Raw genomic sequence first — 57,671 nt, 5'->3', positions numbered from 1 at the left:
TAAGACCCAGGGGATTGTAGATCTGACTCGGAGCGTAATACCGCAGACGAACGCCCGAAGGTCCTGGTTCTTCCTCGTCAAGGTCGAAATTGTTCAGGAGCAACTCGGTAGTGCCCGGCGCCACGTATACCCACGTCGTCATACACAGCGGTACATCGGCCGAAGGGCGAACTTCGACGCTTCCGAGCAGCGTGCCAACACGAATCGGCGCACCGAGCGGCGACAGGTCGAGGAGACGGGTGAGCGGCGAATTGTCGTGATCATATCCGACCCGTATGGCCCAGTAGTTCTCGTCGTCGCCTCCGGTTTGGGCGCGCAAGAGATAGCGACCACACGGCTGAGGGTCGGCGATGATTGCCCACCGTTCCCAGGCTTCGGGCGCGGCGCTCGGAGCGAAGGTGTCAGCGACAAGCAACCCGTTCCCCGCGGGGGTGACGGTCGTTCCCTCGGGATCAACGCGGCTGCCTGCGTCGTAGAGTTCGAACAGGGTGGTGTTCGGCCCATCGGCTGCTGCTGGATCAACGACATCCGCACTCCCGCCGGGACCAGTATGCACTGCCGGGCTCCATAGCTCAATGGTAAGCGCGCGGCTTGTGGGCCAACTGCATGGCAGGGCGATCTGCAGGAAGCTCGCTCCTAGCGCCCTGCTGGTTACGAGGAAGGGCGCAACTGCCAGCGGCGAGAGAACGTCATCCTCCTCAATCAGCACCGTCGCCAGCCCGGGCGTTCCCGGCGTTGCACCCTCGCCAGGACGGAGGAGCACCTGCACCGTCTCGTAGCGATCCTCTGAAGCATCATCATTGTCAAGGATCGGGAGGGCTATGGTCTGCACCAGGTCGCCCGGAGCAAACGTCAGCACGCCAGAGACCGGGGTGTAATCCTCACCGGGAGCGGCCGTACCGGGAAGGGTCTCGTAACCCACAGTAACGGTATAGGTCAGCGTCTGCACCAGACGCACTCCCAGGCGCGCCTCGCCGGCATCTTCGCGCACCACGCTCTCGGCCTGCACGAAACTTGCGGGCACGCGATCATTATCAAGATTGGTGAGACGGATCTCCGTGACCCCGGCCAGCGGCGCATAGCCCGAAGCGGCATCAAGCATCACCGACACCGCGTATGGGATCGGACCATCAAACAAATCATCATCAACCCCGCTCACCGTCACCGTGATCGGGCGGTTCCAGGTTAGAGCATCGAAGACTGGCGGCATGGCCGGGTCACTTACCCGCGCCTCGGTCGGATCGCTCGTCAGCGCCCGCACTGCCACCGGAGCGAGGGGCTGGCTGGTGAGGCGGACCGTGAACGTCACACTGTCGCCATCTTCACTGGTGGTCCACCCCGATGGCGTTGAGACCTCCAGGCCAGCCGTGTCATTGTCGCTGATCTCTACGCTAACCACCGGCTGCAACTCCGGCACATTGCGATTGTAGAAGGGATCGGCGCTGGCGGCGCTGTGGCGGATCAGGCTGCGATGGACGCTCTGATTGCCGTCGCCGTCCTCGTCCACTGCGTCGTCTACCGCCCGAACCTGCACCGCCTGCGGAGTGTTCCAGTTTGCGGCGGTAAAGTTCAGGTTTACTGTACCGGTTGTCACATCATTGACCGTCACCTCCCGGTCGAAGGTGATGGTCACCGTCACCGGCGCAGTAGGCTGGCTGCGCAGCCGGACAGTATAGGTGGCGACCGGAACGAGGCCAGGCGCCTCGGTCAGGCGCAGGAGTTGCGGGTTGACCAGCACGCCGGCCTCATCATCATCCAGCACACGCACCGCGAGCGTACCTGGCGGCAGAGTACTGTAGACGGGATCCGCGGTCTGGATCGTGTGCGTAATGGTCGCCGCGGCATCCGGCGCGTCCACATAATTGTCAGGGGCGGTTATGGTTACCGTTTGCTCACGGATGTCGCGATCAAAGACCAGGCTCGTAGAGGACACGGTGACCGGCCCGCTTACCGTCAACGTAATCGTGACCGGGCGCACCGGTTCCGTAGCCAGGCGAACCGGGTATGTCAGGCTCTGCCCCTCGGTTACCGTTAGCGGGCCAGTGGGAAGGAGCAGCGCCGCAGTGTCATTATCGGTGATCTCCACGGTAACGACCGGCTGCAACTCCGCCACATCGCGATCGTAGAAGCGGTCGGCGCTAGACGCGCGATGGCGGATCGAGCTGCGATGGATGCTCTGGTTGCCGTCGCCGTCCTCGTCCACCGCATCATCTACAGCACGGACCTGCACCGTCTGCGCTACATTCCAGGTCGCCGGGGTGAAATTCAGGTTTACCGTGCCGGTCGTGACGCCGTTGACGATCACCTCCTGGTCGAAGGTGATGATCACCGTCACCGGCGCAGTGGGCTGGCTCCGCAGCCGGGCAGTGTAGACGGCGGCCTGGGTGGAGCCGGGCGCCTCGGTCAGGCGCAAGAGTTGCGGGCTGACCAGCACCCCGGCGTCATCATTGTCGGCAATCTCCACCCTGACCACAGGTTGCAACTCCGGTGCATCGCGATTGTAGAAGGGATCGGAACTGGACGCGCCGTGGCGGATCAGACTGGCATGGACACTGCGGTTGCCATCTCCATCCTCATCAACCGCGTCGTCCACCGCCCGGACCTGCACCTCCTGCGGGATGTTCCAGTTCGCAGGCGTAAACGTCAGCTCCGTCGCATCGGTCGCAACGCCATTAATTGTCAGCTCCTGGTCAAAGGTGATAGTCACCATCACCGGTGCAGTGGGCTGGCTGCGCAGCCGGACGGTGTAGGCGGCAGCCTGGGTAGAGCCAGGCGCCTCGGTCAGGCGCAAGAGTTGCGGGCTGACCAGCACCCCGGCGTCATCATTGTCGCGAATGGCAACCGTTACGGTTGGGACGGTCAGGCGGGCATAGAACTGATCACCGCTAATAACCCGGTGTGTAACCCGCCCCGGATGGGTCTCCCGCGCATTATCACCTTCCTCCACGTTATCATCAACCGCCGTCAGGCGCACCGTCTGCGGGACGCGCCAGTTGGCGGGCGTAAAGACGAGCCTGTCAGGAACGACCTGCACCTGAGAGTCGGGGATCAGTTCAATCGTCACCGGGGCGGCAGGCTCGCTTTCCAGGACCACAGTATACGCAGAGGAAGCGCCTTCGTCGAGGGTAAAGGCGGTCTCGCTGAGAGTTACGCCAGCGGCGTCATCGTCAACAAGCGTAAACAGATACACGGAGGGACTACCCAGGCCGGCGTTGCTCGGCGTGCCGAGGGTAACGACGATGTACTCATCGTCTTCATCAATCTGGTCATCAACAATGGTGAACCGCAGGCGGGCGCCAGTCGCGCCGGCAGGGATGATCAGCGCGCCAGCGCGCAGAGAATGATCAGCGGGGCCAGCGGTGCCGCTTACGGCGTAAGGAACGACCACATCAATGGCGGCGGGGCGGTCAAGTTCAACTGTAACGGCCGCCGAACCGGCATTTTCAGGAACAACGCGCCGCTCACCGGCGAATCGCGCTGTGGGAGGCGCATCACTATCGGTAATGGTCAGTATCGCCACACCTGATCCGACAATTACGGCGTTGACCGGGTTAGAGAGACGGATCTCAACCGTTTCATTCGGCTCGTTCAGTTCATCGCTCAGTATCTCGATGGTAAACGAGCGCGCGATGGCGCCAGGAGCAAAGGTTAGCGTACCGCTTGCCGGGCGATAGTCAACCCCCGGCGTGGCAGTGCCGCCGCCGGTAGCATATGCAACGGTGACGGTCGTAGAGGGGAGGCGGCTGAGACGCACTTCTATAGCAGCCCGACCCTGAGCCTCGCTAACGACCAGCGTGGCAGCGGCAAAACTCACCTCCAGCGGCGGTTCAGGCGTGCTGGTAGGCGACGGGGTACTGGTTGGCTGTGGCGGCACGGCCGTCGGCGTCGCTGGCGGCGTTGTGGGCGATGGCGAAGGCACTGGCGTCTGCACCGGCGCCGTGGCGGTAGGCGTAGGCGTGGCGGTGGGCGGCGGCGACGGCGCGGTAGCGGTGGGCGGCGGTGGCGTGGCCGGCGGCTCATTCGGATTAGTAATCGGCGTCGCCGAGGGTTGCTCCTGCGGCGTGGCCGTAGGAATCACCTGACGCACCGGCTCAGCAGCGGACGTCGGCGCGCGGCGCGACGCCACTACCGACGTAGGGCTTGGGACGGTCGTTGGCGACGCGGTCGGGGTTGGCGAGGGCGAGGCCGTAGGCGTCGGGGTTTCTGAAGGCAGGGCAGGGACCGTCGGCGGGCCAATGAATACAATTGGCACGCTGGTCGGCGCAGGAAGATTGCCCGGAGCGTCAGGCGCCAACCGATCAAGCTCGGCGGCTGCAATCACCTCAGGATTGACCGGCGGGATGAGCGGACCGAATGGCCAGAAGCTGTAATCGGCTTGATTGCGGGCGGAGAGATCGGCAGCGTAGCGCGTTACCCTGGGCGAGGTGAGATCCAGAGCGACACGAGCGATGATCGTAACTCCTGCGAGTACGGCGAAGAGGGCCAGCACAATGAGCCAGATCAGCGGCCGTGAGAAGATGCGCCGCTCAGGCAGCCGCAGCCAGCGAGCGAGACGAGTTTTCAGGGCTTGTGGTATCATCGGCGTAGCGGAGTGTAAAGTAGAATGTACTACCTTGCCCTGGAACGCTGGTCACCCCGATTATGCCCCCCTGGCGCTCAACCAACTGTTTACAGATCGCCAGGCCAAGACCAATGCCACGCTCGCTGGAGTTAATTCCCTCGCTCGTGCCATCACCACGGATAAACCGCTCAAAGATCTGGTCCTGCATATCCGGGGGAATACCCCGTCCGGTATCTTCCACCTCAACGCGCACATGATCGCCATGATCGCGCGCACGGATGGTAATGCCGCCCTCGACCGTATAGCGGCGGGCATTATCGAGCAACTGATAGACAATCTGGCGCACCTGATCGTAGTCGCCCAGCACGGGCCGCAGATCAGCGGCGATGTCAATCGTCAGAGTGAGGCCCTTGGCCTTGATCTGGTTCTGCAAGGGGAAGGCGGCTTCCCCGATGGGGCGGGCCAGATCCATCGGTTCAAGTTCTGTATTCAGAGTGCCGGCGTCGAGATTGGCGATCACGATAACATTGTTCACCAGGCCGGTCATGTTATTGGCGTGCTGGCGGATGGACTCCACAAACACGCGCTGTTCCTCCTCCATCGGGCCAGCCAGGCCACGCAGGAGCAGATCGGCGTTGCCGCGGATCACGGTCAGCGGCGTGCGCAGTTCGTGTGAAATCGTGCCGATGAAGTTGGTCTTGGCGCGATCAACAGTCACTTCAGCGGTCATATCCTGCAAGAGACAGACGTAGCCGGATCGCATGCCATCGCTGCCGATGACGGGCGCCACGGAGGCGCGCACGATGTAGTCGCCGAGGGTATAGAGATCATTGGCGCGCTGGGCGCCAAACCCGGGCACGCCCTCCACCAGGCGCTTGAGCGGAATATCGCTCAATTTCGCAGGCAAGGGAGCGTCGTCGGGCAAGTTCATCAAGCGACGGGTGGCGCGGTTGATCAACTTGATGTTCCCCAGATCATCAACCACGACAATCCCATCGGTAATGCTCTCGACAATCGCCGCGCGCTGGCTCGCTTCGGCCTGCACCTGACCGTAGAGACGCACCAGGTATTCGGTCATCTGATTGAAACTGGCGGCAAGCTGGCCGATTTCGTTCTCGGAAACAATGTACGCGCGCCGATTGGTGTCACCGTGACTGATCGCCCTGGCGGTCGCCGCCAGTTCCTCGAGCGGGCGCGTGATCAGCCGGGCGATGCTCACCCCGGCGACGATGATCACCAGGGACAGCACCACAATCAGGGTCACGATTGGACCGAGGGTGCTGTTCCAGGTATCCATCACATAGTCGCGCGAGAGGGCCGGCGCCAGGATGCCCACGTTGCTGCCGCGCACAATCAAGGGAACATAAGCAAACTGGTACTCGCGCCCGCCTATCGTCTCGCGACTGAAGAGCGCCCCGGCAGCCGGCGCGTCGCTCCCGGCAAACTGGCTCAATAACTCCAGGCGCATTGGCGGCGCGTTCCCGGCGCCGCTGGCATTGAAGGTGCTGCTCACTACGCGGCCGGCGCTGTCGTAGAGCGTAATGCCCGCCGCCTGGGAACGGACGGCAAGCGCCGCAAGAAGATTGTCAACGCGGGTTGCGGCAATCAGCCCGCCCACCACCTCATCGCCCGCCCGCACTGGAGCGATAGTGGCAAAATAGAGTTGATTGGTGTCGGCAAACTGAATTAAACCAGCATATTTATCACCATACTTATCAAATTCACCGCTAAGAACACGACTGGTAAACCACGCTCCAGTCAGATCTAATGGGGGATGGGCAATATAGTCATCAGAAACAGCGCCATTCGAACGCTCAAAGTCAACCAGGGTCTTCCCATTGCGATCGAAGGCGATCAGGCGGTCGAGATAGACCTCGTTGCGACTGGCGCCCACGCGGAAAAACGGGTCAAGCGCCAGGGCCAGCCCCGACGCATCGTTGCGGGCCAGTGCATCGGCGACCGCCGGGGCGCCGTTGGTCTCATTGGGAAGAGCAAACGCCACCTCCCGCAAAAATTGCAGGTTCGCCTGCTCCTGACTGACCAGCGCGTCGTTGGCCGACCGCGTAACCGCGGCAAGCTGGTTGTCGAAACGCTCCTGGAGCGACTGCCCTACCAGATAGAACACCACCATCCCTCCCGCTACCGCGACGATCAACGTCAACAGCAGGAAGGGAAAAATAATCTGGTAGCGTAGCTGCGAGTTAAACTCTTTCCACAATCGCCGCATCGCAGTCCATCCTCGGCGTGACGCCCCCAGGATTAGTATAAATTTCCGGCTTACCGCGATCAATAGGACTCAGGTTATAACTCTCTAACACTTTTGTAAAGTCAGCCGAAACAGCGGTTCGGCGCGCAGCGCACGCGACAGGCAGTTCATCGGCATTACAACGCAGCATGGTACGGCACGCTATCGTTTCGGAGAGGCGGCATTAGCTTTTTCCCGGTTGGCTTTCCGGCCGGATAGCGCTCACAACGCCTCAGTGGGGCGCGCACCGACCCAGGCGCCCCGATATGGTATACTATGGAACGTTCAGGGCGCCTCACACGTACAGGCATGACGTTGTTCGCCAGCCCGTGTGTCGGTTGTGGACGGGTAGGAGGAGCGCGACCGGCTTCGGTCTTCCCTGGCTGAGATCCCTCATGCAGCTACGCTTTCTGGGCACCGGCACCTCCATGGGCGTTCCCGTGATCGGTTGCACATGTAAGGTATGCACCTCATCCGATCCCCGGAACCGACGCACGCGCACCTCAGCGCTGCTGCGCACCCCCGAGACGACGATCCTCATTGATGCAGGGCCGGATTTCCGGGCGCAGGCGCTCACCGCCGGCTTGCAGCGCCTCGACGCGGTGCTCCTCACCCACTCGCACTTCGACCACATTGCCGGTCTGGATGACCTGCGCCCGCTTTGCCTGGGGCGCGGCTGCATGCCCATCTACGGCGCCCCGCAAACCCTGGCCGAGGTGCGCGAACGCTTCGCCTACGCCTTTGACGAAACCTCCGCCGGCTCCACGCGCCCCAGGCTCGATCTCCGTCCGGTGCAGGGGCCGTTTGTCATCGGCGACGTGGAAATCCGGCCCTTCGACATTCTCCACGGCACCTGGACGATTACTGGCTATCGGGTCGGCGGATTAGGCTATGTGACCGACGCCAGCGCCATCCCCCCGGCCTCGTGGAGACTGCTCCAGGATCTTGAGGTGCTGGTGCTCAATGCCCTGCGCCATGAACCACATCCTACGCACTTCACCCTGGCCCAGGCCCTGGAGGTCATTGCGGCCCTGGCGCCCCGACGAGCGTACCTCGTCCATATGACTCACAACATTGACCACGCCGACGGCCGATGGTTGCCACCCGGCGTGGAGTTCGCCTACGACGGTCTCGAGGTGACTATCGTGTCATAAGGCGCGCGGCGGCGGCGGTGGAGCCTCGCTGCCTGGAGACCCGGGCTGACCATGCGCATCGGTATTGACGCTCGTCTCAACGCCTATCGTCAGGGCGGAATTGCCCAGTACACGCGCCAGCTTCTCACGGCGCTCGCCGCCGAGGCCCCCGATGACACCTTCGTCGCCTTGCAGCATTATTGCCAGCACCGGCCTCTGGTGGTCGCCGCCAACGTTGAGCGCGCCGCCATGCTGACGCCGCCTCACAATCGCTTCGAACAGTTGAGCCTGCCCCTCGAATTGTTGCCACGGCGTCTCGACCTGCTGCACTGCCCCGACTTCATCGCCCCGCGCCGCCGGCCCTGCCCGGCGGTGATCACCGTGCACGATCTGGCCTTTCTCCACTTTCCTGAGATCCTCGACGCCGACGCCCGCCGCTACTACAGTCAGGTGCGCGCAGCCGTCCACGACGCCGAGGCGGTGATCACGGTCTCTCAGGCCACCCGCGCCGACGTCGCAACTCTTCTCGACCTGCCGGCCGAGCGGATAGACGTGGTCTATGAGGCGGCCGATCCGCGCTTTGCCCCGGTGGCGGTCGCCGCGGGCGAGCGGCGGGTGATCAACGGCTGTACGGTGGCGGCGGGCGACTTTCTCCTTTTCGTCAGCACCGTCGAGCCGCGGAAGAACCTGGCAACCCTGCTGCGCGCGCTGCGCCTCTGCCTCGACCGGCGCCCTGAAGCGGGGTATCGCCTGATCGTCGCCGGTGGCCGTGGCTGGCTCGATGAACCGATCTACGCTCTGGTCGGCGAATTGCGCCTGCGAGAGGCAGTGCACTTCCTCGGCGCCGTTAACCTCGATGATCTGCCCTGGCTCTACAGCGCCTGCCGGCTGTACGTCAATCCTTCACTGTATGAGGGCTTTGGTCTGCCGGCCCTGGAGGCGCTGGCCTGTGGCGCGCCGGGCCTGGTCGCCAACACCAGCAGCCTGCCGGAAGTGGTGGGTGACGCGGCTCGCCTCGTGCCTCCCCGGGAGGTGGAAGCCTGGGCCGATGCCATCGCCGATCTGTGGGATGACGACGCGGCGCGGGCCGACCTGTCCCGGCGCGGGCCCCAACGGGCGGCGCTCTTCTCCTGGCGCCGCGCCGCCTGGGAAACGTTGGCGATTTACCGTCGCGTCGCCGCGCGGGGGCGATAGCTTCGCGGAGGATCGCGGAAAGAATTACGTCCGTTGGAGCGCCGGGTGCAACCTGGTGACGGCCAGCCAGGCTTCGATCCCTTCGGCAGGCTGCACGCCCTGCTCGGTGACGATGCCGGCCAGAGCGGAAAGGGGGGTCAGGTCGTAGTAGAGGTTGGTGATCCGCACCCCTGGCGGAGCGGCGTCCCAGACCTGTTCAGGGGGCCAGAGGGTCTGGGCGGGCGGCACGTAGCCTGGAGGAAGAAACTTCTCGCTGCCACACAGCGTGTACATCGCCACCTTGCTGGCGCCCGCGGCCAGGGCGATGGCATAGGTGCCTACTTTGTTGACCAACCCGTTGGCGTCAAGGTAATCGGCGCCGACCAGCACCAGTTGCATCTGCGGGACCATGGCCACCGCCAGGGCATCAATCACCAGGGTGACCTCGATGCCGGCGCTGGCCAGTTCGCTAGCCAGCACGCGTCCCTCGCAACCCGGGCGACCCTCAGCGCAGACCACGCGGAAGCGGCGGCCGGCGCGCTGGGCGTGGCGCAGGGCCGCCCGCACCGTGGTGCTGCGGCCATTGGTGAGGATCTGGCCATCCTCAGGGATCAGGCGCAAGGCCGTCTCGGCGATGGCCGCTTCGTGAACCCGCAGCCAGCGCTTGAAATCGCCGGTGGCATCGGCCACCCTGCGGCGCGCCTCATCGGCGGATGCGGCATCCTCGAGGCGCCAGAGCACCCCATTTACCAGGTTGACCAGCGGGGCCATCGTCGGGTGCGCGCGGATCAGCGCCCATCCCACATCGAGAACCTGTTGGACCAATCCCTCCTTGTGGAGCGAATTGTCCGTGCGAATGAGACGTTGAAGCACCTCGGCGCTCTTTTCGGCCACCTCCACGGCCCCGGATAGATTATCCTCCGCAATTGCGGCAATCGCCTGTTGGGTGAAGCTATCCACACTTCCCATCCTATATACGTGCTGGTGAAGCCCGCGCCACTACGACGGGCGCTCGTCCTGGACGGTTGAGAGTAAGACTATCAGGATCTCCTCCATATGCATATGATACCGCATGCCAGAGGATGACGGTGCATCGTGCGCAAGATTCGCACAGGATGATTCGGAGGCGGGGCAACCCTCCGGCTCGCCCCGCTGTTTAGTTCCAGGCAAGGCGGGAGATGGGAGCGTCAGGTTTCTCCCCATCGGTTGATCAGCTCAGCAAATGGAATTCAGGCCCGGGGAGGCGCAGCAGGGACTGGCACAGGGGTTCTTCGGCTCCATACTCCAGACGGCAACCAGGAGTAATTACGGGTTGCGCCCGGTCGTCCTGCATGATCTGGAGGAACAGCAACAGGAAAAGGGCACGAGCAAGAGCGCCACCGGTGCGGCGCCGGGCGTTTTGCCTTCCGCGCGGCAGGCAGCGCGGAGAAGATGGATGCTGCCGGCGAATGCCAGAATCACCCTGCCAGGCGTAGTTTTTGCCGCGCTGTCGTATCTGAGCGCCTGTGCCACTGCAGGCTGAACGTAACGCCAATGGGCCAGCGGCATCAACGTTTCGTCGCACCCCGGTTACGAGCGAAGCGCCCTTCGTCTCGGACAATCAGGATGGCTGCGAGCCGATGGAGCGCCGTTTGAGTAATAGGGTGAGGATCTGCCGGACCTGCTCCAGAGAAAAGGGTTTGGCCAGGAACAGGTTCCCGCTTTGCTCAAGCGTAGTGCGCGTAGCGGGACTGAGGGTGTCGCCGCTCACGAAGATCAGGCGCTCCGCGAGATCAGGGTTTTGCACTCGAATGGCACGGAGCAGATCAAAGCCATTCAGACCGGGCATCTTCACATCGCAGAGTACTACATCGAACACCTCGCGTTCGATGATCTCCATGGCCGCTTCGCCGCTACAGACGACCGTCGGGCGGTGGCCAAGGGTGCGGAGCATGCGTGCAAGCAACTCTCCGACTGGCTCTTCATCATCCACCACCAGGACCTGGAGACTCGCGGTCGGTTGCTCGGCCTCAGCAGGAGGGAGCGCCGAAGTTTGCTCAGACGGCCCGGAACGCACCGGCAACCTGACCACCACGCACGTCCCGACGCCAACCTGGCTCTCGGCCCAGATCTGGCCCTCATGCTCCTTGACGATCCCGAAACAGATTGACAGGCCCAGGCCGGTACCCTGACCCACCGGCTTGGTAGTAAAAAATGGGTTAAAAATCTTTTGCAAGTCGCGCTCGGGAATCCCCACACCGGTATCAATCACCTCAATACGGATATGCGGTTCGCTGGTGGGCGGCTGTTCGAGACTGGTGCGGAGGGTAAGCGTACCTCGACCGCCTTTCTGGACCATGGCGTAGCGCGCGTTGCTGATCAAATTCAAAAACACCTGTTGGAGTTGATGGAAATCGGCAGTAGTTGGCGGCAAGGCCGGATCAAGCTCCAGCCTGACGCCGATGTTTTCGACCCGCAACTGGTACTGCTGAAGGGCGAGGGCGCGGCGGATGGCATCATTAACCGAGCCGACCGTCCGTTCAGGTTTATGTTCGCGGGCGAAGATCAGCAGGTTCTGGACGATCTTCGCGGCCCGTTCGGCCTGCTGGTATATCTGTTCGAGATCCTGGCGCGGCTCGGGGGGGAGGCGTTGATCGCGCAGCAAGAGCTGGGCATACCCGCTGACACTGGTGAGAGGATTGTTCAATTCGTGGGCCACACCGGCCACCAACTGGCCGATGGCCGAGAGCTTCTCCGACTGCAGCAGTTGTTGCTCGAGGCGCCGGCGCTCGGTCAGGTTACGGGCAATGCAGTGCACCCCCCTGGACCCGACGCCGTTCCGGGTTACCTGCGCCGAGACCTCAAGATACACCGGCTCGCCATCGCGGCGCAGCAGTTCGAGCTCAAACGGGGCAACGCTACGCCCGGCGAGCAATTCGCGCAGTAGAGGTTCAGCCCTATCCCATGACTCAGGGGTGCAAAGGGCGCGCAGAGGGCGTCCGAGCAGTTCGGGCAGGCTGTAGCCGGTCAGTTGTTCGCCGACTTTGTTAATTGTGGTAATGATCAACGCCTCATTAAGCATGAAGATCAAATCGTAGGCATTGGCGAACAAATCACGGTAGCGTTGTTCGGAAAGCTTCACCTGCTCATAGAGGCGGGCATTTTCAATCGCAATAGCGGCGTAGTCAGCGAGGGTCGCCAGGAGATACTCATCGTTCTCGGAGAAGGTGCGATCAGCGACACGATTGTCAACCGCCAGGACGCCCTTGACCTTCGTGCCCAGCATGAGGGGCACTTGCAGAATGGCGCGCACCAGAAAGCCAGTTTTGACTTTAAGCGCCGCGCCGGCCCGCGACTGGTCGAGGCGCACCGGCTTGCCGGTGCGGAAGACCTGCCCGGCGAGGGAGTCATCAATCGGCAGGCGCAGACTCTGGGCGCGCTGCTCGCCGAGGTTCTTCGCCGCGCGGAGATAGAGTTCCTGCTGGGTTTCATCGTGGAGCAAGAGGAACCCCTCTTCGGCCTGGGTAATAAACACGCCTGCCTCGACAATGCGCTGGAGCAACTGCTCCTGATCCATCAGACCGGTGACCGACTTGCCAATCCGGTAGAGCACGGTCAGTTCCTGCACCCGCTGCTGAAGCGAAGCGGTGAGGCGTTCCTTATCACGGCGCAGCCGGCGCTCCCGCAGCGCCTGGTCAATGACGGCGCGCGCCTCGATGTCAGAGAAGGGTTTGATCAGATAGTTCCGCGCTCCCAGGCGGAAGGCCTCAACGGCGATGCTCTCCGACCCGTGGGCGGTCATGAGGATCACGGGAACATCATGGCCCTCCTGGGCGATCATGCGCAGCAACTCAAGACCGCTGATGTCAGGAAGTTGCAGATCGAGCAGGATCAGATCCGGGAGGCGTGTTCGGATGCGCTGCAGCCCCTGACGTCCGGTGTGAGCGACAATGGCCGTAAATCCTAACTCTGGAAGCACATGGTTCGCCAGCAGGCTGGCGATGTGCTCACTATCATCAATAACGAGTATTTCTTCCATAGAGTTCCTGGCACCTCTGGCCCGGCGGGTTATCAAAACATAACCGGCATCAAGGGGGCGCGGCGACGAATGTTCTCAGTCGCCCCTGCGATGCGAGCCAGGGGTTGCCGACAGTAGCAGTAAATTGTACACTACGTACCCTGGACGTGGCAAGCGGCCTACAAATTATCCGGCATGGCGATCACATCCGTACTCACTATTGCGGTTATCGGCGATCTCAATGCCGATCTGACCTTTACCGTGCCATTTTATCCCCAGGAAGGCGATGATGTGACCGCCGACGGTCTTCGCTGGCACAGCGGCGGCGCCGGCCTCAACGTTGCCGTCGCCTTTACGCGCCTTGGAGCCACGGCGCGCCTGATTGCGCGCGTGGGCAACGATCCGGCGGCGGAGATCGCCCTGGGGGCGGCGCGCCAGGCTGGCCTCGATGTGAGCCACATCCAGCGCGACCAGGATGCGCCGACCGGTTTGTGCGGCGTGGTCGTCAGTCCCGGCGGGCAGCGCACGTTTGTGAGTTATCGGGGCGCCAATGTACGCTGCGATCCCGCAGCTATTGAGACGATGATGCTGGAACGTTGTGACCTGCTCTTTGTATGCGGTCACGCTTTGCTGGAGGGGCCGCAGCGGGCGACGGCGGTCCGCGCTATTGACCTGGCTTACGCGCGCGGCATTCCTGTGGCGCTAGACCTCTGCTTGCCGACCATCCGGGCGGCTCGCCGGCTGGTGTTCGCCCTGCTTCCGCGGCTCTGGTTGTTGACGTTGAATGAAGACGAATTGCGCGCGCTTGTTCCTGGCACAACGGTGCGACCGGCCATGGACGAACTCCTGCTTGCCGGCGCGCAGCACGTCGCTGTCAAGCGTGGCGCACAGGGCTGCAGTGTGGGAGCAGGCGCCACCCGTCTGAATGTCTTGCCTCCGGCTGTAACGGTTATTGACACTAACGGCTGCGGCGACGCTTTTGCCGCAGGTTTTGCGTGGGCCCTGCTACGGGGGGCCGATCTCCCCAGCAGCGCCGCGATCGGCAACCTGATGGGCGCCCTGACCGCCAGTCGTTACGGCGCTGCCGAAGCCATCCCGACCCTGGCCGAGATAGCCGCCCGTCTCGATCATTCGCTGCATCACCTCCTGGCAACTTCTTGAACAGAGGGTTTCCCGGCGCTCCTGATCATATAAACGCCTCTTCATTGTAAAACGATATGATGAGGATGAGCAAAATGTCCCCATCTGGTGAAAAGAGCGGAGAAAGGAGCACCACATGGCCCCGCCATGGAAGGAGCGTCTGGATGCGCTGCGCATCCGTGATCTGCAATCGATCTTCGGCGTCGCCAAACCGGTGATTGGCATGGTCCACTGCTGGCCGTTGCCCGGCGCGCCGGGCTACACGGGCTACGGCATAGCGCCGATCATCGAGCACGCCGTGCGCGACGCCACGGCCCTGGCCGAAGGCGGCTGCCACGGGCTGATCGTCGAGAATATGTGGGACATCCCTTTTCGCGCCGGGCCGCACCTGCAACCCGAGAGCATCGCCGCTCAGGCCGTCGTGGCCCACGCGGTGCGCGAAGCCGTGCCCGATCTGCCCCTGGGCATCAACGTGGTGCATAACGGCGGGGTCGCGCTGCTCGGCATCGCCATCGCTGCCGGGGCCAGCTTCATCCGCGTCTGCATGTTCACCGGCGCGGGGGTATGGGACGCGGGCGACTGGGATGAGGGCTGCGCCGCGGATCTGCTGCGTCGTCGCAAGGAACTGCACGCGGAGCATATCAAGATCTTCGCCGACGTGGACAAGAAGCATTCGGTGCGCTTTCCGGGCATTGACCTGGCCACGCATATCGAGTGGACACGCTTTTTCGGCGCCGACGCGCTGATCGTCTCAGGCCGCATGACTGGCGACGCGCCGGATGTGGAGAAGGTGCGCGAGGCCCGGCGGCTGGCCGGCGATACGCCCCTGCTCCTCGGCAGCGGCGCTGACGAACGGAACATCGGCGTCTTCATGGAGGTCGCCGATGGCGTCATCGTGGGCAGCAGCATTAAGGTTGATGGCGAGATCGCCAATCCGGTTGACGTCGAACGGGTGCGACGCTTCGTTCGCGCCGCGCGCTAATGATTTTTAAGCCTTAGATTCGGCATCTTGCCTCGTCTGCGCCCTGAGCCTTTCGGTGGAACGCGCCCTTCGACAGGCTCGGGGGCCGTCCCACCGGTCTACCTGAATACATACTAAATGTTCATAAGTAGTCTGTAAAGTAAGTTTCCCGGTGTTTGTCACCTCGAGCGGAGCGAGGGGTCTACCGCACCAGGAGGCGGAAGATGCTTCGCTTCGCTCAGCATGACAGGGCGAGCGAAATACCAGAAAACTTAATGCACAGACTACCTGGTAGTCTGCGAACGAAGTTTCCTGGCATTTCCGCCCCCCTCCCAGCCTCCCCCCGTCGGGGGGAGGAGCCGGACTCCCTCCCCCGGCGGGGGAGGGTTGGCAAGGGGGCGGAGTTGCCGAAAAACTTCGTTCATAGAGTAATAAGCGTATATGCGCACCATCGCGAAGTCTCCGCAGGCGCCATAAACGGCAATCCAAAATGTTACACCTGGCTGGTACCACGGTGGGAGACATCACTGGTACCTCTGGAGCGCCCCTGGCCCTACTCATGCCTCATTGGCGCGGCGCCTGTCTGGTGCTATAGTAGTTGCGTGAGCGAGCATTCCAGCCAACGTTACAACCCATCGCTCATAACTGTTTCTCCGGTCGGTCCAACTGAGCCGCTGTAGTTGCGCCACATCGCAGTACCTTCCCGGCACAACGGCGCAGCAGAGGTTCAGCCGCACTACACGCCCATAGACCAGTACGTTGCTACGCACGTGCTCTGATCGACGCGGAAAACAGCGATCCGACCCCCGGCGCGGGCCGGGGGTTGGTCTTTTCGCGCCGTGTATCAGGAAACGTGGTACAGTAGCAAGAGAATCCGCGCCTTTCGTATAAGGAGCAAACCATGGCCGAGCCAGGGGGCATTATCAGCGCTATGCTCACCCCGTTCACCAGCGATGTTGGACCGGTGGATTACGAGTGGCTGCCGAGGTATATGCGTTTTCTCGAGGACAGCGGGCTGCACGGGGTGCTGGCGCTGGGCACGACCGGAGAGGGGCCTTCGATGAGCGTGGCCGAACGGAAGCGCGTCCTCGAGATCGTGCTGGCGCATCGCGGGGGGCTTGCAGTCATTGCCGGCACGGGCTGCGCAGCGCTGACCGACACCATCGCGCTGAGCGATCATGCGTTGAGCCAGGGCGCTGATGCCGTACTGGTGATGCCGCCATTCTACATCAAAGGACCAGACGAGCGGGGCGTTCTGGCCTACTTCCGCGCCCTCGCCGATACGTTGCCACCCGGCGCGCGCCTGATGCTCTACCACATTCCGCAGATGACCGGCGTGCCAATCACGACGTCAATTATCGAGGGCTTGCTGGAGAGCCACCCCGACCGGTTTTACGGGATCAAGGACAGCAGCGGGGATTGGGACCACGCGCAGATGCTCATCACGCGCTTTCCGCGCCTGCGGATCTTCACCGGGAGCGATAGCCTGATCGGCCAGGCCCTGTCGGGTGGCGCGGCGGGGGCCATCAGCGCCCTCTCCAGCGCCTTTCCGCGCCTGACGCGGGCCATCTACGATGCTCATTACAGCGGCGGCGATGTTGCGGCGGCGCAGAAGCGCCTCGACACTCTGCGCGCGCTGATCGATCCGGTTAACACTCCGCCCGCGCTGAAAGCAGCCCTGCCATGGACGAGCGACCTGCCCGAAACCTGTGTGCGGCTGCCGCTGCTCCCTCTGCCCGACGAAGAAGTCGCTCGACTGCGCGCGGCGTATGTGGGGCTGGGGTTGGCCGAATAGCGGCCGGTTCTGCAAAGCGGGCGAGGGTGATCCTGCCTGCCGCTCCTGTCGAGGTTGGCGCAGCAAACGCATGCCTTCCTAGTTTTCTTGCTCCAGTCTCAACCACACCTGGTAGACTGCGCTCTTGTGCAGGCCGAGTTCGCGGGCTACGAGACGGGCCGCCAGGCTGCCGGCATAACCCTGGTCGCGCAACTGCCGCAACCGCTGCGCGATCTCGGCTTCGCTCGGCGGCGTTTCAGTCGCGGGTTGCACCCGCAGGCGATAGCGCTCGCGTTTGCGCTCGCCGCCGGGAACCAGCCCCTCGATCACCAGGGTATACTCGCCACGGGGGCGTTGCAGGCTGAAGTGCTCCACCATCTCGCTGACGGCCCCACGCCGGAACTCCTCGAAGCGCTTGGTCAGATCATTAGCGACCACGATGCGCCGGTCTCCGAGAACGGCCAGAATATCTTGCAGCGCCTCGAGCAGGCGATGAGGCGCCTCGAAGCAGACGATGGTGAGCGTCAGGCTGGCCAGTTCGGAGAGGAGTTGCCGGCGCTCGGCACTCCGGCGGGGTAAAAAGCCCACGTAGGCGAAACGGTCAGTAGGCAGACCCGAAGCGACGAGCGCGGCCAGAAGCGCCGAGGGGCCAGGCACGGGTGACACAGGGAAACCCGCCGCGATGCAGGCCTGCACCAGCTCGACGCCAGGATCGGAGATGGCGGGTGTGCCGGCATCGGAGACGAGAGCCACGTCGCCTACGGCCAGGGTCTCCAGAATAGCGTCGAGCCGGACGAGTTTGTTGTGCTCATGGTAGGAGATGCACGGGGTAGTGATGGCGTAGTGGTCGAGCAGCCGACGAGTATGGCGGGTGTCCTCGGCGGCGATCAGGCGCGCCTCGCGGAGCACGCGCAGGGCGCGCAGGGTGATGTCTTCCAGATTACCAATCGGCGTAGCAACGAGAAACAGGGTACCCACGGCTCACCGCTCGGCGCGCAGGCGCGCCCGCCAGTAGTCGAGCAATTCGTCCACCATCGCGGGCACATCAATGGATGGCGCCCACCCGGTGACGGCGCGCAGTTTGCTGTTATCGCCCACCAGCACCGGCTCATCGGCAGGGCGGAGGCGGGCGGGGTCAACCCGCACCTCCACCGGCACGCGGCCCCGCTGCACCACCAGTTGCACGATGTCGCCGATACGGGTGGCCCGCCCGGAGCACAGGTTGTAGACCTCGCCGGGGACGCTGCGTTCCAGCAGCAGCCAGAGGGCGCGAGCGACGTCGCGGGTATGGGTAAAATCCCGGAGCGGCGCCAGGTTGCCGACATGGATCACCGGCTCCTGAAGGCCAAGTTCGGCAGCGGCCATCTGCTGGCAGAAGGTCTGGATCGAGCAACGGTCGCCCTGGTGCGGGCCAACGTGGTTGAACGAGCGAGTGACCACGACGTGGAGACCATAGGTGTCGTGGTAGTAGAGACCGGCCAGTTCGGCGGCAACCTTGCTCACCCCGTAAGGACTGGCGGGACGCATCGGGTGGCTCTCAGCGATCGGCGTCGCCTCGGGTCGCACCATGCCGTACTGGGCGCTGGTCCCGGCGATGTGGATACGCGCATCGGGGGCATGGCGGCGAGCCGCTTCGAGCAGGTTGATGGTGCCCTCGAGATTCACCCGCAGGGTATGAATCGGCGCGTCCCAGGAGGCGCTGGGGTAGCTCTGAGCGGCGAGGTGGAAGATGCGCTCCGGCGCGGCGGCGGCAACTGCCCGCGTGAGCGAGAAGGGGTCCTCGATGTCGCCTTCGTGGATAACGATGCGCCCCAGCAGGTGAGCGATCGGGCGGGGGTCGCTGCGCCAGCGCTTAAAGGCATGGATTTCGAGATCGGGGATGGTCAGCAGATAGTCGGCAAGGAAACTGCCAACCGGTCCGGTAATTCCGGTGATAAAGATGCGCATGGCGTCTCCGGGCAATGTATGTTCCGGGCATGTTTCAGACCCGGACGGTCCAGCTTACGAGTTGCTCCACGGCTCCTCATAACCGGTCTGTGGAGGTGTGGAGGTGTAGAGGTGCGGAGGTGCGGAGGTGTGGAAATACGAAGGCGAGGCCAGACCGCCAAGGGATTCTGGACTATGCCTTATATACTGTGCATCTTACCACAGACGCCGGTCTACGCCATCAACTGGCGCTAACAATCAGAAAGCTGATCAGGCGGTCCGAAGCGTCGCGCAGTTCGGCCCGATCGCCAACCCGCCAGACATCGGTGCGATTCCAGTAAAACTCGCCAAGCTCCGGGTCATCCTCATCAATGGCGCTGTAGACATTAATGGTGTCAGCAGGTTCAATTACAAACTGTGGAAAGACGTAGGGCGGAACATCGCTACGATTGGCGTTGAGCAGGCGCCAGCCGGTCATGTTAATTGCCCGGGTGGTGGTATTGCGCAGCTCAACATACTCAACCACGCGGCTGGGCGTGGTTGCGGTGCGCAGCACAACATTGATGATCCGGACGGAGTTGGCGTTGGGGATGGGCGTCGCCACGACCGTTGTGGTAGGGCCAGGCGTCGCGGTAGGGCCGGGCGTCGCGGTGGGGCCGGCGATGGATGTAGCGACCGGGCTGCCTGTCGTGGCAGCGGTAGGCGATGGCGCCACCGTCCGTTCCGGTATGGGGGTGATGACAGGAAGTGGCGAAGTAGCCGGGGCCGCCGTGTCGGTGGGAAGCGGGACGCGAGTGATCGGGGTCGCAGTGGGGATGGGCGTGGTTCCTGAGGCCACCGTGTTGGTGGGAAGCGGGACGCGGGTGATCGAGGTTGCAGCGGGGGCGGGCAAGGTGGGGGGCTCTGGCGCGCTCTCAAGCGGCACATCAACGAAGCAGGTAAAGCGGGCGACAACGGCGCGCGAGCCGCGCAGCCGCACCTCGACGGAGTACACGCCGGGGCGCTCGTTGGCACGCAAGGGAATGCGGTAGAACCCGTTGCGATCGGCTGCGCCGCCGCCAACCGGGCGCTCGCCCAGGATGACCAGCAACGCCGCAGACGGGGGCGCCTGTCCTTCGAGAAAGACCGTCTGCCCGTTTGGACAGGCGACGGGCACAGGGTCGGCGGCCCGCAACGGCGTCTTGCCCAACCACACGGCAGCTATGACCCCGGCAATCGCCAGAGCAACAACCGTAACGGGCCTGCGGAAGAACAAGGGCGTATCCGGATATAATGGCGGGTGACCGGAAGAAGACGGGGGACGCACCAAAACAGGTGATACAATGCTGGTGGGCGATAGTGGATTCGAACCACTGACCTCCACGATGTCAACGTGGCGCTCTAACCAACTGAGCTAATCGCCCGCTCAGGTGTTATGCTACCATTGATGGCAGCGGCTGTCAAGAATATGCACGCTCCGCCGGAGGCGCTGCTTGCCCGGCTTCCGCTCGATCTCCGAGCCATCCTGGCCCGGGCGGCGAGCCTGGCCGAAGCTCAGCAGGCCCGGCTCTGGCTGGTGGGAGGCGTGGTGCGCGATCTGTTGTGCCAGGCGCCACCGGGCCGCGACGTTGATCTGGCGGTAGAGGGAGACGCGCTGGCGCTGGCGCATGAACTGGCGGCGCAGACTGGCGGGCGGCTGCGCGCCGCGCATGCCGCCTTCGGCACCGCCAGCGTGGAGGTGCTGGCTAATGGTGCGACCCTGATCCTCGATCTGGCCAGCAGTCGCGTCGAACGCTACCCGTCGCCCGGCGCGTTGCCAGAGGTCGCTCCGGCCCCCATCGAGGACGACCTGTACCGGCGCGATTTCAGCGTCAATGCGCTGGCAATCGAGCTGCGCGCCGAAGACGGGCAGGTGCGCGCCGGGCGCTTGCTCGATCCCTGCGGAGGCCGCGCCGACCTGGTTACAGGCCGCCTGCGGCTGCTCCACGAGCACAGCCTGCGGGACGATCCAACGCGCATGCTGCGCGGCGTGCGTCTGGCCGCCCGGCTGGGCCTGCGCCCGGACCCGGCCACTGCGGCGCAGATCCAGGAGGCCCTGCGAGCAGGGTATCTGCGCCTGGTGAGCAATGAGCGCATTCTGGCCGAACTCTGCCTGTGCCTGGAAGAGCCGCGCCCTGACGAGACGGTGCGCCTGGCCGACGCCTGGGAGGTGACGCCTCAGGTCATCCCCGGCCTGGCCTGGAGCGAGGCGCTGTCGGCGCGGTGCGCTCGGCTGGCCGATGCGCCCGGTGACGCGCTGGCGGGCGGGCCGCTCGTCTGGGCCGGGCTGCTGCTGTACGATCTCGACGCCGAAGGGCTGACGGCCATCGCCGCGCGCTACCCCTTGCCGGTAGAGGCCGCCGAGCTGCTGCGGCAACTCCCCGTCCTGCGCGCGACGGCGCCGCTGCTAACGCCCGATCTGCCGAACAGCGGCCTTGACCGCCTGCTGCGGCCCTTCAGCGTCGCCGCGATTACGGCGCTCCACTACGCTGAGCCGGCAGCCGCGGCAATGACCGCCCGCTATCTCCGCGAGCTGCGGACGATGCGCCCGCCGCTAAACGGCAACGATCTACAGCGCCTGGGCATCACGCCCGGCCCGCTGCTCGGCCGAACGCTGGAGGCGCTGCGCGCCGCCGCCCTCGATGGCGAGATCAGCACCCGCGAAGAGGCCGAAGACTGGGTGCGGCGCCGTGGGCAAGGAACGCTCGGCGCGTGAGACGGGGGTAAATCCAGGGCAACCTTCCAGGTTCCCCTACGGCTACAACCTTGCCTCGCGGCACGGAGGAAACCCCGTTTCCCCACCTTGCACCCGGCGCCAGGGCGCCTGACACCCCTTGAAACTAGATGTAACGGACACAATGAAGAATGCACTACTGAACTGGACGCGCGCCCGGATCCCCCTCTGGGCAGTTAGCATGTTGCTGAGTCTGACCTTGATCGGCGGCATCGGCGGCGGGATGTATGCCGGCTACCGCCTCAACCGTTCTCCGGCTGCGTGTCCGGAAAGCCCGGAGGTGTGCAAACAATTTTCGGTCTTCTGGGAAGCCTGGGAACTGGCAAGCAAGCGTTTCGTGGATCCAGAGGCGATCGATCCGAGCGAGATGACTTCCGGGGCGGTCAACGGGATGCTCGACAGTCTGGGCGACAACGGCCACACACGCTTTCTCAGCGCCGAAGAAGCCCGGCAGTGGGAAGAGACGCTCCGCGGATCGTTCGAGGGCATCGGGGCCTATATTGACGTGCGAAACGGGCGGACGATCATCGTCGCGCCGATCGAAGGCTCGCCTGCTGAGCAAGCCGGCCTGCGCGCCGGCGACGTCATTCTGGCAGTCAACGGCGAGCCGACCACCGGCTGGTCGGTTGACGAGTTGCGCGCGAAGGTGCGCGGCCCTGGGGGCACCAGCGTGACCCTGCGGGTGGTGCATCCTGGCGAAACCGTTCCGGTGGAAGTGACCGTCGTGCGGGCACAGGTGGTGGTGCCAAGCGTCAACTGGCGCATGCTGCCCGATGACGTCGCCTTGATCCGCCTGAGCTCCTTCGACGACGACACGGGCAAAGAACTGCGCGAGGCGCTTGCGGACGCGCGGCGGCAGGGCGCGCGGGCTATCATCCTGGATCTGCGCAACAATCCCGGCGGTCTACTCGATCAAGCCGTCGAGGTGGCCAGCCAGTTCTTGCCCGAGGGCACAACGGTGCTGATCGAGGAGAATCGCCAGGGAGAACGCAAAGTCACCAGGGCGCGCCGCGGCGGCGCGGCCCTCGATCTGCCGCTGGTGGTGCTGGTTAACGAGAACTCGGCCAGTTCCGCCGAGATCGTGGCAGGGGCCTTGCAGGCGGCAGGACGGGCCGTGTTGATCGGCGAGACGACCTTCGGCACGGGCACCGTGTTGACGCCGTACCGCCTGAGCGACGGGAGCCGCCTGCTGCTGGGCACCCAGCAGTGGCTCACCCCCGACGAACGCACTATACGCGGCCAGGGCATCGAGCCTGACGAACTGGTTGTGCTCGGCGACGAGGTGGCGCCCCTCTCGCCATCCGAAGCGGCAAGGCTGTCTGCAGCGGCGTTGCGCGCAGGCCCCGACGCTCAACTGGCTCGGGCGCTGGAACGGGTGCTGGAGGCGGCAGCCAGCCGGCAGCAACCTTGACGGGTCATGGAGCTCGTGCTACCATGCCGCTCAAACTTCCGTTCCTGATGGTAAAAACTCCTAAGTGCGGTTTTGGGAGGGCGGTCCCTCTCAAAAGCAGGATTGCGCCTTCCCGGTGCTGTGCGGTTCAGCCGCAGAGCGTCTCGGCAACAACGGGGAAACCGGACCTGCCCACAATCCTGCCGCAGGAAAGGGGCCGGGAAAGCGAAGATACGGATGCCTCCGCTGCTCGAAGTACGCAATCTGCAAACCCATTTTCATACTCAGGATGGGGTGGTCAAGGCGGTTGACGGCGTCTCGTTTTCCGTGGATCGTGGCGAGACGCTGGGGATCGTTGGCGAATCAGGGTGCGGGAAGAGCGTCACCTCGCTCTCGATCATGCGTCTCATTCCCTCGCCGCCAGGCAAGATCGCCGGCGGACAGATCCTGTTCGACGGCGAGGATCTGCTGCAACAGAGCGAAGAGCGCATGCGCCACATCCGCGGGAACCGGATTGCGATGATTTTCCAGGACCCGATGACTTCGCTCAATCCGGTGTTGACAATCGGGCGACAGATCACCGAGTCGCTGGAACTGCATCTGAAGCTCTCGCGGCGCGAGGCCCGGAGTCGCGCCGTGGAGTTGCTCGACATGGTGGGCATCCCCTCGGCCAGCAAGCGCCTGGATAACTATCCGCACCAGTTTTCGGGCGGCATGCGCCAGCGGGTGATGATTGCCATGGCGCTCTCCTGTAACCCCGAATTGCTGATCGCCGACGAGCCGACAACCGCCCTGGATGTAACTATCCAGGCCCAGATCCTTGAACTGATAAACCGGCTCAAAGAGGAGCTTCACACTGCCGTCATCATCATCACCCACGACCTGGGAATCGTGGCGGGCATGACCGACCGTGTGACAGTGATGTATGCCGGCAGAGTGGTGGAGGAAGGGCCAACGCCCGAGATCTTTGAGAATCCGCGCATGCCCTACACCATCGGTCTGCTACGCTCCATTCCACGGCTGGATGAAGCGCGGGGACGCAAGTTGAATCCCATCCGCGGTCTGCCCCCAAATCTGATTGACCTGCCGCCAATCTGTCCCTTCAGCCCGCGCTGCGACTTCGTTCAGGAGCGGTGCCTGACTGCACGCCCGGAACTGCGCCCCGTCGGGGTCGGTCACGCTGCCGCGTGTCATTTCGATATCTCCCTGGCGACGCCTGTGCCTGAACGGAACGCTGCGGAACTCGCAGCGTAGCGAATCGGCAGGGGATGTAAAAGGGCGACACCCTCGCCGCGAAAGGGATCATCACAGCCTGCGAGGAACGCGGAGAAGGCTGGCCCTCCCCGCAGAATGCGGGACGCGACGTGCGAGAAAGCATCGTAAGGCCGCCAGGTGCGACAGCTATGTCAATGACCCCCCTTACTGCGACTGATGCCGACGCCGCCTCGCTGATCGAGATCCGCGATCTGAAGGTGCATTTTCCCGTCACCCGCGGCATCATTTTTCAGCGCCGCGTGGGCACGATCAAGGCTGTGGACGGGGTCAGTTTCAGCATCAAGCGGGGCGAAACCCTGGGCCTCGTGGGCGAGTCGGGGTGCGGAAAGAGTACGACCGGGCGGGCCATCCTACAACTCTACCGGCCCACCTCCGGCGAGGTGCTCTTCAACGGCCAGGATCTGACCAGAATGCGCGGCGACGCGCTGCGCAAGATGCGCCGGCAGATCCAGATGATCTTCCAGGACCCCTACGCTTCGCTCAACCCGCGTATGACTGTCGGCGATATTATTGGCGAGCCGATCAAGGTGCACCGCTTGCGCCAGGGCAAGGCGGTGCGCGAGCGGGTCGAGGAACTGCTGAGCCTGGTGGGGCTGAACCCGGCCTTCGCCAACCGCTACCCCCACGAGTTTTCAGGCGGCCAGCGCCAGCGGATCGGCATTGCCCGCGCCCTGGCGGTTGAGCCGCAGTTTGTTGTGTGCGATGAGCCGGTTTCGGCCCTTGATGTTTCCATCCAGGCTCAGGTAGTCAATCTGCTGGAAGAATTGCAGGAAAAACTCGGGCTCACCTACCTGTTCATCGCCCATGACCTGAGCGTGGTGAAACACATCTCTGACCGGGTGGCGGTGATGTACCTGGGCAAGGTAGTGGAACTGGCCGAAGGCGCGAAGCTGTACCGCGCGCCCCTGCACCCCTACAGCCAGGCGTTGCTCTCGGCGGTGCCGATCCCCGATCCCAAAGTGGAAAAGCAGCGCCGGCGCATCATCCTCGAGGGCGATGTGCCCAGCCCCCTTAACCCGCCATCAGGCTGCCGCTTCCACACCCGTTGCCCGATCGCCATCCAGCAGTGCCGGGAGGAGGAACCGCCCTTCGTTGATTATGGCGACGGGCACTTTGCAGCCTGCTGGCGCGCCCGCGAGTCGGGCGAATTAATGCCCGCGATTGCCCGCAAGCAGACCGAGAGCCTCGCCACGCGCATCCACGTCGAGGCGGCGAAGGTTAAGGGTACGGCCGACTAAGCGCAGGAGCACGCCCGCCCGTTACCGGCGCTGCGCATAGCGGTACGCCAGACCCGGGGCAACGTTGAAGGCGCTCGTGTTCTGCGCCTGGGGGTCGAGCACCTGCGCGAAACAGTCCAGTCGCCCCGGCTCGACCCGCGCGCAGGACGGCGCTCCTATCAGCGGGCGCTCCTCGATGGCTGCCCAGGGTTGCGCCCACGTACCGCTGTACGTGATCTGGTACAGGCGCATATCCGGGCCGCGGGCGAACAGGTCCAGCAGATTGCGGTTCCACCCCACCGCGCTGATCGGGGCCGTCGCGCGGAAGGTTGCCATGCCCGTCAGCTGGTTCCATCCGACCCAGCGCGCGCCCGCCCGTTCATCGTAGTAGAGCTGCATTACCACGCCGTTGGCGCCGAGGGCGAAACAGTCAATGATTCCTGTCTCGCGCGAGGCGCACGCGGGCGCCGAGGTGATCGTGCCGCTGCCGACGGCCTCCCAGCGCGGCGGGGTCCAATCAGTAACATTATGTTGCCAGTAGCGATGGATCAGGTTACCATTGCTATTGCGAACGAAGACGCTGAGACGGCCAGCGCCCCAGGCTACAATCGCCGGGGCCGAGGTCGCGTCACCGCCCAGATCGTTCATGGACCAGCCGCGTCCGTTCCAGTAGAATTGAAAGACGCCGCCGTACCCCTCGCGCAGGGCGACGCAGTTGATGGATCCGGACGTCCACGAGGCGCACGAGGGGGCCGAGCGGAGGAGGACCCCGCGCAGTTCAGGCGGGGTGCGCCAGAAACTCCAGGCGCCGCCGCCTTCTTTGTAGGTCTGGATGATTTCGCCGTTCCCGCCGCGCGCAAAGACGGTGATCCGCTCCCGACCCCAGGACACGGCTGCCGGCGCGGAGGTCAGCGTGCCAGCCAGATCCTGCCAGGCCGTCCAGGTTAAGCCGAACTGCGGGTCCGGCGTGGTCAGCGGAGCGGGAAGCGCGCCAGGCGGCGGGATCGCTATAGCGCGCTGCGGCGGAAACCCGAGCACGGCGGCGATGGCGACCAGCGCGGCGACAAGCGACCAGATGCGGCTTGAGTGAACCGAGGCTGCCATAGACCCTCCTGTGGCGCCGCCGCCTCGCCGCGGCGGGCCGGCTTGCCAGGCTCGATAGTGATGAGCGCGCGTGTTACCCCAATCCGGAGCGCCAGGCGGCCCGATCCTTCCGCCTGCCGGCGGAGAGAGTCTGGAGAGGACCGACACTTCCAAGTATACCATTCTGGATAGTGGTCAAAGGATCGCGGGGAGACAGGGCTAATCCAACATTGTTGAAGGTCTTACAATCCAAAATCTAAAATCCAAAATCCACGATCATGGATCTGCCAAACGAGCTGAGATTGAGTCTCGAACGTGAACTGCGCGCCTACGATGTCCGCAGCCTGGCCCGCGTGACCGCCGAGGCCACGGCACGCTTCCGCGACCCGGCGGCGGGCCCGCCCCCCCGCGGCCCGCTGGCTGCCGCGGCATACGCGGCCACGCGCATGCCTGCCACCTATGCCGCCTGCGCCGCCGCCCTAGGCGAGCTTGCGGCCTGTCTGCCCGCCTTCGCGCCCCGGACCCTGCTTGACGCCGGGGCCGGCAGCGGCGCGACGCTCTGGGCGGCGACGCGCATCTGGCCCGCTCTGGAACGGGCCACCCTGATCGAGGCTGACCGCGATATGGCAGCCCTGGGCCAGCGCCTCGCCGCTACCGCGGCCACTCCTGCCATTCGCGGCGCCGCCTGGGTGCGCGCCGATCTCACTGCTGCCTGGGACGCGCCGCCCCACGATCTTGTGACCGCAGCCTACGTTCTGGGTGAATTGCCTGAGGAGGCCTGCGCCTCCCTGGTCGCGCGGCTATGGGAGCGAGCGCGTGGCGCCCTGGTGCTGATCGAGCCGGGCACTCCTCGCGGCTGGGCGACCATTCGCGCCGCACGGGAACAGTTGCGCTCCAGCGGCGCCGCGCTTATCGCCCCCTGCCCCCATCAAGACGCCTGCCCGCTGCCCCCCGACGACTGGTGCCATTTCTCGCGCCGTCTCCCCCGCGGGCGTCTCCATCGAACGCTCAAGGGCGCCGAACTGGGCTACGAAGATGAAAAATACAGCTACGTCGCCGTTGCCCGGCAACCCGGCAAACCGATCGGCGCCCGCGTGCTGCGCCACCCTCTGGTCCGATCCGGGTACATCGAACTGACCCTTTGCACCCATCACGGCATACGCCGTCTCGGTGTCACTCGTTCCACGGGCGCAACCTGGCGCATGGCACGCGACCTGCGCTGGGGCGACTCCCTGCCGCCCGAGTTCCTGAACGATCCGCAGCCGCCAGCGCGCGACTGAGGCGTCGCGCGCCCTGAGCAACAGGTGAAACAGCCTATGGCTCACTGGACGTTTCTCACCAATCACGCGCAGGTGCTCCTGTGTATTGCGCGCAACCGCAGCGCCACTGCGCGCGAGATCGCTGCGCAGGTGGGCATTACCGAACGCGCCGTGCAGCGCATTCTGCGCGACCTTCACGATGCCGGCTACATCAGCCATACCCGTGACGGGCGCCAGAATCGCTATGAGATCCACGAGGAAGCTCCGATGCGCCATCCGGCCCAGCAAGGCCACGCTGTGCGCGAGTTGTTGGAATTGCTCGTGGAGCGGCCATTGACGTAACCGTTCCGCGGAGGTGCGGAGGGCGCGGCGCGCCCCCCGAGGCTGCCCGCGACGGCACTTTCGTCCTGGCTTCGAGTGCGCGCGCCCGCTGCGGGCGGAACCGGCGGACGGCACGGTAGTTTGCGTCAGGTGCGGCTAACAGGAGAGGCGCGCAACCTTTCGCCTGCTGATCCGGTTAACCTGGTGGGCTGATCAGCCATACGCGCTGCCGGGCGCCGCGCAACGCCCGGCCTATGACCAGGAAAGGCTACCAGGACCATGACACAGGTGAAGGGCACGATCAACCGCGTGGAGTTGCTCGGCTGGCTGGGCGCCGACCCCGAGATGCGCTTCATCTCCACGGGAGCCGCAGTCTGCCGCTTCCGCGTGGCGACCAGGCGCTTCGGCGGCCAGGACGCCGAGGGCCGGCGCGAGTATGAAACCGACTGGACGACCGTTGAGGTCTGGGATCGTCTGGCCGAACTCTGCAACACCTACCTGCACAAGGGCAGCCGTGTGCGCGTCAGCGGCGCTCTGCGGACCGACACGTGGACCGATAAGGCCACTAATCAGCCCCGTTCGCGCACCTACGTTCGCGCCGATGACGTGCTCTTCCTCGACGCTCGCCCCGGCGTGCCCGCCGAGGCTGTTGCCGCCTCCGAGGCCGGCGAGGCTCCCGCAGATGAGGATGTGCCGTTTTAAGCGCCAGATCATCCTCGCGCCCTGTTTGCGCGGCCCCTGTTGATCCCGCTGCGCCCCGTTCGCGCAGCTTCTGTTGATCCCGCTGCGCCCTGTTCGCACAGTGGAAGGTGCGCCCCCCTGAGGAGGGCACCGCCTCGATGGTAAAGATCTGGGAGGGCTTCGCCCTCCCAGGAACTTCCCGCTTCATCCCGTCAGGCAAGGTTTCAGAAGGGCAATTGCCCGGCTTACCGTCGGTGGCGACCCGCTCTCTCCCTGACCCTCCCCGCTGGAACTTAGGAGCAGACAGAACACCTGAGCGCAGATACGGGATTACGATGCGCCGGTTCACCCTCACCTCTCAGGTGGAGGGTTTTTCGAGCGAGAAGGGGTTTTTGGCATTCCAATGCGCTTACGATCCTCACCCTCCCGCCTCCCTCTCCCTGAGCGGGAGAGGGGGGAGTTGGGCGTCCCAGCGCCCCGGATGGCGCATGCAACGCGAGGATGGGCCGGAAAACCCCGCACCTGAGAGGGGGCAGGCCCTGTGAACGGCAATTTTAGGTATGAACCATACCCTGGTATGCACAACGCAACCACATGGCGCGCCTCACCGCCCGACGATGATCGTCGCCACCTCGACGGCGCCTTCGGGCAGCGGCGCACCGTTGACCGTCACCGGCGCCCGCGCACCGCTGGCCGGGTCATACATGCCCACGATGACGCGGTATACTCCCGGCGCCATAGTCGGCGGCAGATAGACATCGTTGTGGTCCACCACCAGACTGCCAGCGCGCCACATGCTGGTCGGATAGCGTCCCTGCCAGGGCTGGGCGTCGCGCTGAGCTGGACGACGGCCCGCAGCGTCAACCAGGTGAACGAAAATGTAATAATCGTCAGCGAACGAGCCTTCAACGTCCCAGAACGTCCGCAGGCCGAGCACCCCGCCCGGAGTGAACGTAGCGGCAGGGAGGAGCATCGGCGGTTCGCCGTCTCCCGAAGGGTCGCCGACCGTCACACCGCGCAGCCAGGCCTCGCCAATGCGGACATCGTCGCTTAGCGGTTGGCGCGCGTCGTCCGCGTTGAGACCGGTGGCGATGACCAGAATATGCGGCCCCAGCATCTCTTCGCGCCGCACCCGTGGCCCGAACTCAGCAACAGTGGCCGGCAGCAACGGCGCATAAGCCGGCGGAACGGCAATCTGGCCCCAACTGTGCGAGGTGGCAATCAGGTAGGCGAAGCCCTGGGCGCGATACCAGGTCAGGTCGTGCTCGGCCAGCCACGGCACGTAGCTCCAGCGCGGCTCGGTGGGACTGGGCACGGGAGGCAACTCGGCGGCGAGGCGCGCACCGGGAGGCACATTGGCGTCAATCCAGTTCAGCAGTTGCCGACGGCTGTCACCGGCGGCCTGGCGGCTTATCTCAGCGGACGAGCGCAGCGCCGGAGATGTTACCAGTGCCAGGACCAGGGCCGCCAGCGCGAACCACTGCATCGTCGCGGCGCGCGGGGCCAGCAGGCGCGGCAGTTCAACCACCGCCACTCCCGCCGGGAACGAGCAGGCCGCCAGCAGAGGCAGCATATTCTGCATAAAATGGGTTGGCCGTGAGAGGTGCAGCAACAGCGAGGGCGCCGCAAAGCCCAGCCAGACCCCCAGCACCGCGGGGCGCCGCCGGGCCAGGATCAGCAGGCCCGCCAGCACGATCAGGCAGGCAAGCAGGCCCAGACCATCACCCGTGAAGAACTCGACATATCCCCCTACATTCCACGCGCCGCGGTAGTGGCCATTCCCGCCTCCGTAATTGCCCCACTGCTCAGCAATTCCTCGCGATACCTGATCCCACCGCAGCACGGCGTAGGGCGTCCCCGCGACAAAGGTTGCTATAGCCGCCAGGCCCGCCGCCAGCAAGCGCGCTCCCTCGCGGCGCGCAACCGACCATCCGGCCCGGCGACCATTCCAGGCGCGCAGAGCTGCCGCGGCTACGATGGCGCCCGCCACAACCCCGGCGTTGTATTTCGTCGAAGCCGCCAGGCCGGCAAAGGCCCCTGCCGTTAGATAAGCTCGCCACGTACCGTCCCGAAGGGCCAGCAACGTCGTTCCCAGGGCAAGAGTCGTGAGCAGAGTCGCCAGGGCGTCGGTGGTGGCCCACTGCGAGAAGCGCAGATGCAACGGCAATACCGCGACCAGCAGCGCCCCGACCAGCCCCGCGCCTGCGTTCCAGCCCCGCGCGCCCAGGCTATATGCCGCCAGCACCGTCAGCGCCCCGACCAGGGCGGTGAGAAGCCGCGCCGCCAGAAAGAACTCCGGCACGGTGGTGACAATATGGGTTGTAATCAGCATCTCCTGGATCGGGGGGTAGATCCCCGCGGCGCGCCCCCAGAGATAGCGAGCCTGTATCACGGCCAGCAGCAGATAAGTGTGCAGCGAGGGTTTCCAGAAAAGTTGCTGGTTGGGATCACCCGTTCGCAACATCGTGAGCGCCTGGTCGAGATGCACCGGCTCATCGGGATGGTCCACAAACGGGAGCGTCTGGCCAATGGTTGCAGCGCGCAGCAGCAGGGCCGCCAGCGTCAGGCCGGCCAGGGAGATCCATAGCAGCCAGGGCCGCCCGGCAACGCGAGTGCGTTCCGTGTTGGATGGCGCGACAGCGGTGAGGGCGATCTTTTTCATCGCATTCCCGATAAGTGGGGAAACCCGTTTTTTGCGTAACCTCCGAGGCTGTAACACGCAACTCTCCGGGTTGCGTGCGCGGGAAACCCGGCTTCCCCGCGCCCCTGACCGATGGTACCACGAATGTCATGGCCCATTGTATACAAGAGTGGTATGCTGGCGTTGAAACCATGTCGCGCGGCATTACGCTGGTTGCGGCGGCGTGGTATGATAGCGCGCGCCGCCGGCCATCGCGGCGCGCTCGACAGGAGCAAGCTATGGGGTCCCAACGTATCGCACGTCGTATTCGCGCAGTGCCGCCCTCGGGTATTCGCCGTTTCTTCGATATTGCCGCAAGTATGCCTGACGTGATCTCACTCGGAGTCGGCGAACCCGATGCGATGACCCCTGCCGATATTCGTGCAGCGGGCCAGCGCTCGATTGACCAGACCACCGCCTACACCTCAAACTCAGGTCTATTAGAGCTGCGCGTTGCGCTGGCCGCCCATCTCAACCGGCTCTATGGCGCCGACTACGATCCCGAAGACGAACTGCTGATGACCGTGGGCGCGAGCGAGGCAATGTTGATCGCCGCCCTGGCGGTGCTTGATCCCGACGATGAAGTGCTCGTACCGGAGCCGTGCTTCGTCGCGTACCCGGCCGCCGTGTTATTTGCCGACGCGAAGCCGGTGTATGTCCCCACGTATGTAGAGGAAGGCTTTCAGGTCGGCGGCGCGGCCCTGGAGGCGGCGATCACCCGGCGCACGAAAGCCATTCTGATAGGTTATCCCAACAACCCGACCGGCGCGGTGCTTTCGCGGGAGCGCATGCTCGAAGTTGCCGCCGTAGCCGAACGGCATGATTTGCTGGTCATCTCCGACGAGATCTATGATCGCCTGGTTTACGGTGTTGAGCACACCTGTTTCGCCGCTCTCCCAGGGATGCGCGAGCGCACGATCCTCATCGGCGGATTTTCCAAGGCGTATGCGATGACGGGCTGGCGGCTCGGCTGGCTGGCCGCTCCCGCTGAAATCGCCGCCGCGGCCCGTAAAGTGCACCAGTACGCGATCATGTCCGCGCCGACGATGAGCCAGTATGCCGGGCTGGCGGCGCTACGCTTCGGCGAAGAGAGCGTCCGGGCCATGCGTGAGGAGTACGACCGGCGCCGTCGGGTGGTTGTCGGCGGCTTGAGACAGATCGGCCTGCCGACCTTTGAGCCGCAGGGGGCCTTTTACGCCTTCCCCTACATCGGGCATCTCGGAATGAGCAGCGAGGAGTTCTGCGAACGCCTCCTGACCGAAGAGCGCGTTGCGGTGATCCCCGGCGACGCCTTCGGCCCCAGTGGCGCGGGACACGCGCGCGTCTGCTATGCAACAGCGCTTGACAAGATTGAAGCAGCGCTCGAGCGGATTGAACGCTTCGTGCGTCGCATTGCCTGAGGTGAACCAGAGGAGGAACTGGAACATGCCGGTAGAACTACGCAATCCGCCAGATCTGACAGAAGGCCAGGCACGCCCCACGGTCGTTAACGGTGAGTTGCGCTGCGCCCTCACCGGAGTGCCAGTCAGCCCCGACGAGGCGTACTGGGCGCCGCCGCTCATCACCGCTCGCCAGTTGATCACGACGGTGATCACGACCCTGTTCACCGCGCCGGGCGCGCTCGGGCAGGTATTGTTCGGCGAACTGCCGAACGTTCCCTATGCCCCTGCTGCGCGCGAGCAACTGGCCACGCGGCGCACGGTTGAACAGTTGAAATTGCTTGGTCTGATACTGCTGCTGGGTGCGCTGATGGTAGTGCCGATCGTGTTGCTCTCATCGTAAGGCGACCGGCGCAAACATGGCGATGGGACAACCAGATTGCCCCGTCACCCGTCTGGCAGAATGCAGAAAGCTCACGGATATCGTGAGCTTTCTGCGTGTGGCGGACCCGACGGGATTCGAACCCGCGATCTCAGCCTTGACAGGGCTGCATGTTAACCGCTACACCACGGGTCCTCTCTGGTGACCCCAGCGGGATTCGAACCCGCGATCTCCACCTTGAGAGGGTGGCGTCCTAGGCCGCTAGACGATGGGGCCGCAATTTCATGGCCTTTGTGAGTATACCACACGTCGGGCAGGAATGCAAATCTGTCAGGGGTGCAAGCTATCGGCGAGGTGCAGAGCGTGCTGCTGCCAGTTCATGCGCCAGAGCCAGCGCTGCGCGATCTGGGCGTCGTAGGCCTGGCAGGCATTGCGCCAGGCATCGAAGGGATCAAACAGCCCGCGCCCCTCTTCATCGAAGCTATTGGCGACGTAGGGAAGCACGATGTCATTGACATCGCGAGGAATGCTGGCGCCTGCTTCGACTAGAAGGCGCACCACCTCGGCTGAAGGACCAAGCCGGCGCAGCCGCGCGGGGCCAAGAATGACAGCGAGCCTGGCGCGGGCCTGACGCGGATCGCGGCAGACGGCGCGCAGCATCACCCGTTGCAGGCCCACGGGCGGCAGGGGCAGCACGGGGATCGCGGGTATGAGCTGCCAATCAGGACCAAACGCGATGTAGCCGGCATGGCGAAACACTTCCAGTTCGCCGGGAGGAGCGCTTCGCAGCGGATGCATCGTCGCGGTAATGAAGCAATTCGCCGGCGCCAGGGGCTGTTCCGCTTCGGGAATGCCGGGCAGCGCCAGGTAGCGTTCTCCGTAGCGTCCGGGGCGCACCAGCCGGTTGAGATAGAGATCGAGTTCCTCGGCGGTCAGACCCTTCAGGATCAGCAAATAGACCTTGCCGCTATTCTCAGGGGCGGCTGCCTCGTGGAGCGTCTCAAGATACTGGCTGACACCGAAGCGCTCATGGATGCCACGGTAGTAACTGCTCTGGCTATAGCGCCGCGCCCAGCGATCCGAGCCGATGGTAATCACCTGCCCGCTCTGGTGCCCGACCAGCGCTGCAGCAAAGGCAGCGGCGAAGACGGCTCTGCCGGCGCCTTCACCGCCTGTGAGCACCACAAAGGGGTTGGTCTTCAGCGAGACATAGTAGTTGATCAGCAGGGAGGAAGGAAAATAGTCGCCAAGGGTGGCAATGAGATAGTGTATGAGGTATTGCTCGCCGCTTCCGGCCAGTTGAGGGCGGTAAGCGGGCACACTTGCCAGAGGATGCATCCCTGCTGTCAGGTGACCTTCATTGGTCGCGCCGACGGCGCCGTTGCCGGCGGCAGTGGAATTATAGGCGATCATAGCGCTTTCCGCCTGTAGGGTTCGCCGGCTGCGTTGCCAGCGCCTGGAATGGTCTGCGGGCGGATGGCGCAGGCCGCGTTAAAGCTATGCCATTCGCGCGCTACAGCACCCCCCACCGCAGCAGCCGCCACCCGATGAGGGCGCCGGAGCCCCGCTCAGCGCCACAGCATCGCGCGCCCCTGTCGCGAAGAGCGACAGACGTCGTTGGATCCGGGCGCTCTGGCAATCAGGGCAGGTTACATCGGAGTCATCCTGATCCATTCGGCGCAGGCGGTCAAAGTGGCTTTCACAGTCGAGACACCGGTACTCGTACATCGGCATGGCGCCACCTCGATGATGACAGGAGAGAAACAGGTACGCTCAAACGCGTCAATTATACCACGGTGGCCGTGCCCACGGAAGGCTAATAGCCGTACTTTGACCAGAAAGCCTGCTCGTGTTCTCTGGCAACGCGCTCGATAAGCTTCTCGCTGATCATATTCAGACGCACCAGGATCTGACCCAGGCTGAGGCGCTGGTTCTTCTGGTCAAGGCGGAGTTGTTCAGCCAGAGCCAGTTCAAGCTGCTGCGGGGTAATGTAGTTCTGTTCTACCAAATACTCGCCGAGCACCTGTGGAGCGATCCGCAGCCGGCTGCGTTCTTGCTGCTGAATGATCAGCGCATGGGCAAGCTTCCCCGGCGTAATCAATCCACGGCGCAGCAAGAGTTGTCCCAGCCGCCTATCGGTGGTAATCGGGGTGCCGGTCTGTTGCAACTTGAGCGCCTCACGCAGTTCTGTCGGCGAAATGGCGCCCATTGAAACGAGAATGTCTCCCAGGAGCCTGGCGCGGGGCTGTTCGTGAAAATGGGCGGTCTTGACATCGGAAAGCAGACGCACCGTGCGAATCTCGTTGAGCCGGTTCCTTGCCATTCGGTTGTCGGGTTCGACGACCAACACTGCTTCCAGGTAGGCGATTTGAATATCTTGATTTTCTGGCGCCAGCACGGCCGCGCGTTCCAGACAGTCGCGACGTTGGCGTACATCGGTTACTATCTCGCTCAGCGCCAGCCAGGCGTCGAGGCACTGGTAGCCTTCCAGCAAATGCGCCCGCAGCGCCGCCAGGTTGGTCCGGTCGGCGCTTACAACCGGGCAAGGGTGAGGGCAGCGTTTCATCGCGATACTTCCTCGCCGTTGACCAGCAACTCACTTAGAGGACATAAAAATTGGGATTCATATTATACACCTTCGTGCAAGATCAGCACGCGGAGGCGGTCAGGGATGTTGAGATGGGCGGGGGAATGCCCTGGGCGCCAGGTTGGTTGGAGGGGGTCGGATCAAACCCGCCCGCCCTACAATGATTGCTGTGGAAGAACCTTGACGGCTGCAGTACGAGTTGGAGGAGAGGGGGGCAACGTGGTTTGCCCACCCTCCTGCCACACGCAGCGATAGATAGTTAGCGGGGAAGGATAACGAGGATCAGGAAATGCAGCTACCGCCAGGCAACGGTTCGCCAGGTGCAGGTCACTGCTGACGAGGGGCAAGGCGGTTTCCTGGTTCACCAGATACGCGGGCCGGTAGACACTTATTGCCTGACGCGCTGCCGCGTCGTAGCTTCCCCCCTTCGCGATGACTCTGGCCACTTCGGGCTGAATTAGCCCGGCGAAATCGACCATTGGACGGCCGCTGTAATAGCCGATAATGCCGACTTCGAGGGCGCCAACACGGTCGCTAACGCCGGTATTGGCGGCCAGCCACTGGCCGGCGGCACGGTAGAGCGACAGCCGGGGATCGGGTTGGGTGAGCATCCCGGTTAGCGCCCGCACCTGGGCCGCCAGCACCATGACGATCAGGACAGCGACAATGACGACGCCGATACGCGCTGCCCTTCGTTGGCGCAACCAGGCTGCCAGGGTCGCAGCCCCCATGGCCGCGGCGATGATCAATGCCAGAGCAGCCGGACTGTAATACCAGAAGTAGGCAGTGACGCCAAGCAGGCTGTAGGCCAGGGCATGCAGGCTGCCCCAGGCCAGCGGCAGGAGCAATGGAACCCGGCGCGACAACCCGGTAACCAGCCCCAGGGGCGCCAGGCCAAGCAAGGGCCAGAACAGGGGGCGCTGGACCAGACCGGCCAGTTGCTGGCCCAGGCCCGCCAGGTAACTACGGCTGCCGGGGATGCGCGCCTGGCTGCGTTTGGCGCCAAGCGTCGCCGGCAATGGCGAGCCAAAGTAAATCCACGCCGCACCAAGAAATGGTAAGACGATGAGTGCATAGGCGCCGCCGAAGCGCAGCAAGGGATGAAGGTTCCTGTATAAGGGCCTTTCCCGCTGGCTGGGGCGGTTGCCTGTCGGTGTGTCAGCATCGGTGCGGTGCAAAATGGAACCTGGCGGGTCCCCGAGCAGTAAGGCCGATCCGCCGACGAAGGCAGCCAGGGCCGCATCGGCGCGCGTCAGCGTGGCGATTGCCAGGAGCGACCCCGCCACAGCCGGGCGCCCCCTCGCCAGGGCAACGAAGCCCCACAGGGTTACAGCCGTGAAGAAAGTTGTCTCCGCGCCCAGGGTAAGGGCCATGTACGGGCTTAGCGAGTAGAGCACGGCAGCCGCGCCGCCTGCAAGCGGCATTTCCGCCAGACGCCCCAGGCGCCACAGTGCCAGGGCGCCTGCGCCCTGACTGACACAGCCGATCAGGTTGCTAATTAGCGGCACCTCTAGCCCCAGAGCGGCAAAGGGCGCCAGCAGGAGCGCATAGAGCGGTGCGGTCGTACTCAGTACGCGCTCGCCAGGGTTGTAGACGAACCCGTGGCCGTCCGCCAGGTTCGTTGCGTACCGATAGGTGATGTAGGGGTCGTCGAATCCATAGCCGTGGAAGATGGCGAACAGGACGAGAGGCACGATCAACGACCATCCAAGCACCAGCATGTCAACCTGGCGGAGGGCCAGGGCGGTGGCGCGAGGGGGCGTTGCAGCGCCAGGGTGACCGGTCTTCATCTCTACATCTCCACCTCTCCCCGCGCGCTCGTCCAGATTCACCGCAGAGTACGCAGAGGAGCGCAACGGCACAACGTTTTAAAACGCTCCGCGCCCTCTGTCGTGCGTACTCGTTCAGGATCCGGGGACATCATCCTTTTCACCTCCTATGCCCCTATACCGGATGCAATCCTGGAAACTCCAATCCCGCGGTTTCATCGAGGCCGAGCATGAGGTTCATACACTGCACCGCGCTCCCGGCGGCGCCTTTCATCAGATTGTCCAGCGCGCAGATGCTTACCACCCGGCCCGTGGAGGCATCGAGGGCGAAGCCAATGTCGGCATAGTTGCTGCCGGCAAGGATCTTGGGCTCGGGGAAACGATAGATCCCCTGCCGCTCCTTGACGATGCGCACGAACGGCTCATCGCGGGCAAAGGCGCGGTAGACGTGCCACAGATCTTTCTCCGTCACCGGGCGGCTGGTGAAGATGTGCGCCGTTGCCAGAGCGCCCCGCACCAGTTCCACCGAGGTGATGGACATGTGGACGTTGTGCAAGCCGGTCACCTGCTCGACCTCCGCGGTGTGGCGATGGCCCACCGGAGCAAAGGAGCGCACCGCGCCGGCCCGTTCGGGATGGTGGCTGCTCTCCGAAACGCTGGCCCCGCCTTCGGACGAGCCGACCTTGACTTCAACGATCACCGGCTGGTTCGGGTCCACCAGCTCGGCCCGCACCAGCGGGAGCAGAGCCAGGTTGGTGGCCGTAGCGTTGCAGCCCACGCCGCTGGCGTAGCGCGCTTCGCGCAGGGCTGCACGGCTGACCTCGGGCAAGCCGTACACAAAGCGGTCGAGCCACTCCGGAGCAGGATGCTCTTCTCCATACCAGTGGCGGTAGACCGCCGGGTCGCGCAGCCGGAAGTCGGCAGAACAATCTATGATCCGCTCGGCCAACCCTTCGTAGCGGGCGAAGCTGCGCGCCGCCTCACCGTGGGGCAGGGCCAGAAATAACACGTCGCAGGATTCCAACCGGTCGGGATGCACGAATTGCAGGCTCGTCCGCCCGCGCAGATTGGGATGCACCTGGTAGAGATAGCGCCCGGCATTGCGCCCACTGGTGGCCTGCGCCACTTCCACTGCGGGGTGCCATAGCAGGAGCCGCAACAACTCGCCCCCGACGTAGCCGCTGGCGCCCACGACAGAAACGCGGATGCTCATAGTCCTCCTGTGGAGGTGTGGAGAGTAGAGGCGTGGAGGTGTGAAGAACCAGTCTCGTCACCTCGTCACCCGTTATGTAGAAAGGCGATCAGCTTGTCGTCCAGCCGGCCCTTCACTGACTCGGTGAACGAAGTCTTCTAACATCTATCAACCGCTGCCGTTCAGGCGCATTCAGCTACAGACGCGCGGCCCCTGACGGCTGCTGCGGTTCTCTGCGCCCTGTGCGGTAAATAGTATCAGAAAACATCGTTCGCAGACCAATCACCTCGTCATCCCCTTGTGGCCCACTTCCAGCACATAATCAATGATCCGCGCCGGGATGTTCACGCCGGTGGTCTCGATCGAGTTGCGGAACTCCATCGTGTAGTTGACCTCATTCACCAGCACGCGCCCGTCGCGTGTCTCGAGCAGGTCAATCGCCACCGCCCCGCCGCCCACGGCGCGGGCCGCGCGAATGCTCAGGTCGGCCAGTTCGGGAGTGACAGGACACTGGCTGGCTATGCCGCCACGGGCGGTATTGGTGATCCAGTGCTCGCTGGTGCGATAGATCGCGGCGATGCACTCATCGCCAATAACAAACGAGCGAATGTCGCGCCCTGGCTTATGAATGTACTCCTGGATGTAGAAAATCGAGTGCTGGTAGTTGCCAAGTACATCGCGGTGTTCGAGGATGGCCTCAGCGGCGTCACGGTCGTTGATCTTGCTCACCATGCGTCCCCAGGAGCCAATCACCGGCTTGAGCACGACGGGATAGCCGAGTTGCTCCATTGCTTCCAGCGCACTTTCGGGGGTAAAGGCCAGCAGGCAGCGCGGCGTCGGCACCCCGGCGTGCACCAGGGCCTGGGTGGTTAGGAGCTTGTCGCCGCAGGTCAGCGCCACGTGGTAGCTATTGACCGTCGGAACCCCGGCATCGTTCAAGATCTTGAGCATGTATAGCGCCCGGCTGTGCTGGATCGAGCGCTCCAGCACCACGTCGAAAGGGTATTCGCGCTGGTGCAGGTTAAAGATCTGCTCGCGGTCGTCAACCTTCTCGTAATCCAGACCGCGACGCTCCAGTTCGGTAAAGAGCAGTTTCTCCTCGGCGCGGATGCGCGAGCAGAGCACACCGATACGCATACATCGCTCCTCTATTCGCCCCAGTCCTCCTCGACCTCGGGGGCGAGGGCCAGGGTGGGCGGGTTCAGGCTCACAACTTCCAGTTCAGCGCCGCATTCGGGACAGACGATGATTTCGCTTTCCATAGTATCGTCAGGCAGGGTGATTTCGGCGCCGCATTCGGGACAGGTGGCGATCATAGCGGGAACTCCTTTCGTTTCGGTTCTCCGGAGAGGTGCGGGGAGACCAGGTTTTCCCGCACCCGCTGCTCGCTGGCAGGGTCTGCGCGGACGAAGCCCTCCCAGAAACAACACGGATCACAGTCGCGCAAGCACGGCCTCGGTAACATCGGCGGTCCCGGCTGCGCCGCCCAGGTCAGGCGTGCGGGGGCCATCGCGCAGCACGGTAGCGATGGCGGCCCGCAGGCGCGCCGCGGGCAGGCTCAGACCGCGCCATTCTAGCAGCAGCGCCACACAGGTAATCGCGGCTAGGGGGTTGGCCGTTCCCTGGCCGGCAATATCCGGGGCCGAGCCGTGCACCGGTTCAAACAGGGCCTGTGCGTCGCCCAGGTTCACCGAGGCGGCCAGGCCCAACCCGCCGCCGTGGATGCAGGCCACATCGGAGAGGATGTCGCCGAACATGTTGGTGGTGACCAGCACATCGAACCGTTCGGGCGTCTGGGCAAGGCGCATCGCCGCCACGTCTACCAGCATCTCCTCTACGACCACCTCGGGGTAGTCGCGAGCCGCCTCCAGCACCGTCTCGCGGAAGAGACCATCACTGAGGCGCAGGACGTTAGCCTTGTGGACCACTGTCACCCGCGCGGGCCGCCCGAGATCGGCGGCGCGGCGGCGGGCCAGGTCGAAGGCGGCGCGAGCGATGCGCGCGCTGGCCCGCCGGGTGATGACCCGCTCGGCAATGGCCTTGGCCCCGTCGTCCTCGAGGCGCTCGCGCCCGACGTAGAGATCTTCAGTGTTCTCGCGAACGATGACCAGGTCGACCGGCTGCCCTGCGGCAGTTCCGCTGACAGGGCGAATGTTGGCATAGAGGTCGAGGTCCCGGCGCAGTTGCACGATGGGGCTGCGGTAGCCGGGCACGGCGTGGCTGGGGGAGGCAACCGCGCCGAAGAGAATGGCGTCGGCGGCCCGCGCTGCCGCCAGCGTCACCGCGGGCAACGCCACGCCGTGCCGCTCGAAGGCGCCCCAACCCGCCTCGGCCCTGGTGATCGCCACATCGGGCGCCAGGGCGCGCAGCACCTCTGTGGCCGCGCCGATCACTTCCGGGCCGATCCCGTCTCCGGGAATGACGCAGATGTGCATTCCATCATTCCTGGGTTACAGGCGCAACCCTCCGGGTTGCGCCCACCTGGGGAAACCGACTTTTCCCAACCCTCCGGCCACTCAGTAGTCTGTGAAGCAAGTTTCCTCGCCTTTTCGCCCCCTTTCCCAGCCTCCCCCCGTTGAGGGAAGCGCCAGGCGCCCTCCCCTGCGGGGGAGGGTTGGGGAGGGGATGCGTTTAGCCAAAAACTTCGTTCACACACTACTCAGCCCTCGCCGGGAAACCGCCCATACTTCCGATAGAAGGGCACAATGCCCCCCGCGGCCCAGACCTCGCGCAGGAAGGCCGGAGGCGGCGGCAACTGGATGGTGCGTCCGTCACCGGTATAGATGCGCCCCTGCTCCAGGTCCAGTTCCACTTCCTCGCCATCGCGCAGTTCGCCGGTGAGATCGGCGGTAAAGCACGGGATGCCAAGATTCAGGGCATTGCGGAAGAAGATGCGGGCGAACAGTGGCGCAATGATCGCGCCAATGCCAACCATGCGCAGCGCCAGAGGCGCGTACTCGCGAGAACTGCCGCAGCCGAAGTTGTTGCCGGCCACGATGATGTCTCCCGGACGCACATTCGCGGCAAAGTCGGGCCGATGTTCGATGAACGGGTACTTGCGCAGATCGTCCTCATTCTTGAGCATATACGGGGCATAGCGCCCTGGAACGATCTGATCGGTATTAATGTCAGCGCCAAATAACCAGACGCGAGCCATAGATGCACTCCCTGTTCCTGAGGCGTAAACGGGCCGACGACGCTCACGGCTCGTCGTAGGGCGCGTCAATCACGTCCTGCGGGTGGGTTATGTAGCCTGTGATCGCGGTTGCGGCAGCCACTTCCGGCGAAGCCAGGTAAATGCGGGCCTCGGGGCTGCCCATGCGCCCGCGGAAGTTGCGGTTGCCGGTGAACAGACAAACCTCGCCGGGCGCGAGCACGCCCATATGCCGCCCGATGCACGCGCCGCAGCCCGGGGTGCCGATGGTCGCCCCGGCGGCCAGCAGGGTCGCCAGGGTGCCGTCCTCGGCAGCCAGTTGCAGTGCCTGGGCGCTGGCCGGCACCACCAGCATCCGCACGCCGGGCGCCACGCGCCGCCCGCGCAGAATGCGCGCTGCGGCGGCCATGTCTTCGTAATGGCCGTTGGTGCAGGTGCCCAGGTAGACCACATCCACCGCGACGCGGCCCAGGTCGCGCAGGTCGGTCACGTTGTCTACAGTGTGCGGCGCGCTGACCTGCGGCTCCAGGTCGTCGAGGTCAATCTCAACCACGCGGCTGTAGCAGGCGCCCTCCTCCACGCGCAGCCAGTGCGGGACAGGTTGCGACAGCCCGGTGGGAGGCACGATGCCCGCCTTCGCGCCAACCTCGATTGAAAGGGTCGCCAGGGTCATTCGCTCCATCACGCTGAGGAACTCGACCCCGTGCCACTCGACGGCAGCGTAGGTGGCCCCGTCGGCGCGGAGCAGGCGCGCGGCCTTCAGCCCCAGATCCTTGGCGCTGACGCCGGGACGAAAGCGTCCCCGCGCGCGCACCAGCACCGTCTCGGGCACGCGGAACCAGGTTCGACCGGTGGCAACGGCCAGGGCGATATCGGTGGTGCCCATTCCGGTACCGAAGGCCCCCACACAGCCGTAGGCAGTCGAATGGCTATCGCTGCCCACGATGACCATGCCCGGGCGGGCCAGGCCCTCCTCCACCAGCACCGGGTGGGAAATCCCCCGCCCGACGTCGAACAGGTGCTTGATGCCCTGGGCGCGCACCCAGCGCCGCACCTCTGCCTGCTTCTCCGCCGTCTGTACGCTGGCAGCCGGGGCCACGTGGTCAATCACCACCGCAACCCGCTCCGGGTCCCAGACCCGCTCGGCGCCAAGTTCTTCGTGCAACACCCGGATGATCCCCGGTGACAGGCTATCGTGCATCATCACCAGGTCCACATTGACCGTTACCACCTCCCCCGCGGACACTGGACGTCCCGCCGCGCGAGAGAGGATCTGCTCACTAAGGGTTTGCGCCATACTTGCCTCGTTGCACCTGGCATAGGCCGGGCGACGCTTGCTCGTCACGCCCCATGCCTGCTTAGCGGTGAAAACGTTTCCCTGCCACTTCCATCGGGCCGGGGCGAGGGGAAACCCACTTTTCCCATACTCCACTGCCCGGTTCGAGGGAGGAGCGGTCCTCCTCTCGGGCAGGGGGGATGGGGAAACCCGGTTTCCCCACGTCCCTCCAACCAGTTATAGAGTCAGTTATTCAGCAAACTCGTACAAAATCTCATCCACGGTCGTACTATCGATTTCGCGCTCATCGCCGAGGGCCTTGATGCGCGCAGCAGCCTGGCGAGCAGCCGTCTCGCTCAGGTAGATTCCTAGCTCGCGGGCGCGTTCGGCGACAGCGTGCCAGCCCACCAGGCGATGGGCGACGGCCACGGTGCGGCTGCGCCCAAAGAGGGTCGGGTCGAGCGCCTCGTAGCTCCGCGGATCGCGTAGCACGGCTTTGGTGTGCAGACCGGCTTTGTGATGAAAAGCGAAGGGACTGGAGATGGGTGCGTCGAAGGGTACCGGCACCCCGACCAGGTCGGCCACCATGCGGTCGAGCTCGGGCAGGCGCTCCAGGTTGTAACGCGATACGAGGGCCGGGTCAAGCGTCGCCAGGCGGGCGATCATGCCGCTGAGGGAGGCAATGCCGTTGCGCTCGCCGATGCCCAGCACCGTGACGTCAATGTGGGTCGCGCCGGCTTCGAGGGCGCAGAAGGCATTGGCGATCGCGCAACCCGAGTCATTGTGGCCATGGAACTCGATATCGCAGTCTACCGCCGCGCGCACCTGTGACACGACATCATACACCTGCCGCGGCGTGGCGATGCCCACCGTATCCGCCAGGCCGATGCGGTGCACACCCATCGCGGCCACGGCCTGGTACACGCGGAGGAGGGAGGGCAGATCGGTGCGGAAGGTGTCTTCAGCCGAGAAGCGGACCTCAACGTTGTGCCGGCGGAGGTAGCTGATCACCACCTCGGCTTCGGCGATAATCTGGTCAAGGTCACGGCCATGACTGGCGCGGCGCAGGGGTTCGGAGGTGGCGTAGAGCAGATTCACGCCCTGGGCCCCGCATTCGACTGCCATACGCGCGTCATCGGGATGGCAACGCACGTGAGTGACCACGCGGGCGCGCAGCCCGCGGCTGGCGATCGTTTCGAGATCGCGGGCGCTCTGGGGTGAGGCGGCAGGCGAGGTCAGTTCAATATACTCGACTCCGACGGCGTCCAGGGCCTCGGCCACCGCCAGGCGCTGGGCGCTGGTAAAGCGCGCCGTGGCGAACTGCTCGCCCTCGCGCAGAGTCGTGTCGAGGAGAAAGAAGCGCTCAAGCGGCATAGGGATAGAATCCTTCTCTCACCTGGCAAGCGCCAAACAGCTCCGGGCGGCAGTAGCGTGGAGTAATGGCCACGGTGGTCGGAATACTGGCGTGCAGTTTCATCGCGCACCTCCGGGAAAACGAAAGGCCCGGCGCACCATCTGGTCTGGTACTCCGGGCCTACACTCGATCCGCGCGTGCAAGCGGCGCTAACCAGACCTTCCGGCCGGCTTCTTCGCCCGCTTGACCTGCTTGGAGCAGTGCTGCTGCATCTTTTGCCTCATTTCATCCCTCATTGTGCTAGCGGGAGCATAGCACACTTCCGCGCGGACGTCAAACGGCTCGTCGTCGCCAGGTGTTGAGGTTTACCGCAGAGGATGCGCCGGTTGAAAACCCTCTGCACCCTCCGCGTCCTCTGCGGTGATTACAGGTCCGGTACAATGATAGCAGCGGAAGCTTTGCAGAGTAAAGTGCTTCCGGGAAAATCGGTGATCAGCCAGAGGATCTCTACCCATGCGCCTACTTGCCCGCCTCACGCTCGTGTTTGTCGCGTTCCTGCCGCTCCTGGCCGGCTGCGGCGACCGCCCGGTGACGTTAACCGCGATACCCGCCTTTCCCGAGGCCATCACCCTGGCGCCTGGCGCGAGCGCGAGCGCCGACAGCCTGGCTGGAGCGTTGCAGGGCGCCGTGGGGGCCGATCTGACCAGCGACATTCGCCGCTACCGCCTCCCCGCCGCCGCTGCCTGGCCGGAGGTGGAACGCTTCTACCGGGAGACGCTGGAGGGTGCGGGCTGGAAAGCAGCGCCGGAGTTGCGCACGGAAGGCAGCGCCTTCAACAGCGCGGGCTGGCTGCGCGGAGCCGAGGCTGGCGAGCAGGTGCTGCTAATCGGCTACGCTCCCAATCTGGCCGATGGCGCGCCCCTGCTGATCGTTGCGCTGTTTAGCAAGAAATCCTGATCGGCGCGCCATCGGGCCGCTCAGCGGATGTTTCGAGAGGGCTACGCTCTCCGAGGAACATGCAGGTTGAACAGCAGAGCCACCGGGCGCCCGGCGCCACCCCGCGCCTCAGTCCCAACGCCGCTCATCGACGAACTGCCTCGCGTCGGCAGGCAGGCCGGAAACCAGTTCGACGCGGCAGCGCAGCTTGAGCGTTTCGTGCAGTGCCGCCTCGACCTCCGCGCTCAGGGTGGCGGGATCGGCGTCGCTCGCCGGAACTACCCGGCAGATCAGGTCGTCGCGATGGCTCTCACGCACCACCACCGCCTGGTAGGCGGCCACCCCCGCGATGCCGCGCAGCGCCTCATCAACGTGGCGCGGATGCACGAACAGCCCGCGCACCTTGACGCTGTCGCCGCTGCGCCCGAGCCAGCCCACCAGCCGCGGCGTGGGGATGACCGTCGGCGGGCCAGGTTCCATGACCGCCGAGAGATCGCCCACAGCGAAGCGCACCAGGATGTAGTCGCGCCGGAACAACGTCACCACCACCTCGCCTGTCTGGCCTGGCGGCAACGGTTCACCGGTGTTCAGATCGCACACCTGTACCAGGGCGTCATCGGGCAGGTGCCAGCCCTGGCGTTCAGGGCCGTTGTAGCCCAGGTTACCCGCCTCGGCAGTGCCATAGCCGTCGTAGACCAGAATGCCGTACTGCTCCTCGAAGAGCGCCCGCAGCGAGGGCGGCAGCGGCTCGGCGGCCACGAAGGCCTTGTTGAGCGGCCAGGCCCGCGGATCGTGGCCCAGCTCCACGGCCTTCTCCAGCAGGGCCTTGAGGTAGCTCGGCAGCCCGGCATAAGCGGTGACGCCAAGATCGAGCATGGCCTCGATCTGCTGGTGCTGCGCGCCGATCCCCGCCGGGATCACCGCGCAGCCCACGGCGCGCGCGCCCTCCTCGAACATTACCCCCGCAGGCGTCAGGTGGTAGCCGAAGCAGTTCAGCACAACGTCGCCCGGCCCGAAGCCGGCAGCGCGGAACGCCGGGGCCCAGCGCCACGAGTCCGGCTCGTCCGGTTCGGGATCGTAGATCGGGCCGGGCGACTGGAAGACGCGCCGCAGGCTCGAAAGCGGCACGGTCAGCATCCCGCCGAGACCCGGCCCCTGGCGCTGGATCTCGACCAGGCGCTCCTTGCGCAGCACCGGCAGGCGCGCCAGATCGGCGGCGCTCTGAATGGCGGCAGGCGTCAACCCCGCGGCGTCCATCCGCTGGCGAAAGGCCGGCGAATGATCGTAGCCATAGGCGACGATCTCGCGAACGCGCTGGTCAAAGCTGGCATAGAAAGCCTGGAGATCCATGGCCCCTCATTGTTTCAGGCCTATCCGGATAACCTGGTTATCCGATGCCGTTCTGGGAAGGCCACGCCCTCCCAGACCCTTCTGAGGGAGGCGTCCGGATAGGGGCCTGGTATGCTTTCCGTTCGTATTGCAACAGCGCTTCGCCTCGGCAGGGGTTGCGGGGGCCTGCGGCCCCCGCAACATTCTTGGAGGGGCTTCGCCTCTCCGAGCCTCCCCAAAAGCCGCTTGCGAGGTATGGGGAAACCTGGTTTCCCCACACTCAGGACAGCCAGCGCTTGCGGCGTTTATAGTGTTTGACCTCACGGTAGCTCTTGCGCCCGCCAACTTCGTTGAGGCCCAGGTAGAACTCCCGCACGTCGGCATTGTCCTTCAGATCGGCAGGCGAGCCATCAAGGACGATGCGCCCATTCTCCATGATATACGCATGGTCGGCGGCATCAAGGGCCAGGCGCGCGTTTTGCTCCACCAGCAGGATGGTTGTGCCTTGCTCTTTGTTGATACGTTTGATAATACGAAAGATCTCCTCCACCAGCAGCGGAGCCAGCCCGAGCGAGGGTTCATCGAGCATGATCAGGCGCGGGCGAGCCATCAACGCCCGCCCGATGGCAAGCATCTGCTGTTCGCCGCCGCTGAGGAAGCCCGCCGTCTGATGGCGGCGCTCCTTCAGGCGCGGAAAGTAGCTGTAGACCAGTTCCAGATCCTGAGCGAAACCGCCCCTTCCGCGGGTGTAGGCCCCGGCGCGCAGGTTTTCTTCCACCGTCAGGTGCTCGAAGACGCGCCGCCCCTCCATCACCTGGAAGATGCCCATGCGCACGATCGCCGCCGCGTCCTTCTTATGGATCGGCTGGTCGAGAAAGCGGATCTCGCCGTCGGTCACTTCGCCATTCTCCGGCTTAAGCAGCCCGGAGATCGCTTTGAGCGTTGTGCTCTTGCCCGCGCCGTTGGAGCCAAGCACAGCGACGATCCGGCCCTCCGGCACCTCCAGCGACAGCCCTTTGAGCACCAGGACCACGTCGTTGTAGATGACCTCGATGTTGTTGAGGGAAAGCATGGCTTTTTTGCCCCTGCGCGCCGGCATCTCAGGCGCCCCAACACCGTTGACTAAAGTTGGGGGGCCAGGTTTCCCCGCGCCCCTGCCGGCCAGTGCCATAGCCGCCGGGAGAGGCGAACTCTGTTTCGCCTCTCCCGGCCAGCCCGAGGCGTGTTACCTGGCCGAAATGAAGTCGGTGATTGCCACCCACTTGCCATTCTCAACGCGGAACATCCGCAGCGACTTCGCGCCAGCGTGGTCGGTTGCGCTAAAGACGACCGGCTGGGTCACCCCGCCAGTATCAATCGCCCCCATCGTCTCGAGCGCGTTCTTGATGTTCTCGCCGGTCAGTTCCTTACCCTCGGCCAGGGTCTTTTCAATCCCGGACACCAGAATGGACATCGCCGTCCAGCCCTGGACGAAGGTGCTATCGGCGCCGCCGTAGTCAATACCCTTCTCTTTGGCGAACTCCAGGGCCACCTTGGCCCCCTCGGCAGCGGGGTCGAAAGGAATAGCCCCGACCACACCCTCGGCATCAGCGCCGGCGAGCTTGATCAGCAGTTCGTTAGCGCACCAGTTCAGGCAGATGAACTGGATGTCCAGTCCCAGGCTCTTAGCGTTCTTAACCGCCAGGGCCGCCGGGGTCGAGACGTTCTGCAAGAAGACGTAGTTAGCCCCGAAGTCGCGGATCTGGGTCAACTGGGGCGTCAGGTCGGTGGCGCCGCGGGGCGAGGGCACCTCCAGCGGCGTCTCGACGCCGTTGGCCTGGGCAAAGGCGGTGCCGTCAGCCAGCGGCGAGCGCCCGAAGGGGCTGTCGTTGAACAGATAGGCGAACTTGGGCGCGCCGGTATTCCCTTTGGCTTTCCAGTCCTCCAGCGCCCACTTCATAGCGATGATCATCTGGTCGGAATAGGTCGGGGCCACCAGGAAGTTATACGGCGTCTTGGCGGGATCGGCGAGTTCCGCCGAGTACGAGGCGGAAATGAAGGGAATCTGATCCTCGGAGATGCGGCCCTTGAGCGCCTCGGTGTCGCCCGTGCCCCAGCCCGAGAAGACCACCACCTTGTCCTGGGTGACGAACTGGGTGTAAAGTTCTTCCGCGCGGGGCACCTCGTAGGCGTAGTCCTGGCTGATCAGTTGCAGCGGGCGCCCGGCCACGCCGCCGTTAGCATTGCGCCAATCAATGTAGGCAATCTGTCCCTTGGAATAGGGGGTTCCCACATCCGCCGTCGCGCCGGTGAGGTCGAAGATCGCGCCGATCTTGATCGGCTCGCCGCTCGGGGCCGGGGTTGTTCCAGTAGTTCCGCCGCCCGTGGTTCCTCCGCCCGTGCCGGGCGCCGGCTGGCCGCACGCCGCCAGCGCCAGGGCCAGCGCCAGCAGCAGTGCCAGCATGCCGAACCGTCGTTGTTCGTTGCCCATACTGTCCTCCTTGCTCTAATAACTGAACGGCCATAACCGGAAGTAATCCTTGACATTGCGCCACATCTTAACAATGCCCTCCGGCTCGAAGATCAGGAAGAGGATGATCGCCAGACCGAAGGCGCCCTGCTGCATGTACGGCAGGTAGCTGTTGATCTGCGGCACGACTCCGCTCAGGAGGCGCGCCAGGTTCGAGAGCAGCGCCGGCAGCAGGGTGATGAAGGCCGCGCCGTAGATCGAGCCTGAGACGCTGCCCAGCCCGCCGATGATGATCATCGCCAGGTAGAGGATGCTGGTGTCAATCGTGAAGCGCTCCCAGGAGATAATGCCGCGGTAATGGGCGGTAAGCGCCCCGGCCAGCCCGGCGAAGAACGACGAGGTGGCGAAGGCCAGCAACTTGTAGCGAAACAGGTCCACCCCGATCACCTGGGCGGCGATGTCCTGGTCGCGGATGGCGACGAAGGCCCGCCCCGCGCGACTGCGGAAGAGGTTGCTGACGAAGATTACGGTTACGATAAGGCAACCCACCGTCACCCAGTAGAAGGCGAAATCGGGGTTGCCGATCGCGGTCATGGGGATGCCGAAGAGGTTGCTGGTTTCGCGGGGGATCGAAAGTGACTCGCCGATGCCCAGCAGTTTGCCGTGGGTCAGCACCCAGGTGATGATCTCCTGGGCCGCCAGGGTGGCAATCGCCAGGTAGAGGCCCTTGAGGCGCAGCGAGGGCAGCCCGAAGAACGCGCCCACGAAGGCCGTGAACAGGCTGGCGATCGGCACCGTGAGCCACATCGGCATGCCGAGCCGGGCAGCCATCAACCCGGCGCTGAAGGCCCCCACCGCCATGAAGCCGCCCTGCCCAATGCTGATCTGGCCGGTATAGCCGACCAGGATGTTCAACCCGATCGCTCCGATGGCGGCGATGGCGATAGTATTGGCCAGATTGAGCCAGTAGCGGTCGGCGAACCAGGGGAAGACCAGCACGGCCACGAGCACAAGAGCGATGCGCAGCCGCTGCGGCCAGTAGGGCCGCAGGGCCATATCCGCCGCGTAGGTGGTATGAAACGTCCCGCTTTGCATAGGCCCGCGACCCTCCTACACTCGCTCGATGATCCGCTGGCCGAAGAGCCCGTAGGGGCGCACAAGCAGGATCAGCAACAGAATGATGAACGGAACTACTTCGCCCATGCCTAGTTCAGGCGGCAGGTAGCCCCCGGCGTAGGATTGCAGCAGGCCGATGATCAGCCCGCCGATGATCGCTCCGGGAATGCTGTCGAGGCCGCCCAGGATCACTACCGGGAAGACCAGCAACCCCACCCGAGCGATCGAGCCGGACACGCCGCCGAAGATGCTCATCAGCAAAATGCCGCCTACTGCCGCCGTCACCGCCGCGATGGCCCAGGCCACCGCCCAGACCCGCTTCACGCTGATGCCCATGCTCAGCGCGGCCTGCTGGTCGTCGGCCACGGCGCGCATGGCGATCCCCTCGCGACTGAAGCGGAAGAAGAGCGTCAGCAGGGCGAAGAGCAGCAGCGCCAGAAAGATGGCCCAGACCTTATCCACCCCCACGCTGGCGCCGAAGATCGTTACCGTATCGCGCGGCAGAAACTGCGGCGCCGGGCGCGGCGTCACCCCCCAGATCGCCCCGACGATCGCCCGGAGCAACGATGAGAGGCCGATGGTCACCATGATCACCGAAATGGTCGGCTCGCCGATCAGCGGGCGCAGCACCAGGGTTTCGATGAGCACGCCGACGACTGCCGCCAGCAGCACCGCCACCACCACGCCCGCGGGCCACCAGATGCCGATCTGCTCGACGGTCATGTAGGTCAGGTAAGCGCCGATCAGCAGCAGTTCACCCTGGGCGAAGTTGATCACGTCGCTGCTCTTGTAGATCAACACAAAGCCCAGGGCCACCAGGGCGAAGATCGCCCCGTTGGCGATCCCGCTCATCGTGAGTTGGACGAGTTTCTCCATAGGCTCCTCGGAAGAAGCTGTGGCGTTGTGGCAGGGCGAAGCCCTCCCCAACCCTCCGATCAGGCGGGGGCGTGGGGAAACCTGGTTTCCCCGCCCTCCTCCTCCAATTCACGGTCAGTAAAGGGGCGAAGCCAGGGCATGACCGCGCAGGAGCACTGTCAAAACCGGCCTCAACGCACGGCCATCCTTGCCGGCTGGCGCTCGCCAGCGGAGGCGGGAGGCGCCTCCATCTCCTCGATGCGCAGCCGCGTCTTGATCAGCGCCGTGCGCCCGTCCTGGTAGGTGATGGTCGTCTCCAGCTCCAGTTCGCTCTGGTCGCTGTAGAGGGCATCCACGATCTCTTCGTAACGCCGGGCCACCAGGCGCCGGCGCACCTTGCGCGTGCGGGTCAGTTCGCCGTCATCGGCGTCAAGCTCTTTGTGCAGCAACAGGAAGCGCCTGATCCGCGCCGCCGGGGGCAGGTCGGCGTTGGTGCGCTCAACGTCGCGGCGGATGAGCGCGTAGACCTGCGGCTTCTGGGCCAGGTCGGTGTAGGTGGTGTAGGAGATCTGCCGGCTTTCGGCCCACTTGCCCACATTGCCGAAGTCTATGTTGATCATCGCCGTGACAAAGGGCCAGTCGCCGCCAAAGACCACCGCCTCCTTAATGTAGGGGCTGAACTTCAGCTTGTTCTCGATGAACTGGGGCGAGAACTTTGTGCCATCGTGGAGGGTCATCACGTCCTTGGCCCGATCAATGACGATCAGGTGCCCGTCTTCGTCGAAATAGCCCGCGTCGCCGCTGTGGAGCCAGCCATCAACCAGGGCCTCGGCGGTCGCCTCAGGATTCTTGTAGTAGCCGATGAAGACCGAGGGGCTCCTGACCAGGATCTCGCCGCTGTCGGCGATGCGGATCTCGGTGTTGGGCAGCGGCGTGCCCACAGTCTGAAACTTGATCTGCCCGTCGCGGTGGATCACGCTCAGACCGGCGCTCTCAGTCTGGCCGTAGACCTGCTTCAAGTTGACGCCGAGGGCGTGGTAGAAGCGGAATACATCGGGGCCGAGGGCCGCGCCGCCGGTATAGGCCCGCTTGAGGAAGCGCAGCCCCAACTGATCCTTGAGCGGCTCAAAGACGCACAGGCGCGCCAGAGCGTACCGCAGGCGCAGCAGCGGGTCAGGCGTCTTGCCGCTGAAGCGGGCGTCGGCCATGGCGTAGCCCTGGCGCATGGCCCACTCGTACACGGCCCGTTTGAGTGGCGTGGTATCCTGGATCTTCACCTGCACCTGTGAGAGCATGTTCTCCCAGATGCGCGGGGGCGAGAACATCACCCGCGGGCCGATTTCGCGGATGTTTTCCTGCACCGTGCCGGACGATTCGGGGAAGTTGATCGTGAAGCCGCACTGGAGACCGGCGGCGACGGTGATCATCTGCTCGCCGACCCAGGCCAGGGGCAGAAAGCTCACAAACTCATCGTCGGGTTCGAGCGGATCAACCGCCAGCAACCCGGCCCCCTGGCTGATGAGGTTGCGATGGGTCAGCATGGCCAGTTTGGGGGTGCCGGTGGTGCCCGAAGTGGTGGAAAGGATGGCCACATCGTCGGGCTGGCCCCGGGCGACCTCGGCTTCGAACAGCCCCGGATGGGCGCGGTCGTAGGCCCGTCCAAGCTCCTCGATGTCGGGGAAATGGGCCAGGTAGGGTTCCCGGTAGCCCCGCATGCCCTTCGGCTCGTAGTAGATCACCTTGAGCACATTCGACAGTTCGGGCCAGATCTCGATGATCTTATCTACCTGCTCCTGATCCTCGACCACAATCACTCGCGCCTCGGCGGCCTGCAGCACGTACTTCACCTCATTGGCCACCGAGTCCTGATACACTCCCACCGAGGCCCCGCCGACAGCCTGGGCGGCCAGTTCGGCATAGAGCCATTCCGGGCGATTATCGCCGATGATCGCCACCTTGTCGCCCCGTTGCAGACCGAGGGCGCGCAGGCCCATCGCGAACGCCCGCACATGGTCGGCGAACTGGCGCCAGGTCACGGTCTGCCAGATGCCGAAATCCTTCTCGCGCAGGGCGACTCTGTCGCCCTGCGTTTCGGCCTTGTGCAGCAACAGACGGGGAAGGGTCCACTCAGTCATAACATCCGCGCCTTTACGGTAGTATGAGTATGCAACTATCGTCTAGATCGAGGGGGCGCCGGCGGCTCATCACCATAGCGGGTCGTCAGGGTTCGGAAGAGCCAGGTCCTCCCGAACCCGCTGCCAGCGCCCTGCGAAACTTCTCAGGGGAGAACGCCTCACGCAGCAAGACGCCCGTCCACGCAAGCATCGCGCTCACGCCGCATGCTCGCGCCCCAGGTAGGCGTCAATCACCTTCGGGTCGGCCTTGACCCTGGCGGGTGTGCCATAGGCGATCAAGCGGCCGAACTCCAGCACGGCCACGTTGTCGCTGATGTCCATCACCACCCCCATGTCGTGCTCGATGAGCACGATGGTCGTGCGCTGCTCCTCGCTGATGTCGAGGATAAAGCGGGCCATGTCCTCTTTTTCCTCGCTGTTCATGCCGGCCATTGGCTCGTCGAGCAGCAGCAGGCGTGGCGACATCGCCAGCGCCCGTCCCAGCTCGACCCGCTTCTGGAGGCCATAGGGCAGCGCGCCGACGACCTTTTTGCGGATGGCCTGGATCTCCAGCAGATCAATCACCTGCTCGACCACCTCGCGGTGGGCGATCTCCTCGCGCTGGGCGCGGCCCCAGTACAGGCCGCCGCTCAGCACGCCGCCCCGCATGTGCACGTGGCGGCCGAGCATCAGGTTGTCCACCACGGTCATATGGCGGAACAGCTCGATATTCTGGAACGAGCGGGCAATGCCCAGGCGAGCGATCTGGTGGGGGGCGAGGCCGATAAGATTCCGGCCCTCGAAGCGGATCTGACCCTGCTGCGGTTTGTAGAGGCCGCTGATGCAGTTCAGAAGACTGGTCTTGCCGGCCCCGTTCGGGCCGATAATTGCCTGGATGGTGCCGGGATAGATGTTAAAGCTGACATCGGTCAGGGCGCGAACCCCGCCGAAGCTCAGGCTCACGCCGTCAATCTCCATCTGCGGATCCGGCAAGGTGGCGCCGTTGCTGCCTGCCATCATGGTGCTCCCGCCGCCCTGACGCCGGGCGAGCCTGGTCTGGATGTCGTGGGGGTTTCCTGTATTATACCGGGGGAGGCTGTTTCTTGCAATCAGCGGCGATGATGGCCCGTCGGATCCGCCGCCATCGGGTATAATGCACGCTATTGACCTTTCGGTTGGCGGAGGGCGGGGCAACCCATTGCCCCATGCCCCTGTCCAATGAGAAAGGCCATAGAGCGGCCCTTCTCTTGCCGTTCGCTTCTGGCGCCGTCTTCGCCGCACGAAACGCAATGAATGATCGCATCTACGTTGCCCTCGATGTCGAAACCACTGGCCTGATCGCCGGGGTGGACGAGATTATCGAGGTGGCCGCCGTCCGTTTTCGGGGCGATGAGGTGCTGGAGACCTACAGCCAGTTCGTGCGCCCCCGCCAGTCGCTGCCTCTCAAGATCACCCGCCTGACCGGCATCACGCCGGAGCATGTGGCCCGCGCCCCGCGCTTCAATGCCATCGGCGCGGACCTGGCCCGTTTTATCGGCAGCCATCCAATTGTTGGGCACTCGGTGCACTTCGACCTGGGCATGCTCCGCGCCCAGGGAATGAACTTCGCCCAGCCGATCTACGACACCTTTGAACTGGCGACGCTGCTAGTGCCGCAGGCGCCGATCTACCGCCTGGGCGCCCTGGCCGAACACCTGGGCATCCCCCATCCCGAGGATCATCGCGCCCTCAACGACGCTCTGGTCGCGGCGCGGGTCTTCACCTATCTGTTGCGGCGCATTAATGCTCTCGACCTCGATGACCTCGGTGAGATCGTGCGCCTGACTCAGCAGGTCGCCTTCCCCATGCGCGATCTCTTTGTGGAAGCGCTGCGCGGGCGGATGAAGCGCGCCTTCAGCGACGCGCCCCGCGCCGCCCGCAAGGAACGCCAGGCCGCCGATGAGCCTGCGCCCCTCAGGCCCACCGGCAGCGCTCGCCCGCTGGACCTCGACCAGATCGCCGCCTTCTTTGCCCCCGATGGACCCCTGGGCCAGCACTTGCCGGGTTATGAACCGCGCCCATCTCAGGTTGAGATGGCCCGGGCCGTGGCGCGAGCCTTTAATCAGGGCACGGCCCTGATGGTGGAGGCCGGCACCGGCACCGGCAAGAGCCTGGCCTACCTGGCCCCCGCGGCGTTCTTCGCCGCCGCCCGCGGCGAACGGGTGGTAATCTCGACCAATACGATCAATCTCCAGGATCAACTCTTCTTCAAGGACATCCCCGCCTTGCAGCGCATCATGGCCGGCGCCGCTGGCGACCCGCCCTTCACCGCTGCGCTGCTCAAGGGCCGGGGCAACTATCTGTGCCTCAAACGCTACCACGAACTGCGCCGTCACGAGAACCTCACCCCCGACGAGGTGCGCGCCCTGCTCAAGGTGCAACTCTGGCTGCCCACGACCGGCACCGGCGACCGGGCCGAGTTGCTGCTGATGGAACGCGAAAACGCCGCCTGGGGCCGCATTAACGTCACCCCCGAGACCTGCACCGGCCCCCGCTGCGCCCATTTCCGCGAGTGTTTCTTCTTCAAGGCTCGCCGCCTGGCCGAGGCTGCGCATATCGTCGTGATCAACCACGCCCTGCTGATCGCCGATCTGGCTGCCCAGACGAATGTATTGCCGCCCTACGATCACCTGATCATTGACGAGGCCCACAACCTGGAGGATGTCGCCACCGATCAACTCAGCTTTAGCATTGACCAGGCGGCACTGCTCAATTTTCTCGACGCGATCTTTCTGGAAGGCGGAGCGCAACTGGTCAGCGGCCTGCTGGCCGACCTGCCCGCCCGCCTGCGCGAGGGCTTTGCCGATGAGCGTGTTCAGCACCAGGTCGAACAGATCGCCCTGCACCTGCGCCCGACCCTCGAACGCGCCCGCGCCGCCGTCTACGACTGCTTCAATCGCCTGACCTCCTTCATGGTCAACGAAGGCGCTGAGACGCAGTACGACCCGCGCCTGCGCATCACGCCCCAGGTGCGCCGGCGCCCTGTCTGGCAGGAGATCGAAGCGGCCTGGTCCAATCTTACCGACATGCTTACCGTCATCGGCGACGCTCTCGGCAGGATCGAGAGCCTGCTGCGCGAGATCGAGCCTGAGGACCTGCCCGGCTATGACGAACTGCTCCTGCGGGCGGAGCACCTGCGCCGCTTCGCCACCGATGCCAGGGTGCGCACCGGCCACATTATCTTTGGCGATGAAGAGAGCATCGCCTGGCTCACCCACGAGCGCCTGCGCGACAGCCTGACCCTCACCGCAGCGCCCCTCAGCGTCGCGGCGATCCTCCAGGCTCACCTGTTCGCCCAGAAGCAGACCGTCGTACTGGCCTCGGCGACCCTGACTATCGAAGGCGCCTTCGCCTTCGTGCGCAGCCGGATCGGGCTGCTCGAGGCCGACGAACTGGCGCTCGAGTCGCCCTTCGATTACCAGCGCCAGGCTCTGGTATACATTCCCGACGACATTCCTGAGCCAAACCAGCGCGGCTACCAGCAGGCCGTGGAGCAGGCGCTGATCGAGTTATGCATCGCCGCCGGCGGGCGAACCCTGGCCCTCTTCACCGCCAATGGCGCCCTCAAGCAGACCTATGCCGCCATCCAGGAACCCTTGGAGGAGCACGAGATCGCCGTGCTTGGCCAGGGGATTGATGGGAGCCGCCGCGCCTTGCTCGAACGCTTCCGCGACTCGCCCCGCACCGTGTTGCTGGGAACCAGCAGTTTCTGGGAAGGGGTGGATGTAGTCGGCGAGGCGCTCTCGGTGCTGGTGATCGCCAAACTGCCCTTCAGCGTGCCCACCGACCCGATCTTCGCCGCACGGAGCGAGCGTTTCGCCGATCCCTTCAGCGAGTACGCCGTGCCGCAGAGCATTCTGCGTTTCAAACAGGGCTTCGGGCGCCTGATCCGCAGCGCCGAGGACCGCGGCATCGTCGTCTGCCTCGACCGACGCCTGCTCACCAAACGCTATGGCCGGCAGTTCCTCGCCTCGCTCCCCCACACGCGCGTCCGCACCGGCCCACTGAAGCAACTGCCCGCCCTGGCAGCCCGGTTTCTGGACGCCGGGTGACACCGTTGTCGTCTGGAAAACAGGGGTGGGGGGGGGGGGGGGGGGGCCCCCCCCCCCCCCCCCCCCCGAGCCGCCGCAGCCCCCACCCCCCCCACCAGCCCCCCCCCACGCGGGGGGCCA

At 64.6% G+C, this 57,671-nt stretch carries 44 protein-coding genes and 3 tRNA genes (1 of these 47 running past the window's edge); 17 read left to right on the top strand and 30 right to left on the bottom strand.

The window, feature by feature from the left end:
- Positions 1-4,579, bottom strand: the 5' portion of a protein-coding gene (locus NZU74_11745) for a hypothetical protein (protein ID MCS6881995.1). The gene continues 176 nt to the left of window position 1, outside the view; only the first 4,579 of its 4,755 coding nucleotides appear in the window; it begins with the start codon at positions 4,577-4,579; its stop codon lies off the left edge, out of view.
- The gene (locus NZU74_11740; GenBank protein ID MCS6881994.1) at positions 4,527-6,788 is read right to left on the bottom strand and encodes an ATP-binding protein; all 2,262 of its coding nucleotides are present in this window, start codon (positions 6,786-6,788) and stop codon (positions 4,527-4,529) included. The genes NZU74_11745 and NZU74_11740 overlap by 53 nt, the downstream gene beginning before the upstream one ends.
- Before the next feature lie 413 nt (positions 6,789-7,201).
- Here NZU74_11740 and NZU74_11735 point away from each other — a divergent pair, with 413 nt between their 5' ends.
- Together NZU74_11735 and NZU74_11730 are read left to right on the top strand one after the other, a co-directional pair.
- A complete protein-coding gene (locus tag NZU74_11735) occupies positions 7,202-7,960 on the top strand; it encodes an MBL fold metallo-hydrolase (protein ID MCS6881993.1) in 759 nt (252 codons plus the stop codon).
- A gap of 51 nt (positions 7,961-8,011) precedes the next feature.
- The gene (locus NZU74_11730; GenBank protein MCS6881992.1) at positions 8,012-9,133 is read left to right on the top strand and encodes a glycosyltransferase family 4 protein; all 1,122 of its coding nucleotides are present in this window, start codon (positions 8,012-8,014) and stop codon (positions 9,131-9,133) included.
- Between the two features lie 24 nt (positions 9,134-9,157).
- Here NZU74_11730 and NZU74_11725 read toward each other — a convergent pair whose 3' ends face one another.
- Positions 9,158-10,072: an initiation factor 2B gene (locus NZU74_11725; GenBank protein ID MCS6881991.1), complete on the bottom strand. Its 915-nt coding sequence runs from the start codon at positions 10,070-10,072 to the stop codon at positions 9,158-9,160.
- Between the two features lie 352 nt (positions 10,073-10,424).
- Here NZU74_11725 and NZU74_11720 point away from each other — a divergent pair, with 352 nt between their 5' ends.
- Positions 10,425-10,634: a hypothetical protein gene (locus NZU74_11720; GenBank protein ID MCS6881990.1), complete on the top strand. Its 210-nt coding sequence runs from the start codon at positions 10,425-10,427 to the stop codon at positions 10,632-10,634.
- Positions 10,635-10,712: 78 nt separating this feature from the next.
- On the opposite strand, the gene NZU74_11715 is transcribed toward NZU74_11720, so the two are convergent.
- Entirely contained in the window at positions 10,713-13,130 is a 2,418-nt protein-coding gene (locus NZU74_11715; GenBank protein MCS6881989.1) for a response regulator, read from the bottom strand.
- Between the two features lie 174 nt (positions 13,131-13,304).
- Here NZU74_11715 and NZU74_11710 point away from each other — a divergent pair, with 174 nt between their 5' ends.
- The 3 genes from NZU74_11710 to NZU74_11700 all read left to right on the top strand — a co-directional run bounded on the left by NZU74_11710 (position 13,305) and on the right by NZU74_11700 (position 17,005).
- Complete coding sequence (locus NZU74_11710) at positions 13,305-14,270, top strand: carbohydrate kinase family protein (protein ID MCS6881988.1); 966 nt, start codon at positions 13,305-13,307, stop codon at positions 14,268-14,270.
- 115 nt (positions 14,271-14,385) lie between these two features.
- A complete protein-coding gene (locus NZU74_11705; protein ID MCS6881987.1) occupies positions 14,386-15,231 on the top strand; it encodes a BtpA/SgcQ family protein in 846 nt (281 codons plus the stop codon).
- An 880-nt stretch (positions 15,232-16,111) separates the two neighbouring features.
- Entirely contained in the window at positions 16,112-17,005 is an 894-nt protein-coding gene (locus tag NZU74_11700) for a dihydrodipicolinate synthase family protein (protein ID MCS6881986.1), read from the top strand.
- Positions 17,006-17,083: 78 nt separating this feature from the next.
- Here NZU74_11700 and rsmI read toward each other — a convergent pair whose 3' ends face one another.
- The 4 genes from rsmI to NZU74_11680 form a co-directional block, all read right to left on the bottom strand.
- Positions 17,084-17,962 carry a 16S rRNA (cytidine(1402)-2'-O)-methyltransferase gene (gene rsmI / locus NZU74_11695; protein MCS6881985.1) on the bottom strand — a complete coding sequence of 293 codons (879 nt, stop codon included), beginning with the start codon at positions 17,960-17,962 and terminating at the stop codon, positions 17,084-17,086.
- A gap of 3 nt (positions 17,963-17,965) precedes the next feature.
- The gene (locus NZU74_11690; GenBank protein MCS6881984.1) at positions 17,966-18,931 is read right to left on the bottom strand and encodes a GDP-mannose 4,6-dehydratase; all 966 of its coding nucleotides are present in this window, start codon (positions 18,929-18,931) and stop codon (positions 17,966-17,968) included.
- A 220-nt stretch (positions 18,932-19,151) separates the two neighbouring features.
- The gene (locus NZU74_11685) at positions 19,152-20,165 is read right to left on the bottom strand and encodes a lamin tail domain-containing protein (protein ID MCS6881983.1); all 1,014 of its coding nucleotides are present in this window, start codon (positions 20,163-20,165) and stop codon (positions 19,152-19,154) included.
- A gap of 71 nt (positions 20,166-20,236) precedes the next feature.
- Positions 20,237-20,313 (bottom strand) — tRNA-Val (locus NZU74_11680).
- Positions 20,314-20,324: 11 nt separating this feature from the next.
- On the opposite strand from NZU74_11680, the gene NZU74_11675 reads away from it, so the two are divergent.
- The 4 genes from NZU74_11675 (at position 20,325) to NZU74_11660 (ending at position 25,565) form a co-directional block, all read left to right on the top strand.
- Positions 20,325-21,644: a CCA tRNA nucleotidyltransferase gene (locus tag NZU74_11675; protein MCS6881982.1), complete on the top strand. Its 1,320-nt coding sequence runs from the start codon at positions 20,325-20,327 to the stop codon at positions 21,642-21,644.
- A 142-nt stretch (positions 21,645-21,786) separates the two neighbouring features.
- Positions 21,787-23,073, top strand: a complete 1,287-nt coding sequence (locus NZU74_11670; GenBank protein ID MCS6881981.1) for a S41 family peptidase — start codon at positions 21,787-21,789, stop codon at positions 23,071-23,073.
- A gap of 216 nt (positions 23,074-23,289) precedes the next feature.
- Complete coding sequence (locus NZU74_11665) at positions 23,290-24,306, top strand: ABC transporter ATP-binding protein (GenBank protein ID MCS6881980.1); 1,017 nt, start codon at positions 23,290-23,292, stop codon at positions 24,304-24,306.
- A 155-nt stretch (positions 24,307-24,461) separates the two neighbouring features.
- On the top strand, positions 24,462-25,565 hold the full coding sequence (locus NZU74_11660) for a dipeptide ABC transporter ATP-binding protein (protein ID MCS6881979.1): 1,104 nt from the start codon (positions 24,462-24,464) through the stop codon (positions 25,563-25,565).
- A gap of 21 nt (positions 25,566-25,586) precedes the next feature.
- Here NZU74_11660 and NZU74_11655 read toward each other — a convergent pair whose 3' ends face one another.
- Positions 25,587-26,648: a hypothetical protein gene (locus NZU74_11655; protein ID MCS6881978.1), complete on the bottom strand. Its 1,062-nt coding sequence runs from the start codon at positions 26,646-26,648 to the stop codon at positions 25,587-25,589.
- A gap of 281 nt (positions 26,649-26,929) precedes the next feature.
- Here NZU74_11655 and NZU74_11650 point away from each other — a divergent pair, with 281 nt between their 5' ends.
- From NZU74_11650 to ssb, 3 genes are all read left to right on the top strand, one after another.
- Entirely contained in the window at positions 26,930-27,907 is a 978-nt protein-coding gene (locus NZU74_11650; GenBank protein ID MCS6881977.1) for a small ribosomal subunit Rsm22 family protein, read from the top strand.
- A gap of 36 nt (positions 27,908-27,943) precedes the next feature.
- The gene (locus tag NZU74_11645) at positions 27,944-28,228 is read left to right on the top strand and encodes a winged helix-turn-helix domain-containing protein (GenBank protein MCS6881976.1); all 285 of its coding nucleotides are present in this window, start codon (positions 27,944-27,946) and stop codon (positions 28,226-28,228) included.
- A gap of 258 nt (positions 28,229-28,486) precedes the next feature.
- Positions 28,487-28,909, top strand: coding sequence for a single-stranded DNA-binding protein (gene ssb, locus NZU74_11640; protein MCS6881975.1), 423 nt, complete (start codon positions 28,487-28,489; stop codon positions 28,907-28,909).
- A 583-nt stretch (positions 28,910-29,492) separates the two neighbouring features.
- Here ssb and NZU74_11635 read toward each other — a convergent pair.
- Complete coding sequence (locus NZU74_11635; protein MCS6881974.1) at positions 29,493-31,550, bottom strand: glycosyltransferase family 39 protein; 2,058 nt, start codon at positions 31,548-31,550, stop codon at positions 29,493-29,495.
- A 257-nt stretch (positions 31,551-31,807) separates the two neighbouring features.
- On the opposite strand from NZU74_11635, the gene NZU74_11630 reads away from it, so the two are divergent.
- Together NZU74_11630 and NZU74_11625 are read left to right on the top strand one after the other, a co-directional pair.
- On the top strand, positions 31,808-32,968 hold the full coding sequence (locus NZU74_11630) for an aminotransferase class I/II-fold pyridoxal phosphate-dependent enzyme (GenBank protein MCS6881973.1): 1,161 nt from the start codon (positions 31,808-31,810) through the stop codon (positions 32,966-32,968).
- Positions 32,969-32,993: 25 nt separating this feature from the next.
- Positions 32,994-33,350, top strand: a complete 357-nt coding sequence (locus NZU74_11625) for a hypothetical protein (protein ID MCS6881972.1) — start codon at positions 32,994-32,996, stop codon at positions 33,348-33,350.
- A gap of 98 nt (positions 33,351-33,448) precedes the next feature.
- Here the strand turns inward: NZU74_11625 and NZU74_11620 are convergent.
- From NZU74_11620 to lysS, 13 genes are all read right to left on the bottom strand, one after another.
- Positions 33,449-33,524, bottom strand: a tRNA-Asp gene (locus NZU74_11620).
- 4 nt (positions 33,525-33,528) lie between these two features.
- Positions 33,529-33,605: transfer RNA gene (locus NZU74_11615), tRNA-Glu, on the bottom strand.
- Positions 33,606-33,659: 54 nt separating this feature from the next.
- The gene (locus NZU74_11610) at positions 33,660-34,742 is read right to left on the bottom strand and encodes a hypothetical protein (GenBank protein ID MCS6881971.1); all 1,083 of its coding nucleotides are present in this window, start codon (positions 34,740-34,742) and stop codon (positions 33,660-33,662) included.
- An 84-nt stretch (positions 34,743-34,826) separates the two neighbouring features.
- Complete coding sequence (locus tag NZU74_11605) at positions 34,827-35,057, bottom strand: zinc ribbon domain-containing protein (protein MCS6881970.1); 231 nt, start codon at positions 35,055-35,057, stop codon at positions 34,827-34,829.
- An 88-nt stretch (positions 35,058-35,145) separates the two neighbouring features.
- The gene (locus tag NZU74_11600; GenBank protein ID MCS6881969.1) at positions 35,146-35,895 is read right to left on the bottom strand and encodes a hypothetical protein; all 750 of its coding nucleotides are present in this window, start codon (positions 35,893-35,895) and stop codon (positions 35,146-35,148) included.
- 176 nt (positions 35,896-36,071) lie between these two features.
- The gene (locus NZU74_11595; protein ID MCS6881968.1) at positions 36,072-37,706 is read right to left on the bottom strand and encodes a hypothetical protein; all 1,635 of its coding nucleotides are present in this window, start codon (positions 37,704-37,706) and stop codon (positions 36,072-36,074) included.
- A 154-nt stretch (positions 37,707-37,860) separates the two neighbouring features.
- Positions 37,861-38,898, bottom strand: coding sequence for an N-acetyl-gamma-glutamyl-phosphate reductase (gene argC / locus NZU74_11590; protein ID MCS6881967.1), 1,038 nt, complete (start codon positions 38,896-38,898; stop codon positions 37,861-37,863).
- Positions 38,899-39,159: 261 nt separating this feature from the next.
- Positions 39,160-40,014 carry a lysine biosynthesis protein LysX gene (lysX, locus tag NZU74_11585; GenBank protein MCS6881966.1) on the bottom strand — a complete coding sequence of 285 codons (855 nt, stop codon included), beginning with the start codon at positions 40,012-40,014 and terminating at the stop codon, positions 39,160-39,162.
- A gap of 11 nt (positions 40,015-40,025) precedes the next feature.
- Complete coding sequence (lysW, locus tag NZU74_11580; protein ID MCS6881965.1) at positions 40,026-40,193, bottom strand: lysine biosynthesis protein LysW; 168 nt, start codon at positions 40,191-40,193, stop codon at positions 40,026-40,028.
- A gap of 117 nt (positions 40,194-40,310) precedes the next feature.
- Positions 40,311-41,312 carry an isocitrate/isopropylmalate dehydrogenase family protein gene (locus NZU74_11575; protein MCS6881964.1) on the bottom strand — a complete coding sequence of 334 codons (1,002 nt, stop codon included), beginning with the start codon at positions 41,310-41,312 and terminating at the stop codon, positions 40,311-40,313.
- 224 nt (positions 41,313-41,536) lie between these two features.
- Complete coding sequence (locus tag NZU74_11570) at positions 41,537-42,034, bottom strand: homoaconitate hydratase (protein ID MCS6881963.1); 498 nt, start codon at positions 42,032-42,034, stop codon at positions 41,537-41,539.
- Between the two features lie 43 nt (positions 42,035-42,077).
- Positions 42,078-43,328 carry a 3-isopropylmalate dehydratase large subunit gene (locus NZU74_11565; protein MCS6881962.1) on the bottom strand — a complete coding sequence of 417 codons (1,251 nt, stop codon included), beginning with the start codon at positions 43,326-43,328 and terminating at the stop codon, positions 42,078-42,080.
- A gap of 228 nt (positions 43,329-43,556) precedes the next feature.
- Positions 43,557-44,681, bottom strand: a complete 1,125-nt coding sequence (lysS, locus tag NZU74_11560) for a homocitrate synthase (protein ID MCS6881961.1) — start codon at positions 44,679-44,681, stop codon at positions 43,557-43,559.
- Between the two features lie 493 nt (positions 44,682-45,174).
- Between lysS and NZU74_11555 the strand changes: the two genes are divergently transcribed.
- Positions 45,175-45,618 (top strand): hypothetical protein, encoded by a 444-nt coding sequence (locus NZU74_11555; protein ID MCS6881960.1) that lies wholly within the window; start codon positions 45,175-45,177, stop codon positions 45,616-45,618.
- A 108-nt stretch (positions 45,619-45,726) separates the two neighbouring features.
- On the opposite strand, the gene NZU74_11550 is transcribed toward NZU74_11555, so the two are convergent.
- From NZU74_11550 to NZU74_11520, 7 genes are all read right to left on the bottom strand, one after another.
- Positions 45,727-46,947 (bottom strand): AMP-binding protein, encoded by a 1,221-nt coding sequence (locus NZU74_11550; protein MCS6881959.1) that lies wholly within the window; start codon positions 46,945-46,947, stop codon positions 45,727-45,729.
- Positions 46,948-47,206: 259 nt separating this feature from the next.
- On the bottom strand, positions 47,207-47,998 hold the full coding sequence (locus NZU74_11545; GenBank protein MCS6881958.1) for an ABC transporter ATP-binding protein: 792 nt from the start codon (positions 47,996-47,998) through the stop codon (positions 47,207-47,209).
- A 153-nt stretch (positions 47,999-48,151) separates the two neighbouring features.
- A complete protein-coding gene (locus NZU74_11540; GenBank protein MCS6881957.1) occupies positions 48,152-49,396 on the bottom strand; it encodes an ABC transporter substrate-binding protein in 1,245 nt (414 codons plus the stop codon).
- Between the two features lie 15 nt (positions 49,397-49,411).
- On the bottom strand, positions 49,412-50,470 hold the full coding sequence (locus tag NZU74_11535) for a branched-chain amino acid ABC transporter permease (protein MCS6881956.1): 1,059 nt from the start codon (positions 50,468-50,470) through the stop codon (positions 49,412-49,414).
- 15 nt (positions 50,471-50,485) lie between these two features.
- Positions 50,486-51,367: a branched-chain amino acid ABC transporter permease gene (locus NZU74_11530; GenBank protein ID MCS6881955.1), complete on the bottom strand. Its 882-nt coding sequence runs from the start codon at positions 51,365-51,367 to the stop codon at positions 50,486-50,488.
- Between the two features lie 170 nt (positions 51,368-51,537).
- Complete coding sequence (locus tag NZU74_11525; protein ID MCS6881954.1) at positions 51,538-53,481, bottom strand: long-chain fatty acid--CoA ligase; 1,944 nt, start codon at positions 53,479-53,481, stop codon at positions 51,538-51,540.
- 195 nt (positions 53,482-53,676) lie between these two features.
- The gene (locus NZU74_11520) at positions 53,677-54,477 is read right to left on the bottom strand and encodes an ABC transporter ATP-binding protein (GenBank protein ID MCS6881953.1); all 801 of its coding nucleotides are present in this window, start codon (positions 54,475-54,477) and stop codon (positions 53,677-53,679) included.
- Between the two features lie 272 nt (positions 54,478-54,749).
- Here NZU74_11520 and NZU74_11515 point away from each other — a divergent pair, with 272 nt between their 5' ends.
- Positions 54,750-57,551, top strand: a complete 2,802-nt coding sequence (locus NZU74_11515; GenBank protein ID MCS6881952.1) for an exonuclease domain-containing protein — start codon at positions 54,750-54,752, stop codon at positions 57,549-57,551.
- The last annotated feature ends 120 nt before the right edge of the window (positions 57,552-57,671 follow it).

It is taken from the genome of Chloroflexaceae bacterium, assembly GCA_025057155.1.
Lineage (GTDB): Bacteria > Chloroflexota > Chloroflexia > Chloroflexales > Chloroflexaceae > JACAEO01.
The sequence above is the reverse complement of the archived record's forward strand: the minus strand, read 5'-3'. Positions and strand labels throughout refer to the sequence as shown.

Coding starts and splice junctions, on each gene's coding strand:
- NZU74_11740 (MCS6881994.1), bottom strand. CDS start 6,788: ATGCGGCGATTGTGGAAAGAGTTTAACTCGCAGCTACGCTACCAGATT.
- NZU74_11735 (MCS6881993.1), top strand. CDS start 7,202: ATGCAGCTACGCTTTCTGGGCACCGGCACCTCCATGGGCGTTCCCGTG.
- NZU74_11730 (MCS6881992.1), top strand. CDS start 8,012: ATGCGCATCGGTATTGACGCTCGTCTCAACGCCTATCGTCAGGGCGGA.
- NZU74_11715 (MCS6881989.1), bottom strand. CDS start 13,130: ATGGAAGAAATACTCGTTATTGATGATAGTGAGCACATCGCCAGCCTG.
- NZU74_11710 (MCS6881988.1), top strand. CDS start 13,305: ATGGCGATCACATCCGTACTCACTATTGCGGTTATCGGCGATCTCAAT.
- NZU74_11705 (MCS6881987.1), top strand. CDS start 14,386: ATGGCCCCGCCATGGAAGGAGCGTCTGGATGCGCTGCGCATCCGTGAT.
- NZU74_11700 (MCS6881986.1), top strand. CDS start 16,112: ATGGCCGAGCCAGGGGGCATTATCAGCGCTATGCTCACCCCGTTCACC.
- NZU74_11690 (MCS6881984.1), bottom strand. CDS start 18,931: ATGCGCATCTTTATCACCGGAATTACCGGACCGGTTGGCAGTTTCCTT.
- NZU74_11675 (MCS6881982.1), top strand. CDS start 20,325: ATGCTACCATTGATGGCAGCGGCTGTCAAGAATATGCACGCTCCGCCG.
- NZU74_11670 (MCS6881981.1), top strand. CDS start 21,787: ATGAAGAATGCACTACTGAACTGGACGCGCGCCCGGATCCCCCTCTGG.
- NZU74_11665 (MCS6881980.1), top strand. CDS start 23,290: ATGCCTCCGCTGCTCGAAGTACGCAATCTGCAAACCCATTTTCATACT.
- NZU74_11660 (MCS6881979.1), top strand. CDS start 24,462: ATGACCCCCCTTACTGCGACTGATGCCGACGCCGCCTCGCTGATCGAG.
- NZU74_11655 (MCS6881978.1), bottom strand. CDS start 26,648: ATGGCAGCCTCGGTTCACTCAAGCCGCATCTGGTCGCTTGTCGCCGCG.
- NZU74_11645 (MCS6881976.1), top strand. CDS start 27,944: ATGGCTCACTGGACGTTTCTCACCAATCACGCGCAGGTGCTCCTGTGT.
- ssb (MCS6881975.1), top strand. CDS start 28,487: ATGACACAGGTGAAGGGCACGATCAACCGCGTGGAGTTGCTCGGCTGG.
- NZU74_11635 (MCS6881974.1), bottom strand. CDS start 31,550: ATGAAAAAGATCGCCCTCACCGCTGTCGCGCCATCCAACACGGAACGC.
- NZU74_11630 (MCS6881973.1), top strand. CDS start 31,808: ATGGGGTCCCAACGTATCGCACGTCGTATTCGCGCAGTGCCGCCCTCG.
- NZU74_11625 (MCS6881972.1), top strand. CDS start 32,994: ATGCCGGTAGAACTACGCAATCCGCCAGATCTGACAGAAGGCCAGGCA.
- NZU74_11610 (MCS6881971.1), bottom strand. CDS start 34,742: ATGATCGCCTATAATTCCACTGCCGCCGGCAACGGCGCCGTCGGCGCG.
- NZU74_11605 (MCS6881970.1), bottom strand. CDS start 35,057: ATGTACGAGTACCGGTGTCTCGACTGTGAAAGCCACTTTGACCGCCTG.
- NZU74_11600 (MCS6881969.1), bottom strand. CDS start 35,895: ATGAAACGCTGCCCTCACCCTTGCCCGGTTGTAAGCGCCGACCGGACC.
- NZU74_11595 (MCS6881968.1), bottom strand. CDS start 37,706: ATGAAGACCGGTCACCCTGGCGCTGCAACGCCCCCTCGCGCCACCGCC.
- argC (MCS6881967.1), bottom strand. CDS start 38,898: ATGAGCATCCGCGTTTCTGTCGTGGGCGCCAGCGGCTACGTCGGGGGC.
- lysX (MCS6881966.1), bottom strand. CDS start 40,014: ATGCGTATCGGTGTGCTCTGCTCGCGCATCCGCGCCGAGGAGAAACTG.
- lysW (MCS6881965.1), bottom strand. CDS start 40,193: ATGATCGCCACCTGTCCCGAATGCGGCGCCGAAATCACCCTGCCTGAC.
- NZU74_11575 (MCS6881964.1), bottom strand. CDS start 41,312: ATGCACATCTGCGTCATTCCCGGAGACGGGATCGGCCCGGAAGTGATC.
- NZU74_11570 (MCS6881963.1), bottom strand. CDS start 42,034: ATGGCTCGCGTCTGGTTATTTGGCGCTGACATTAATACCGATCAGATC.
- NZU74_11565 (MCS6881962.1), bottom strand. CDS start 43,328: ATGGCGCAAACCCTTAGTGAGCAGATCCTCTCTCGCGCGGCGGGACGT.
- lysS (MCS6881961.1), bottom strand. CDS start 44,681: ATGCCGCTTGAGCGCTTCTTTCTCCTCGACACGACTCTGCGCGAGGGC.
- NZU74_11555 (MCS6881960.1), top strand. CDS start 45,175: ATGCGCCTACTTGCCCGCCTCACGCTCGTGTTTGTCGCGTTCCTGCCG.
- NZU74_11550 (MCS6881959.1), bottom strand. CDS start 46,947: ATGGATCTCCAGGCTTTCTATGCCAGCTTTGACCAGCGCGTTCGCGAG.
- NZU74_11545 (MCS6881958.1), bottom strand. CDS start 47,998: ATGCTTTCCCTCAACAACATCGAGGTCATCTACAACGACGTGGTCCTG.
- NZU74_11540 (MCS6881957.1), bottom strand. CDS start 49,396: ATGGGCAACGAACAACGACGGTTCGGCATGCTGGCACTGCTGCTGGCG.
- NZU74_11535 (MCS6881956.1), bottom strand. CDS start 50,470: ATGCAAAGCGGGACGTTTCATACCACCTACGCGGCGGATATGGCCCTG.
- NZU74_11530 (MCS6881955.1), bottom strand. CDS start 51,367: ATGGAGAAACTCGTCCAACTCACGATGAGCGGGATCGCCAACGGGGCG.
- NZU74_11525 (MCS6881954.1), bottom strand. CDS start 53,481: ATGACTGAGTGGACCCTTCCCCGTCTGTTGCTGCACAAGGCCGAAACG.
- NZU74_11520 (MCS6881953.1), bottom strand. CDS start 54,477: ATGGCAGGCAGCAACGGCGCCACCTTGCCGGATCCGCAGATGGAGATT.
- NZU74_11515 (MCS6881952.1), top strand. CDS start 54,750: ATGAATGATCGCATCTACGTTGCCCTCGATGTCGAAACCACTGGCCTG.